Origin of the sequence: Sphingobacterium sp. xlx-130, assembly GCF_011007405.1 — a bacterium.
Taxonomy (GTDB): Bacteria; Bacteroidota; Bacteroidia; order Sphingobacteriales; family Sphingobacteriaceae; genus Sphingobacterium; species Sphingobacterium luzhongxinii.
Window position 1 is genome coordinate 115343 of record NZ_WFKN01000011.1, and the last position, 45563, is coordinate 160905.

Sequence of the window (45563 nt, forward strand, 5' to 3'; positions counted from 1 at the left end):
ATTCTAATGTGCAGGCTGAACCTCAAGTTGTAAGACATACATTAGATGTGCAAGATGATTTTGTTGAAGAAAAGGAAGAGAATCATGGTTTTGAGTTAAAGACCTCGCCTTCAGTTTTCGAATTCAAGCTACCTACTGTATTTGATGCGTACGAGGAGAAGGTTGATGAGGAAGTGGAAAGTCAGGTAAATAATATAGTGAGTTCGAGCGCTGCACCAGCAACGAATGTCGCGAGCTCCACAGTTAGGGTTGAAGAAGAAGTGAATTTTGAAGATCAGCTTTTAAAAACTAAGGAACGTATATTGCGCCTTAAGGAGTTGAGCATGAAGCTTAAATCTTCAAACGGATTACAGGAGTTAGAAAATGAGCCGGCTTATAAAAGAAAGCAAAAAACGTTAGAAGATGTGCCTCATTCTGCTGATTCGCAAGTGTCTCGTTTTACCCTGTCATTTGACGAGGGTGTTACAGAGATTCGTTCAAACAATTCGTTTTTGCACGATAATGTAGATTAAGAAGATATTATATAAAAAAATCATATGCTGTGAAAACGGTCGACTAACTTAGTTAGTCGACCGTTTTTTATAAGGAAGGTGCTAGCTCTTTATTCTTGGCGCTTTAGATCGCTTTTACCGATGTTTTGGTAACGGTCTGTAAGTGTGTAGTGTTGTATCTGTAATTTAAATCGTATATAACAAACTGGTTCTGCCAGGTGTTAATCTTTGGCATGTAGCTTGAATAGTTCTATAAGGTCTGGGATGTTACTAACTGCCAGTTTTTCGAATATTCTACTTTTGTAAGTGCTCACTGTTGATGAGCTTAATGCTAAAAGATTCGATACCTCAAGGATACCATGACCTTCGATTAAGTGCTTAGCGACATCCATTTCTCTGTTGGACAGTTTGTTCAAAGGGTTGACACGATCTATAGATGACTTTGTACTTGTTAGTTTTTGGACGTATAAATCCTTTACTTCGTTGGACATGTACTTTCCGCGATCCTGGATGCTTTGAATGGCATTAGCGAGTTCTTCCATGGCTGTGTTTTTATTGAGGTATCCAGCTGCTCCGGCTTCTATATAGCGTAGCGCATATATATTTTCGTCATAGGAAGAAAAAACCAATATTTTGAGGTCATGTTGGAGATTAAGTATTTCACTGATAACCTTAATATTGTTGCCTCCAGGCATGTTGATGTCTAAAAGCAATAAGTCAAATTTTTCAAATTTCAGATGATCATAGACCTCTTTGATAGTGACTGCATTAGTTATAGAAATATCATTGAATTTTTCGTTAATCACTACGGCAGCCCCTAATCTAACTATGCTGTGGTCATCTGCGATGAGTATCTTTTTCATAAAGAGGGATGTATGTTTTATACTTTAGCAATTATTTTAGCACTGGCTTGAATAGGGTAATGCTAATGCAAACATACGAAATAATCATATATATACTCTGTTGTCTACATTAATTAATAATAAAAAAATCGGATTAGATTGAGGTGGTTTTGATTATTATCGTTATTATTGTTTGTATATTGGGAAACAAAATATTGATAAAATTATGGGCTTTTTAAAGGAGTTTAAAGAATTTGCTATGCGCGGTAGCGTATTAGATCTAGCTGTCGGTGTTGTAATCGGTGGTGCTTTCGGTAAAATTGTCACTTCTCTTGTTGATGATATCATTATGCCTCCTATAGGTTTTATTACAGGTGGTGTAGATTTTAGTAAATTGAAGTATGTTATTACAGAAGCCAATGCTGCTACCGGAGTTGAGGAAGTGGCTATTAAATACGGTAACTTTGCTAACGTAATTATTCAGTTCTTGATTATTGCATTTTGTATTTTCTTGGTTATTAAGGGGATAAATTCGCTTAATAAAAAGGAAGAGGCGGCACCTGCAGCGCCACCAGCACCAACTAAAGAAGAGACTTTGCTTACAGAGATTAGAGATATTCTAAAAAATAAATAGCCAGTCCATTCAAGGAGGTGTTGTGGTATAAACTTTTTGCTTTTAGTGCTTGATAGTTTAGAAATAATACAGTACTTTTGCATTCCTGTTTAAGGATAATTATTGGTTAGAATATAAAAAAATATAATAAAGCGTCATGAAAAGAACATTTCAGCCTTCGCAAAGAAAAAGAAGAAACAAACACGGCTTCAGAGAGCGTATGAGCACAGCTAATGGTAAACGAGTATTAGCTTCTCGTAGAGCTAAAGGAAGAAAACGTCTTACTGTTTCTGACGAGTACCGCCACAAAGGCTAGTCTTTTTTTTAGCGCCGGTGACTTTAACTGTGCCATTCGGCCTTTAACGTCATCGAATGAGAAAAACATTTAAAAAAGAAGAACGACTATGTAACAAAAGTTTATTAAGTAAGCTTTTTCATAGTGGTTCTTCTTTTGTTGTATACCCTTTTCGGGTTGTGTATATGGATATACCATTAGATCGTATTAAATCGCCTGTCAATGCGGTGATTTCCGTTTCTAAACGGAGATTTAAAGCCGCACATGATCGAAACCGGATTAAGCGTTTGATGCGTGAGGTATATCGTTTGCAAAAAGCGGATCTTTTGTATCCTTCTGTAAAGTTACGTTCCTCGGGCCTTTTGTTAGCAATTCAGTATGTTGGTAAGGAAGAAATGCCATTCGCAAAGATGATGGACAAGATGGAAAAGGCATTAAAGCAATTGGTTGATGAAGGTAATCAGTAAGATTGGTGCACTTGGTGTCAGGGTTTTGAAAGAAATCTTTTTGTTGATAATCCGATTGTATCAACTTCTAATTTCTCCATTGTTGGGTGCTAACTGTAGATATACACCGACCTGTTCGCAGTATGGTAAAGAAGCAATTATAAAGTATGGCCCTTTTAAAGGAGGATGGTTGGCGGTAAAGCGTATAGCTAGTTGCAATCCCTGGGGGGGGCATGGACATGATCCTGTTCCTTAAATTGATATATTTTCTGACTATATATTTCTATGAGTAACTACATATTACAAATTGATACCGCAACAGAAATCTGTTCGATCTCTATAAGTGCTGATGGTGTGCTTATAGGCGAATATGCCGTGGAAGAGGTGAATGTTCATGCTTCTATGTTGACCGTTTACATCGATCGGTTGCTGAAAGAGTTGTCGCTGGATTATAAAGATTTGTCTGCTGTGGCCGTAAGCAAGGGGCCAGGTTCCTACACTGGGCTACGTATTGGTGTGTCTACGGCAAAAGGGTTGTGTTATGCGCTTGACATCCCTCTGCTTGGAATAAACACATTGTATAGTATGTTTGAGGGTTATGCGACGCATTTTGGCTTAGCGGATGACTGTCTGTATGTTCCAATGTTGGATGCGCGACGTATGGAAGTTTATATGGCCATTTTTGACAGTTCAAGAAGCTGTATAAAGGACACTGCAGCTGTTATCGTTGATCAGGATACTTTTAATGCTTTTCCTCAAAAGAAGATTGTACTTTTTGGATCTGGAGCGAATAAACTAGGGGAACTGCTGAGCGACAGAAAGCATATAGCGATTGACGATCAGTATCGGCATTCGTCAACCTATCTTAGCAATATTGCTTTTCAGCGATTACAGCGTAAAGAGATTGAAGATCTGGTCTATTTTGAGCCGTTTTATCTTAAAGAGTTTGTTGCGACGGTATCCAAGAGGCTGATTTGATCCGCGTGACTTATAGCCATCGTTTTCTTTTAAACCAATAATAGATTAATACGGATAAGATTGCCATGGCAATCAGTATTCCTGCATATCCGTATTCCCATTCCAGTTCTGGCATGTGTTCGAAATTCATACCGTATACGCCCACAATAAATGTCAGTGGCATGAAGAACACTGATATAATCGTCAGTGTACGCATGATTTCGTTGGTATGATTGGATTCAATGTTGAAGTAGATATTCAACAACTGGGATGTGTTTTCTGATATATTTCTGAACAAAGTGTTGGTTCTCGAGAATGAATCTCTAAGGTCCTGTGTATATATGTTTTTGTATTCTGGCATATGGAAGTAATCGACAATATCCTTGTATAATGTCAAAACACTTCGGATTACGTCAATCTGTCTTTTGATGTAATATAGCTTCTTAAGGAAGGGTTTTCTTCTATGATGTAGAAATACAACCTCTTCATATTCGTCAAGTTGTAGCGCCATTTTTCCTAAAACAAGGTTTTCAAACGTTTTTAAGGCGTCCGAAACTAAACCATTAACGAGTGTCTTGCTGGACTGTAGTCTGCGATGGGATCTTTCGGTTGTCTTGATGCGTTCTAGGAAATCAATTTCATTGCGATGGACCGTGATGACGAAATTTTCATTGTAGAATAAAGATATTCGTTCGGTTACTTCTACTAAAGAGTCAGATTCTTCGTCAAACTTATTGGGGACTGAACGTATTATTAAGAAATGATAGTTTTCGAATTCCTCTATTTTGGGAAGGTGCCCGGTTTCGATACAATCCCGTATGGAAGCATCGTTTAGCTTGTACTTCTCTTTTAGTTCATGAAAGTCCTCGAGTTTAGGGTTGGATATATCTATCCATTCAAAGCTGCTTTCTGGATGTTGTAGGATGTATGTAACCATTTTAGGGTAAGACGCTTTTTTTTGTTTCAAAATAATGATATTCATTTGAATTCGCAAAGTGGTCTTCAAATAAAAGGTTCATATTATGCCGTAACGAGTTAAAACGAATCAATAATGCGGGTACTTTCCAAAAAAAAGGGATTCAAGTATTTTGAATCCCTTTTGTCTAAACAAAAAGTTTAGTTTTATTTTTTATCTGCTGGTTTCTTTGTGTTGTATTCTTTGTTCAACGCCTCAACGACTTCCTTAGTGATGTCTAATTTTGAATCAGCGTAGATAACAGCAGGGTTTGTTTTCGAGTAGGTTAATACAAATTGATACCCTTTTTCTTCTGCGTGTTTCTTTAAGTACTCTGTAATAGCGTTGTAAACCGCGTTAAATTCAGTGGCTTCGTCCTGGGCTAATGATTGTGAAGCATTTTGGTCAAGTCTGCCTAATTCGTCTTGCTTACGTGCTAATTTTTCCTCAGTAGCTTGTCTTTCAGATGCGCTCATCGTTGACGCTTTTTGTTGGTATTCTGCTACTTCGCGTTGAAAAGCTTGACCTTTAGACTGTAAATCAGTCTGCGCTTTCTTTACCTTAGCTTCTAATTTAGATTTTATGTCTTTAAAGTAAACATACTTTTCAGAAAGCGTGTCGGAATTTACATAGACAATTTTTTCTTGATTTTTGGATGTAGAAACCGCTGTGCTATCATTTTTTGTAGAGGTTGTATTCGGTGCATTTTGATTACAGGCTGTAACCGCCATTGCCAAGCCTAATCCTAAAGTAACTTTTGAAAAGTTTGCTAAAAATCTATTCATTCTTTTGTCTATTTTCAGTTTAAAAAACAAACCTACTATAAAAAAATTACAAATCCATCTTTTTAGTCGTTTTGTAAATAAAAAAGTGTTTTAAGCACTTGTTTTACGTTTGTTATTGCTTGCTTAAGTGCCTAATTTTTATTAACTTTGAGAGTTAATTTTTGTGCGTAGTGCTGTCTTCTTTTAGACCAATGGAAATGTTAGAAAATACTTCTTCTTTTGATTGTTAATGGTACTACTGTAAAGATTGTTTCTGTTTTTAATTTATTTCATGAGCGAAGAAAAAAAGAATCCTACAACGTATTCAGCAGATAATATTCAGGTATTAGAGGGATTGGAAGCTGTACGTAAACGCCCCTCCATGTACATCGGAGATACAGGGCCAAAAGGTTTACACCATTTAGTTTACGAGGTTGTTGACAACTCTATTGATGAGGCTGTTGCTGGTTACTGTAATGACATCTTTGTAACCATCCATAAGGATAACTCTATTTCTGTAAAGGATAATGGAAGAGGTATTCCTACGGGGATAAATAAGAAGGAAAATAAGTCTGCCTTAGAGTTGGTAATGACGGTACTTCATGCAGGTGGTAAGTTTGATAAGGATACTTATAAAGTGTCCGGAGGTCTTCATGGAGTGGGGGTGTCTTGTGTGAATGCACTGTCTATTCATTTGAAAGCGGAGGTACATCGGGAAGGTAAAGTATTCAATCAAGAGTATGAACGTGGTAAACCGATGTATGAGGTGAAAGAAGTGGGTACTTCTGATATAACCGGTACTATAGTTACTTTCAAGCCGGATGCAGAAATTTTTACGCAAACTACTATCTACAATTATGATACATTGGCGAATCGTCTCAGAGAGCTAGCCTTCTTAAATAAAGGTATTACATTGACTTTATTGGATGAGCGTGAAACGAATGAAGACGGTTCAGAAAAGAAAGATGTGTTTCTATCAGAAGGCGGACTTCAAGAGTTTGTTAAGTTTTTGGACGGAAATAGGCATGCATTGATCCCTACACCGATTTATTTGGAGGGGGTAAAACAAGGTATTCCGGTAGAGCTTTCATTTCAATATAATGATACATACTCGGAAAACGTACACTCCTATGTCAATAATATTAATACGATAGAAGGGGGCACACATGTGGCTGGTTTTCGTAGAGGTTTGACTAGAGTATTGAAGAAATATGCCGATGAATCGGGACTGTTAAAAAATTCAAAGGTCGAAGTTACTGGAGATGATTTTCGTGAAGGATTGACAGCAGTTATATCTGTGAAAGTTGCAGAGCCTCAATTTGAAGGGCAGACTAAGACGAAGTTAGGAAATACAGAGGTAATGGGCGCTGTGGATGTCGCTGTCGGAGAGATTTTGGGAGGCTATCTGGAGGAGAATCCAAAGGAAGCGAAAATTATTGTTCAAAAGGTAATTATAGCAGCTCAGGCTAGAGCTGCAGCACGTAAAGCTCGAGAACTTGTACAGCGTAAGACTGTAATGAGTGGCTCAGGTTTGCCCGGTAAGCTTGCCGACTGTTCAAGTAATGATCCATCGGTATGTGAGATATTTTTTGTCGAGGGAGATTCTGCAGGCGGTACGGCCAAACAGGGTCGTGATCGTAATAATCAAGCCATTATGCCACTTCGTGGTAAGATCTTGAATGTGGAGAAGGCGATGGAACACAAGATCTACGAGAACGAAGAGATCAAAAACATGTTTACAGCCTTGGGTGTTTCTGTGGGTACAGAAGAAGATCCTAAAGCATTGAACCTGACAAAGCTTAGATATCATAAGATTATCATCATGACGGATGCGGATGTCGACGGTAGCCATATTGCTACTTTGATATTGACTTTCTATTTCCGTTACATGCGTGAACTGATCGAAAAAGGATACATTTATATCGCAACTCCTCCTTTGTATTTGGTTAAGAAAGGTAAGGACTTTGAGTATGCTTGGAATGAAGATCAACGTCTTGCAGCTATACAACGCTTGAAAGGAGCAGGAAAAGAAGATTCAGTTCATGTACAGCGTTATAAAGGTCTCGGTGAGATGAATGCTGAGCAGCTTTGGGACACGACAATGAACCCGGAACACCGTACATTACGTCAAGTTACAATTGAAAATGCAGCAGAGTCTGATCGTGTATTCTCGATGTTGATGGGAGACGAAGTAGCTCCCCGAAGAGAGTTTATCGAAAGAAATGCGAGATATGCTAGGATCGATATCTAGTAGGTCTATAATGTTATTTTGGAAGCCAGGTAGTTTAACTATCTGGCTTTTTTGTATCATGTTTTTTACTCCTCGAAGATAAAATATGATTCATTTGTTTTTTCTATTTTATTTATTTTTTATTAATTTAGTGAAAATCAATAACTTAAATTATGCGTACAGGTGTGGTAATCTTCCTGTTATTGCTAGAGCTACCAATTTATGCACAGGAATTTTTTGCAGCTCCATTACAAGGTATGGGCAACACGGGGTTAGCTCTGCCCTCTGTCTATAATCTTACAGTTAATGCATCAGGGCTTTCGAGGTTAGCAAATGCTCAGGTAGCGGTTGCTTATCAACCTCATTTTTTAACCAATGATATACAAGCTCAGGCTTTCTTTTCGGTTGTGCCAATTAAAAAGAAAAATGTAATTGGTGTAGCTATTAATAATTATGGACTTAGGGGGACGTCTTCGTTGTTAACTTTGCGTGCTATCTATGCTCGTGCTTTTGGCAATTTTATTTCCACTTCACTATCAGTCAATTATCATCAATATCAGGTAAAAGGATATGGGGGAGATCAAACATTTTCTTTAGATCTTGGATTCCATTTTACAATTAGTGAAATGTTGGCTATTGGTGTGTTATTGCGTAATGTCTCTTCTTCTAGTTTTGAAGATACTATTGATCAGCATATCGCTCAGGAAGGTGGGCTAGGGTTATTGTATCGCTTTTCTAAAGAATTACTTGTAACTGCAGATGTTTATTACAATACAACACAAGCAATGGATGCTAGAGCGGGTTTGGCGTATGACATAGATCGATTATTCGTATTACGGGCGGGGGTGACCGCAAAGCCTATGCAGTATTTTGCTGGCGTGGGAATAACGCTCGGAAAGTTGATTTTCGATATTTCGTCTTCTTTTCATGCACGGATAGGATATTCTCCTCAAATAGCGCTGAATTATGGCTTTTAGATCGTTAATGACAATGTTCTTTCTAACTGTAGGGCCTTCTCTATCATTTGCGCAAGAGGAAGAACGCATAGATGAGTTGCTTTTGGAGCAGATCCAAGAGGAGTTGGGGGAGGATGTTGATGTCAGTGAAATCTCTGAAAAATTGCACCATTATTTAAAAAATCCTCTAGATCTTAATACGGTTAGCGAATCTGAACTTGGTGATATCTTCTTTCTCTCACCGCAACAGATTCAAAATTTGATTGACCATCGCAATTCGGCAGGACCGTTTCTCAGCATACTCGAACTGCAGGCTGTTAAAGGTTTTGATATCCAGTTGATTGAGCGAATTATTCCATTTGTGCGCGTAGCCCCAGTAAGTTCACTGAGGGGATTATCGTTCAAAACTATAATGGATAAGGATGAAAGTATGCTGATGGTACGTTACGGGCGTAACCTAGAATCTACAGCTGGGTATCAAAACAATGAAGAGTATCGGTCGAGGTATCTGGGAGATCCCAATAAATATGCTTTGCGTTATCGATGGAGATACAATAATCAAATTCGGGTAGCGGTCAATATGGAAAAGGATGCAGGAGAACCATTCTTTCAAAAGAAGCAGCGGTATGGCTTTGATTTTTATTCGGGTCATATAGAGATAAGGGCTTTAAATAAATATGTAAAAAACTTAGTTCTTGGAGACTATGCTTTACAATTTGGCCAAGGGCTCGTATCATGGAATGGACTAAGTTTTGGAAAGGGAGCTTGGATAGGCAGTGTGGCACGACAGGGGAGGGGATTGGTTCCCTATTCATCAATGAATGAGAATAATTTTCAAAGAGGGGTAGCTGCTTCGATCGAGATAGGGGCTGTGGAATGGATACCCTTTATAGCTTACAATAAGTTGTCGGGAAAAGTAGAAGACTTTGACGGTGACTGGATTATTTCCAGTATCAATGTATCTGGACTACATCGGACGGAGAACGAACAGTCTTACCGAAAAACTGTAGGAAAAGCGGTTTATGGGAGCAGTTTTAAGTATAAGTACAAGAGATTAAGGACAGGTTTCACTTATATGGGGGCTACGTATGATGGGACAAGAAGAAGGGGAGGAGATCTTCGCCAAAAGTTCGATTTTGAAGGGAGAAGTCTTCATGTTGTAGGTGGGCATTACAATTATTCGTTTCGAAACTATTATTTTTTTGGTGAAACCGCATTTAGCTTTCCAGGGGGATGGGCTACAAATAATGGTGTAATAGCCAGTGTGCATTCTAAGCTTTCTCTATTTGCTAACTATAGAAATTATCGCCGTGATTTCCATACGATTTATGGACAATCTTTAGGAGAGGGAAGCCAGTTGGCAAATGAGAAGGGCATATATACAGGATTGGTTTACCACCCGAGTAGAAAAATAGAATGGACGAACTATATTGATTTATTTCAGTTCCCATGGTTACGATACCGTGTGGATGCGCCCAGTTCTGGTGTCGATTTCCTAAGCCAATTTACATATACATGGTACAAAATAGGGAAGTTGACATTCCGGTATCGCTACCGTATGAAGCAAGAGAATACGCTCGTGGCAAATCGAAATACCAATCTATTGGCAGATGTAAACAGACGTCAATTTCGGATTGATTTTCAGTATAAACTGAGTAACACTTGGCGTATACGCACGCGGGCTGAGATCATGAGGTTTGAGAAGGAAAGTACGAATAGAAGTGATGGATTACTGTGTTATCAAGATGCTTTCTGGCAAATTAGAAAACCCCAGTTACAGTTTAATATACGTCTAGCATATTTTGATACAGACGATTACAATTCACGTATATATGCTTATGAAAATGATGTGTTGTATGCATCTGGTTTTCCAATGTATTATGACAAGGGCATCCGCTACTATTTCAATATCCGCTATAAAATAAAAAGAAATTTGGATATATGGACGCGGTATGCATTGACTTATTATTTCCAAAGAGAGACGATTGGTTCTGGCTTGGATCTAATTGAAGGGGCTAAGAAAACCGATTTAAAGGTGCAGATAAGATGGCAATGGTAAAGCAGAATATCCTAGCACTGCACTTTGGGAAAACCCCTATGGCAAAACCATTGTTGGCATTTTTACCGGGTATATGTGTTGGATATTATACCACAGCTTCCCAGTATTCATTTTGGGACGAGTTGCTACTTATCTTAACTGTTTTACAATTGGTTGGTTTTGTTAATCGAAAGAAGTTTTGGGGAAGACTCCTATTTCCTTTAAATTTTTATCTGTTATGGACTGTGTTGGGAATATGGACTACGGTACACACAATGCCTTCTTACCAAGCTACGCATTTTTCAACTTTTGAATCCGAGAGTCTTTTTATCGTAGTCAAAGATGAGCCTCATCTTAAAGGAGGGTATATTCGTTTCCCTGCCGATGTGAAGGCCGCTGTTCAGAAAGGGAAATTACATCGAAGCACAGGAAAGTTAATGGTAACACTGCAGTTGGATACAGCCAAGAGGAAAAAGCTGCGTTATGGTGATTTATTGCAAATAGAAAATCTAATACAAACAATAAAACCGCCGGCGAATCCCAAAGAGTTTGATTATAAAACACACCTCCGAAGTAAAGATATACAGCAACAGTGTTTTCTTTCTGCAGATCAAATTGTAAAAGTTGATTCGCAGCAAGGTAACCCAATTGTAGAGCGAGCCTTATTATTTCGGGAGCAGATGCTACACAAGTTTGCAACGAATATCAAGGATAGTAATTCAATGCAGCTGGCTATGGCTCTTATTTTTGGTTACCGATCTCAGATAGACATCGATACTATTAATGTATTTCGGAACACCGGCACGGTGCATATTTTGAGTGTATCTGGTCTGCATGTAGGATTAGTTTTTGCACTTCTTACACTGTTGTTAAAATGGATGAATCGACTTTTTTGGGGACGGTATTTACGCAGTATTGTTGTTTTAACGGCTGTATGGTTTTATGTGATTCTTACGGGAATGAGTCCGCCTATTCTTCGGGCCGGAATTATGATTACTTTTTTTATCGTATCGACAGGTGTGAACAGAATCCAGGTGCCATTAAACACATTGTTTGCATCGGCACTATTTATCTTAATTTTTTCACCGAAGAGCTTATTCGATGTCGGATTCCAATTGTCCTACTTCGCTGTGTTGGGAATATTGATACTTTATCCTTTGTTTAAATCTTTCTATCATCCGAAACGGCGCGTGGTTGCGGGGATTGTTGATTATCTTTATATTTCCGTTGCTGCCCAGCTATTTACCTTGCCATTGATACTTTATTATTTTGGACAATTCCCAACCTATTTTATACCTGCTAATCTATTTATCGCTATCCCCAGTACCGCAATAATGTATTTGGGGATATTGCTGGCTCTGTCTCCGTTTTCAATCGTAAGCGATTATGCTGGGCAGGCTTTAGATGGCTTACTTTATGTCGCCGTAGAGGGGTTGGGGTATATAGAGCGACTTCCTGGCGCAGTTTTGCAGGGAATTATATGGAATGAAATTCAAGTTGTTTTGTTTTTTTTTGTTCTATTTGCTACTTTATGGGCCTGGAATTTTAGAGAGAAAAAAGCAGTATTCTTTAGTTTGTATTGCTTAGTGAGTTTCTTTGTTTACACCAATGTGTTGTATGTCAAAAGAAGAAGTTTTAGTAGTTATCGTGTATATAATGTCCGTTCGGAAGTTGCTATTGCCTATATTGAGAAAGGAAAAGTAGTATTGTATAGTACATTTGATTCGTTGAGGCACAAAAGCAACGTTTATTCGGTTTTACCAGATCTCAAACAGTTTGCTGATGAGCATGCGATAACATTCGTAAAACTTCCTGAAGCCGATAGGGCTAATTATACGCTCTCACTGGGAAAAAGAAAGATACTTGTCTTAGAAAGAGAATTGCGCGATACGGTAGTGGATGTGGATATTGTGCTGTGGCGTAAAAATAACAGAAGTACATTAGAATACATGATAAATAGAAACATCCAGACTCCTATGATACTGGTCGATGGCAGTAATTCGGATAAGACCCTAGCAACTATTCAGCTTCGGAATGATATTGTTAGGGAACAGTTGTATATTCTGAAAAATAATTTTGCTTATGTTTGGGATGAGGAATAAGATATGGTAGAAAATAGTCTGTCTATATTAAAGCAATATTGGGGATACGATGCATTCAGGCCTTTACAGGAAGAAGTAATACAGTCTGTCTTGAATCGTCGGGATACGCTTGCTTTAATGCCTACCGGAGGAGGAAAGTCTATTTGCTTTCAAATACCCGCGCTGCAGCAAGAGGGCATCTGTGTCGTGATCAGTCCTTTGATTGCATTAATGAAGGATCAGATTGAGCAATTGCGTAGTCGAGGTATAGAGGCGATCGCTATCTATTCCGGAATGGGGTATAGAGAGGTGGATATCGCATTAGACAATTGTATTTTTGGAAAGATCAAATTTCTTTATCTGGCACCGGAACGGTTGTATTCTGATTTGGTAAAAGAGCGTCTGCGCTATATGAAGATCAACCTTTGGGCTATCGACGAGGCCCATTGTATCTCGCAATGGGGCTATGATTTCAGGCCTTCTTATTTACAGATTGCACAGCTTCGGGAACTGCACCCGGACGTACCCTTCCTAGCTTTGACAGCTACAGCAACACCAGAAGTTGTTGTGGATATTCAGGATAAGTTAGGTTTTTCGGCATCTAATGTGTTGAGTCGTAGTTTTGTCCGTTATAACCTGGGTTATATGGCGCTGCAAGAGGAAAATAAGATGAATCGAATGCTCCGTATTGTGAAGAAGGTTGGCGGTGCAGGTGTGATATATGTTCGGAACCGTAGGGAGACACAGGAGGTTGCTAGGTTTCTCTTAAACCATGGGGTTCCCGCAGACTTTTATCATGCGGGGATCGGCATGAAAGAACGGGCATTAAAGCAAGATGCGTGGACATCTAACAAAACCCGTGTTATTGTAGCAACCAATGCATTTGGGATGGGGATAGACAAATCGGATGTACGATTTGTAATTCATTTGGATGTCCCGGACTCTTTGGAGGCGTACTACCAAGAAGCTGGTAGGGCCGGTCGAGATGAAAAGAAGGCATTTCCCGTACTTTTATACCAACAGGCAGACCGGGAACGACTATGGCGTAATTTGGAGAATAGCTTTCCCGAAGTAAGTTTCATTCAGCAGGTTTACCATTATTTGGCAAACTACTACCAGATTGCTTATGGTGCCGGTAAAGGTCTTTTTTTTGATTTCGATATCGTCGAATTCAGCAAAAAGTATACGCTGGATCTGCTGCAGACCTTAAGTGCTCTTAAATTTTTAGAAAGAGACGGTTGGATTTCCTTGTCGGAGGCCGTTTATATTCCTTCACGATTCAAATTTGAAGTTGATTTTCAAGATCTCTACAAGTTTCAGGTTCAATCTGCCAAATATGATCCCGTAATTAAGGCTGTCTTACGTACCTATGGAGGTGTTTTTGATTTTTATGTGCCGATCAATGAATATGAGTTTGCAAAAAAGCTGAAACTTCCCTACGAAGTTATTGTCGATCTTTTGCAAGGGCTAGAGAAACAACAGGTCGGTTCTTATTTGAAGAGTACGGACAAACCTCAACTTCAGTTTTTGCAGAGCCGGGTAGATTATAAAAACCTGTACATTGATACAGACTTTCTGCGCGAACGTCGACAAATCAAAGAACAACAAGTTAAAGCGATATACAATTATTTGGATGAGAAAGTCTGCAGGAGTCAGGCTTTATTGACTTATTTCGGAGAATTGGGATCAGAAGCCTGCGGTGTTTGTGATCTTTGTTTGACCCGTGATTTTAAAGAAGGACAGGAGCACAAGATCGAACAGGAGATGCGGGTTTTACTACTGGAGAATGCGCTAGGTCTTCATGAACTTATTGATGCGATCCCGGTAGCAGACGAAAGCAAGCGGATTCAGGTGTTACGAAAATTAGTTGATTTGGGAAAGATTGAAGAACGCGATTCTATTTATTATTGGGTTGTAAGTTGATTTCTTTTTGAGGCTGAAAGCTCTCAAAAAGAAAGTGTTAAAGGTTTTCTATTTTCCAAAAAAATTGATAGCTTTAACTGATAACCAAATAAACAGTTTATGGAGAACTTTATCGTTTACCTACCGGCAGCCCTCGCTGTGCTCGGTCTATTATTTATGCTATCCAAGGCAAATTGGGTAAGAAAGCAAGATTCCGGTGAAAGCCGTATGCAATTTATTTCGAAGAGTATTCAAGAAGGAGCAATGGCCTTTTTGAAAGCGGAATATCGAATCCTTTTAATTTTTGTGGTGATTGCCTCAATAGCCTTATTTTTTGTTTCTACCTTGGTTGAGACCAGTCATTGGATTATTGTTGTGGCGTTTGTGTTTGGTGCGTTCTTTTCAGCTTTAGCCGGAAACATAGGGATGCGTATTGCTACCAGTGCCAATGTCCGCACTACACAGGCTGCGCGTAGCAGTCTCCCTCTGGCTCTAAAAGTGTCGTTTTCCGGTGGGACTGTTATGGGATTGGGCGTGGCCGGGCTGGCCGTGTTGGGACTGAATATCTTTTTTCTATTGTTTGTTAAAATGTTCGTATCTGGAGAAAGTACTTTCTATAGCGAAATGACAGTAGCACTAGAAGCCTTGGCTGGTTTTTCCTTAGGGGCTGAATCCATTGCTTTGTTTGCGCGGGTTGGGGGAGGGATCTATACCAAGGCTGCCGATGTAGGAGCGGATTTGGTCGGTAAGGTTGAAGCCGGTATTCCGGAAGACGATCCACGAAATCCGGCGACTATTGCTGATAACGTAGGTGATAATGTAGGTGACGTAGCCGGAATGGGTGCCGACCTTTTTGGTTCGTATGTGGCTACGGTATTGGCCTCTATGGTGTTGGGTAATTACATTATCAAAGATATGGCAGAGGCCGCAGGTACGGTTTATACGGATGCATTTCAAGGAATGGGGCCTATTTTATTACCCATCGTAATTGCTGGTGTGGGTATTCTAGCCTCTATTGTTGGGACATTCTTTGTGAAGGTTTCTAATAATGATGCAAAGGAAGCTCAGGTGCAAAAGGCGCTTAATATGGGTAATTGGGTTTCAATTGTATTAACGGTGGTCGCATGTTTTTTCTTGATTCAATATATGCTGCCCGAAGTGATTAAGATGAAGTTTTTTGGAGAAGGTCTGAAAGATATACCGCGGATGAATATTTTTTATGCAACGCTAGTAGGACTCGCTGTGGGTGGATTGATTTCAGCTTTTACGGAATATTATACGGGATTGGGAAAGAAACCTGTACTCCACATTGTGCGTAATTCGTCGACAGGTGCAGGGACTAATATTATAGCAGGTCTAGCTACTGGGATGATGTCTACTTTTTCGTCCGTATTATTATTTGCATTTGCGATCTGGGGCTCTTATGCTTTGGCAGGATTCTACGGGGTGGCGATCGCAGCTTCGGCGATGATGGCGACCACAGCGATGCAATTGGCGATTGACGCATTTGGTCCTATTGCAGACAATGCAGGAGGGATTGCAGAGATGAGTGAATTGCCAAAGGAGGTTCGGCAGCGAACAGATGTATTGGATTCCGTTGGGAATACAACTGCTGCAGTAGGAAAGGGTTTTGCCATCGCTTCTGCTGCCCTGACTGCTCTTGCTTTATTTGCTGCTTATGTCACGTTTACCGGCATTGACGGGATTAATATTTTTAAAGCAGATGTACTGGCCGCACTTTTTATAGGTGGAATGGTCCCTGTCGTATTCTCGGCTTTGGCTATGCAGTCGGTCGGTAAGGCTGCCATGGATATGGTTAATGAGGTGCGCAGGCAATTTCGTGAAATACCTGGAATACTAGAGGGGACTGGCAAACCTGAGTATGATAAATGTGTCGAGATTTCTACCAAAGCGGCCTTACGGGAGATGGTATTGCCGGGAGCGTTAACGATTATTACCCCTATTTTGGTGGGGTTCATCATGGGCCCCGAAGCATTGGGAGCATACATGGCCGGGGTTACGGTATCCGGTGTGCTATGGGCAATCTTTCAGAATAATGCCGGTGGTGCTTGGGACAACGCAAAGAAATCGTTTGAGGCAGGTGTCGAAATCAATGGTGAAATGACTTATAAAGGCTCAGATGCACACAAGGCAGCGGTGACAGGCGACACGGTAGGAGATCCTTTTAAAGATACATCGGGACCATCAATGAATATCTTGATTAAGCTTACTTGTTTGATCGGACTCGTTATTGCTCCTATTCTTGGAGGACATACACTCACATCGGCCCAAAAGGAAAAAGAGGTAGTAAAAGAAAAGGTGGTCATGCTAGAGACAAATCAAGTCAAACCTTAAGAAATTATCTGTAAATAGTTATTTAAATGGGAGCAGGCAAAATGTTGGCTCCCATTTTTTGAATGTGTTTTCATTTAACTATAATTGATACTACTAAAATCTTTTCTATCTTTCCAAAAGAATTAAAGATTCTATATTCTTTAGGAATTTTATAAAAAATGAATACGGAGATCGTCATACACACCGACAAGATTTTTCAACAGGTAGATTATTCGGATAAAGCGCTGCGCAATCGCGAGTTTATACGTTGTCATTTTATAGGCTGTGATTTTTCAAAATCTGATTTAAGAACCAATGACTTTGAGGATTGTAAGTTTGAAACCTGCAACCTGTCTATGGTGAATCTACAAGGTGTTGGCTTACGCAATATTATATTTAAAGACTGCAAAATAATGGGTGTAGATTTTTCCTCGCTAAACAAGTTTATGTTTTCTTTTTCTTTTGACAACTGTCAGCTGGACTATTCCATATTCTATGGTGCAAATCTAAAGAAGATGCGTTTTTTGAAGTGCTCTTTGCATGAGGTGGATTTTAGCGAAGCAGATTTGTCAGCGAGCGTTTTTGCGGACTGTGATCTACTGGGGGCGACTTTTGTAGGGACCAACGTCGAGAAGGTCGATTTTAGAACATCTACAAATGTAATTCTAGACTTGGACCTTAATAAGGTGAAAAAGGCTAAATTTGGAGTTCATCAATTGGAGCTTCTATTGTTAAAATATGATCTGGATATCGAAGATTCGATACGTTAAAAAAAGGCCATGGCTAGCGCTTGCTCTGTGAGCAGTATTGTAAAGATCTCTTTTTGAGATAAGGTGTAGCTCCCTCAATCGTGTTATGACCCGTCCTAAAATAGACACTTGCTATAGTGTTCTGTCAATTGTTGTGACAATGTCGCAACAATTCTTTTTTCTATATGCGGCTCTGTCTTTTCCATTTATCTGTTTAATTAAAAATAAGCCGATATACCTATTTCTTTAGCGTATTCTGTTGAATTTGTGTCAATTAAAAATTTATATATTAAATATTCAAGGGGTGTCAATACGCCTCAATTTATTAGTCAATTTCGTTATTACGTCTGTTCAGGTCCGCTTTACTTTGTTCAATTAGTTTTTTGCGTAACTCAATAGGTATTTTCGTTAAGCCAGCTGCCTCAGCGAGTTCTATTGCATTGTTTTTGTAGTATCTAACTTTTTTGTGTAGCTCTTCAGAGGTTATAATCTTTGCTTTTTGTTCAAATGGAATTAGTATATCTTTAGGCTTAATCTTCTCGATTCTATTTAAATCGAAGCTCCAAAGATCTTTTGAGTCATTTAATTTGATGATTAGCCCTGGTAAACCGGAGAATTTGTAAGGGCCTTCCTGAATTGGAATATCATGAGAAAACCATGCAATCCATTTCTTGCCGGCATGCATCGTAAATGCATTTTGGCATAGGTATCCCGAAATCGTTGAGGTGTCCGGAAGAATTGTCCATTCCATACTATACAAAGGCTCTTCCGTATAAAAAATATCATTTAGGATAAAATAAAACCGCTTTACGCGCATGCTTTCGTAGTTCTTTAGTAGCCTTAGTTCTTTCGATTTGCCTCTTATATGCTCATTTTCACTAAGGCCAAAATATTTTATCGAATCTGATTTTAAATCCTTTAAGCTAGAGAAGTAAGCGTATTTATCGTTAATAATAAGCTCTACAGCTTCTTCTATTTCCTCTGTGGCATTCGTGTCCGGCTTATACTTCATGGTGTAGCCTATTTTTATGCTGGGATCTATATTTGTTTGACCTTGTAGAGGTATTAGTAATAGGTTCAATTTTAGAAATAATAATAGTCTAAGCATAATGTGTTTATTAGAGACTGTTCAAATGAACAGTCTCTATTTGATATATTCGTTGTTCTTTTAAGTTAGGATATTCCTGCCTAGCAACTATCTACCTCTATACCTATGCTGTCATATAAATCAATGGAAGCTGAACCAGACGATTGGCAGCAAGGTAATACGCCACCTCCTGAAACCGCACATTGCCAAGGGCATTTTGTTTCTTCTATTGGTGCTTTCCGACCTCCGAATACATTTTTCAATTGTTCCTTTGTCAACTGTTCGACCCCTTTCAGATTGAGGTTTTTTAATAAATTTTTTTTCATTTTATTAAATTTATTATTAGTTTCCGCTCACGTAGGATTACTTGTTAATTAAAAGAGAGAAAAAGAACGAAAGTATGAGCTCTCTTCTTTGCCCGAGATCGTTTGCAACCGGCTCGGGCTTTTTCTAAAAAAAATCTTTTTATCGCATTAGCGATTGTTTTCGAAGTTTTTAAGTCGCTGTTGTTTCTTTTGAGAGTTTTAGTTAAATGCAGTTTATATGGTTCTATCTTGTTGTTATTAAAGTTAGAAATAAAAATTGCTTTTCTAAAATTAATTTCACATTAACGGTAAAATATTTTTATTGAATGTTTTCTTTATTATTGGTTTTGTTGTATTTATTCAGTAATTTAATTTGCTCTCATTCTATTTATTGTTGTAGACTTTTGTTGTTTTGGTACTTTATTGTTGATTGTGTCCTGTTGTTGGGAAAATTTATGATAGAAATAAAACCTGATCCAAATAATTTATGACAAGTATAAAGCTAAGTTTTTCTTTGTTCTTTATATGTACGGTTTTGAATGCTCAAACTAAGTTAACGTTGGAGTATTGCTTGGTTTTGCTAAGGTCTCAGAATGAGGATATCCGTCAGGCCAATATCAATATCCTACTGGCCGAGGAGGATGTCAAGGATGCGAAGAATGCTTATATTCCTACACTCTCTTTTGGGGTGGGGCATAGCTATAATCTAGGTCTTGCCTTTGACCAAGTGGCGGGGCAGCTGATCACAGGCAATAAATGGTCAAATAATGCCAATGCCAATATCAGTACCCGTGCAACGTTATTTCAAGGATTTGCATTACGGAATAAACTCAAACAGTCGCTGATAGGACTGGAGAGTAAAGAAGTGCAGATGAATAGACTAGAACAATCTCTTAAACTGGAGCTATTGGCCAGGTACTTCGAGGCAGTAGCCAATAAGTCGCTGCACCAGACGAGTCAGAGGCAGTTGCAATTTGCGCAAGAACAGTTAAATCAGGAACAGATCAAATTTCAATTGGAGACCAATACACTCGTCGATGTAGCACAGGCGGAGAGCCAGGTGGCGAGTAGCGAATTGACGGGGATCATCAATTTGACTTCTTATACCAATAGTCTGATCGCTTTGAAACAATTGCTTGGGATACCTTTGACAGACTCTATTTCTATCGAAAATCCTATCCTAAAGCTAGCAACCGGAGTATTATTATCAGGTGGCAAAACGAGCGGTGCAGATGATCCAACTATACAATTGGCCGCTCTATCTTTAAGGCAATCCGAACTTAATCTAAAATATGCAAAAGGTTCTAATTACCCTACCGTAAGTTTTTCTGGCGGGTACGGTACGAATTATTCATCCGAGCGTAAGGATTACCTGACAGGCGCATATTGCCTCTACTGCGTATCGGTTTTGGGCAGAAGTGTGCGATCGCAGTACACCATCAAATGTAGCGCTGAGCGAAAATATCAACCGGGCTGTTGTGGGTGTCTATCCGGATCTAAAACTGGATTATGCAGCGATCCGTATCAGTGATGGTAATCTGATGCTGGCAGGTACCATGTCTGCTGTTGTAGCGGCAGGCGAGCTCACGGTTACCTGGTCGACACAGCTCAATGAGATGGCCGTCACGATGGATGATGATCGGGTGTATATCTTACTGTATCAACCCGAGGTCGACGAATTCATCACGACCGCGGTGTTGCCAACCCGTGCAGATGGACAAGTGGTAGAGGTGTTGCCTGCACACTTCTTAGGGGGTAAAGGGTATGTGTGGATCTTCTTTTCGGATCGCAAGGTCAAGAGGGTGTCGCGTACCTCATATCTGGGGGGATGGATCTTCTTTAGGTAGCCTCAATCTGATAGATTGGTGGTGGGGGCCACCAATCTTTATTCTTACACATTAACGATATCAAAAAATGATTTTACAGAATGGATGCAGCTCGGTACTGGATGGTCGTACCGATAATAGATTTCGGTTTAGTTTGGCTTCTAGGTTTTTATCGCCACTAGCGCCGCTGATCAAGCTAGGGTTTGCTACACGACAGAAAGGTAAGACGGCTATGGGACGGGCGATGTCTCGCGTGCTGAACAATGCGGTGATTGGTCGCTTTCCGAAGGTAGATATTGATATCTCGCAAGTCCGTATCAGTGAAGGGGCACTGTGCAACCCCGCACAGCCTACGGTAGTACGTACGGATAGAGAGCTGCTGGTTCGATGGGAGGCTGATGACTTGCAGTAAGGGAGGCATCATGATGATGTGGTGATCGTGTGTGCTTATGACATACGAGGAAGGCAGGCCTTTCGTAATGTAGCTCCTGCTCGACGCAAAGATGGTCAGCTGAAGGTGCAGCTAGCGGATTACGATGGAATGGAGGTGCACATTTACCTAATGTGCCATAACCGAGAGCAAAGTCAGGTTTCTAGGTCTGTTTATCTGGGTCAGTATTAAGGAGTATTATGCAGATCGAGCTTAAACGTATTCGTAAGGGGAAGAACAGTGCCCTTTCGGAAATCTATATTGACGGTGATTTCTTTTGCTATGGTCTGGAGCCCCTGGTGTGCAAGGTGAAGGTCAAAGGAAAGACTGCAATACAAGCTGGGGTGTATAGGATAGGATTCAACCTGGATGGTGGAATGAATGGTGAATACAAGTTGAAATTTCCGGGGCTACACCGCGGTATGCTAGAGATTAAGGCGATTCCGAATTTTTCGCATGTGTATATCCATATCGGTAATTACTTTTCCGAAACAGCCGGTTGTCCGTTGCTGGGTGATTATTTCAAACTATACGCTGGAGACTATACAGTGTATGATTCGACGAAGGCTTACAAGAGGCTGTATGAGCTGGTTGTAGAGGCGGTAGGGAAGGGGATTGTAGTATTGCGTATTGGGTAGTTAGGGGGGCTTTCTTAATCATCATAACTTAAAATTAAATGAACAAAATCATCAAAAAAATAAGCCAAGCGGTGCAGGTGTTGCTGCTGGCGCGATCAAATTGCCGGGAAAGGCATTGAATATTATTAAATACGTAGCTGTTGGGCTAGGGGTACTGGAGGCGGTGACAAGGAAAGACGTTAACCCTGATGAAGTCGGGACAGGCGAATTATCGAGTGAGCCAGTTAATGAGTCTGTAATTTCTGATAATGATCGTATAAGCGAGTCTGTCAAGTAGGATGACTAATAATATAATAACTCTAAAATAATGAAAATTAGCGAAATAAGAGCAGGTACCCTAGGTGGTACGCTGTGCTCGATATGGGCTTCGATCACACTGGGTGATATCTTACAGACATTGGTCATGGCGGTGATAGGTACACTGGCCAGTTATATTGTCTAGCAGCTGCTGGCAAGGAGAGCGCGTAATTGATAAAAGGAATAGGTCATCTTTTGATTAAGATGGCCTGTTTGGTTACTTCCAGTTTGTTTTCAAAACTTAAATCGTGTTGACAGCATAATCTGTCTGGGGCGTAGTTCAAAATAACTCTGCACCAGTTCGTAACTGCTCGAAAACTGCTGTATGTAGTTGTCATTATTCAATAGATTGATTGCCGACAACTCGATGTCGGTGCGCCATTTTTTGACTTGATGGCGGTATGTGGCATCCAAGAAGTACTGGCTCTTTTGTCCGGGTATATTATTGCCGTACCAGTAGTTGGATGCGATGAGGCTGTGGTTGGCTATGGGATAAAACGCAAGATTCAGCTGATGGTTGTTGTAGCTTATTTTGTTTTTATTGCCTTCGGCCAGCTTGTTTACCATACGCCCGAAACTTAACTTGTAATCTCCAGATAGTACTTCGGAAAGATTATTGACGATATCTACCCGTATCGAATTGTCCTGTGTGTGCTGTTTGACCATGTTGTCATTGAGAAAATAATCGGATACAGCCCAGGCGCTGGTACCATTAAGCTTGACTACCGTCTTGATTGGGGAGAAAAACCGCGATACCCCACCTTGAAGACTATGTCTACTTTTGGCGCTCATCAGGTCTTTGATCCCAGTCGTACTGCGTCCGGAATCATCGATAGTGGTGTCGAATATATAGTCGCGGCGGCTGTTGGCGTAGCTGTAGGAAAAGTTGGCAAAATTTGCTTTTAAGGTGTTCTTGTAGTTGTAGCCCATCCCAGCATTTATTTGGTCTGTACGCAACAGGCGCGCATCGTAGTGCTGCATATTTCGGTACTGGCTGATGATATAGCCGTTATAGAAATTGTCCAGACCACCAAAACTACGTCCTGCGGAGAAATTGCTGCTGATATCATGATTGCTATTGAGCAGGTAGGTAAGCCCTGTGGATGGGACAAAAGTATGGCGAATCGCTCTATCCAGTGTCTTGTCTCCCTGTTGGGTTACGTTAAAATAGTAGATGTCATAGGGAAGGTTTGCGTGAAATTTCCACTTGTTGTTTTCCCAGTCAATACGTATACTGGGGCCTAGGCGCAGACGCGAATTGTCCATATCATTAATAAAGCCATCCTGTAGTGTCTCTGTGTGCCCCTGATCGCGCTTGTCTATATAGGTGTCCAGACTGCTGCCCAGATAATCCAACGCAAGTTTAGGGGCAAATGTCCAGCCCTTAAATTTGCGCATGAAACCGATGCTGTTGGTCCAGTTGAAGTCATTGTAGCGGACATACTGGCTCATCTGCTCGTATGGCTTGCCTCCGTTTAATATATCGGAAAACTGCCCCGGCGAGACCGAGAGCTGTTGTGGCGTGCGATGCCACTCTATGCTAGAGCTTATATTGACCAGCTGTTTTCCAAAGAGCCGAGCCAGGGATAGCGTATTTAAAAGGGCCTCGTCGGTATACTGGCGTCGCTGCGCTATAGGGGTATCTTCATTAAAGAGCAGATGGCCGCGATCACTGTTCCAGCGTTTGTGGTATTTGAACATGTTGCGTAGGTAGATCTGCTTCTCGTTCTTCTCGATCAGTAAGCCAGCATCCAGTGCATGTATGCGGGAGCTGTTGTCTACAGCTTCTCTATTTTGGATCACCTCGCTGCTTGTAAAATACTGAGTGTTGCTGTAGCCTCGTGTTTTTCGCGTGTCATCGTAATAGGAAACGTTGCCTTTTAGCTCAATACCGCTTTTCAGCTTTTGAAGCACGTTGGTGCTGAATAGGAATATTTTATTGTCGAGCCATCTCTTCTGGTCGAAGCTGGGGCTGGCTACGCTACGCACCGAGATATAGGATGGTCCTTCTTTGGTACTGTTATTGCCACCAAAGGAATAACCTCCCGTATAAAACGAGCGAAGATCCTTGGCGACGTCATGTCCGATATTATTGGATTGGAAGCTGTTGAGCATCTGGAAGGTCTTTCCAAAGGTCATCGGTGTGAGGTTGACGTCCCACAGGGCAGGAGATAGGCCAGTGCCTACTTTTCCGGTTCCGGTGGAGGTGAATTTCTTGAGCTCTAGATTTAAAGATGCCCTATCGGAAAATACCAAAGAGTCCAAGATCTTGATAGGCTGGTCGTTTTCGACGATCTGTACATTTTTGACGGCATCGGCCGGTAGGTTGTTATTGATCATACCGTATCGGCCTTCCATCAGATCGAGGTTGTTGACCATGTATTTCTGTATGGGTTTGCCTTGGTAGAGTATCTGGTCGCCTCGCATCTCGATGCCGGGTAGCTTCTTGATGATATCGGCGATAACGCGGTCCTGTGCTGAAGTAAACTTATTGACATCATAATTTATGGTGTCTTTGCGTTTGTAGATAGGGATGTTGCCGACTTTGACCTCTTCGATCTGTCGTGCTTGCTGCTGAAGGACAAAAGCGTAGTTGGCCGTGGCGTTGACGACGGTTACGGATTTTTTGGCATAAGCCATATGGTTGAAGTCGAGCTGTAGACTGTCGGCACCAACAAGTTTTACAACAAGTTCAAATTTGCCCTGCTGGTCTGTTTTTGTAAACCCGGATAGGGCTGTACTTCCAGCTTTTTTGTACGATACAGATACATTGTGGACGGGCTTCTGCTGCTCGTCTAGTAGCTTTCCGGTTACTATTGTCTGTGCGTGTACGCTGCTGCAGATAAAAATAAGGAGTAGGTGGCTGATGATATAACGCAAGATTTCTTCTGATAATGTTGTTGGATATGTTTATTGGCTTCTTTCAGCGTAATTACTGTTTCTCAATATGATTGTTGTCCTCCACGGTGATTTTTTGTGCCTTTTTCCTGTTTTCCTCTGTGGCAGAATATACACCAGAAGCAACAAGGATGGAGTACATGTTTTTTCGGTGATAGGCTCTTTGCGAGAAAAATCCCTTTTTTGTTGTTTTCATAACAATCTCATCCTTTCGAATAGGATTATACACGGTTTTGTTAACATCGCTGAAGGATATCAGATCAAATCTGAAATATTCTTGGCTGTCGGCTATGGATACGATAAGTCCTGGTAGCCCTTGAAACTTGTAAGGCCCATCCATAATGGGAATTTCGGAAGAAAACCAGGCGATCCACGTTCTGCCTCCAAAATTTAACTCCGCTTTTTGACAAAGGAGGTTGGCTACTGTGGCTGTATCTTCTTTAATGGACCAATCAAAATCTTCGATACCCTCTTCGTATACCAGAAACTCTTTATTAAATAAAATGTTGTTCCCGAGATAGGACTCTTTGGTAGTTATTTTATTATCCGCCTTATAAATCTGATAATTTGTTTCATTTATAGGAGCTAAGCTCCCGATAATATGAATTGTTCTTTCTTTCCCTGCTTTATAATCTGCGAGAATAGTTGAATCCTGCAGATGTCTATTTTGCAGCTGGAATACGGAGCCGTCTTCGCCCCAGAGCAAGCTCATAAATCTTTCTTTCGGATTGCTGCTGTCTGTACTATCTGATACATAGCTGTATTTATAAACAGCTTCTTTGGTAGCAACGAGTTCTTTTTTTACATTTTGAGCCTTTAAAAAGTTGCATGTCAGTACTAATACGGCGATTATATAAATAGGATTTTTCATTTTACATTATATAGCACGGCATTATCATATCGATATTGCCGTATGATGGAGCTTAGTTCGCGTTACAAATATCGATACAGTTGTTAACACATTCCGTAGTTGTTCTGTATCCAGTAACATGTGTTGAACTGCCGCATCTGCATTCGACTGTTACCCAAACAGAACCACCTAAAACATCTTTTAATTGTTCTTTTGATTATTGTTCAACTTCTTTTAGATTAAAATTCTTTAATGAAATTTTGTTCATTTTTTTTATGTCTAAAAATTGTTTAAAGCTAATCCACTCACGTTGGATTATTTGTTAATTAATTGAGAGAAAAAGAACGAATTTGTGAGCTCTCTTTTATGTTCGAGATAGTTTTTTCTCTAATATAGGAAATAATATATTTTTTTTGTTTGCATTTCTTTAAATTTTGTGTTTATGTTTTTTTAATTATTTGTTTTTTAGGTTTTTATGTTTTTTTATAATGTTTGAATTTGTTGTTGAGGGGTTGTTTTAATTTCTCATGCAAGGGCTATTTGTGTGTGTTTATAGGCCTTGTTGTAGTTGCTTGGCGTCAATTGAGGTAAAGCAAACTTCCGTTAATTGAACTTTATAACTTCTGCTACGATCTCCGAGCTGATCCTGCAAACTGGGCTGTATGCGATTAGGAACCAAGTTTGAAGTGGATACATAGGAAGAAAAATACCTTTAAAAAATTGAATGTTGCCTGACATATAGTTAAGGCAGGTCGTCTGGAGAAATCTAAATGAAGATATTGATTATTTTATATAATGAAAGGGAATCTCTATTTTTATGGGATTCAACATATTTTATGGCAAAACAGATACGTAAGACATATAAAGGGGAGAAAAACGATAAGGAACGTACCATGGGTAAGCTCCTAGCTGCAGTGGGGGAAGTATTGAAAGAAAAAGGGTATACGGGACTGACGATAGCTAATATCTCTAAGCAGGCTGGAGTAGACCGTAAGCTGATTTCGCTGTATTTTGGATCTGTCGAAAATCTAGTAGAGACCTATATCAAAGGAAAGGATTATTGGGTTGCTGCGATGGCGGGTGCGGTGGAGCATTTTGGTGCTCTGTCTGCAGAGGGATCTAAGGGCTATTTAGAGTCCTTGTTGATGAGCCAGCTCGATCACTTTATGAATGATGAGGAGATGCAAAAGGTGGTGACTTGGCAGATAAGTGCAGAGTCTGAGGTAATGGATCAGATAGTACGTGAGCGGGAGAAGATGAGTACCCTGTTCTATGCATTTGCTGATAAAGAGCTGGAAGGACGTAATGTGGATCTACGCGCGATAACGAGCCTGCTCGTGGCGGGGATGTATTACCTAGTACTGCATGCTAAACACAGGAAAGCTACTGTTTCGGAAATAGAATTGAACGATGCCGGTTTTGATCGGATACGTGCTGCCGTGAAAGACATCCTTTCTTGGGCGTACGATAAAAAATAAATAGTAATCTTGTCTTAAGAGTCTTCTGGCAACAGGGTCGCTACAACTTGAAGTAATAGGGGGATACCTGGACTTCTATTTTCCCTATTCCAAATCAGGGTTAGGGTCGTACGTTGGTGTATCTGTTCGAGTTCGATAAAATCAACATCTGTACTGTAACCGTTTTTTAACGAAGAGGGGACTATCGCTACTCCAAGTCCCTGAGATACCAGATTGAATATACTTAATGCATTGACAGTTCGTAGGGTGACATGGGGCACAAAATCATGGTCGCGAAATATGCTCATCACCAGGTCATAATAGGAAATACTATAAGCTTTTGAAAATAGGATGAAGGGCTCGTCTTTAAAGTCTGTCAGCTGAAGATTGGGCTTTGATTTGAGCGGGTGATTCTTGGGTATAACAAGCGCGAAATGCTCGGTTAGGATAGGTAATGATTTTATATGTGGTGGCGTAACATCGACACGTACAAATCCAAAATCCAATTCATTACGCCCAAGCATTTCGAGTTGCATTTCATTGCTAAGCTCATTGAGCGTGATGTCGATCAAAGGTTGCTTTTGCTTTAATGAAGCTAATAGTTTGGGAAGAATAGTCTGTACAGCAGAGCCAATAAATCCCAATTTGAGTGATGTTATCTTCCCCTCCGTAATTTTTTCAAGCTGTGTTTGAATGTTGCTGAGTTGACTGAATAACAGTTCAACCTCGTGTAAAAGGTATTTGCCAGCCTCAGTCAATTGCACTGTACGTTTAGTTCGTTCAAATAATGTTGTCTTATAAATACTTTCCATCTGTTTGATCTGTCTGCTCAGTCCAGGTTGGGAGATGAAAAGCCGATCCGCAGCTTTACGGAAATGAAGTTCTTCGGCTAAAACCTTGAAATAATGGAGGTGTCGAAGTTCTATTTGATAATTCATAGTTATTAATGGTTGACTAAAATGGTATTACCAGTTATCAAATATAGCTGTTAAATTTGAGGTAAAACGAAAGATAAGATGAATATATTTAAATACGGGGTTGATTTTTTACAGAGCTCCATTGCATTAGGTATAGCAAGAGGTACAGTGAATGGTATCTTAACAGAAGAAGTAATAAAGGATATCGAGAAGAGTGCAGGATATGTACAGGAAATCGTGGATTCGGGCAAGGTAGTGTATGGAATAAATACAGGTTTTGGTCCGTTATGCACAACTTTGATTGATGCGAACGATACCCGTAAACTGCAGGAGAACATCTTGATGAGTCATGCTGTAGGAGTAGGAGAGCCTATTGATAAGGAGTTGTCCAAGTTGATGATGATTTTAAAGGTACATGCTTTGTCCAAAGGTTTTTCTGGGGTACAGTTGAGTACAGTACAACGTATTATCTGGCATATCCAGCAGGATATCGTTCCTGTCGTCCCGAAACAAGGATCGGTTGGGGCTTCCGGTGATCTGGCACCATTGTCACATCTATTCTTGCCTTTGATTGGTCTTGGAAAGGTCTTTTATAAAGATGAAATCCGCAATACAGCCGATGTGTTGAATGAATTGCAGATAAAACCTGTGGCTTTGGGAGCAAAAGAGGGGTTAGCATTGATCAACGGAACACAGTTTATGGCTGCGCATGGCGTGAAGGCTGTTGTCGAGATGAACAGATTGATGAATAACGCTGACCTGATTGCTACCTTGATGATTGAAGGGCTGAATGGTTCTATCAAACCGTTCTTTAGCGAATTACACCAGTTGAGACCGTATAAGGGAAATGTGTTTGTCGCTTCGACGATATATAACCTGTTGTCGGGTTCTGCAATTTTAGAGTCGCATAAGAACTGTTCGAGAGTACAGGATCCTTATTCCATGCGCTGTATACCACAGGTGCATGGTGCTTCCCGCAACGCTTGGTTACATTTTAAAGAAATTATTGAAACAGAGATTAATGCAGTAACAGACAACCCTATTATTATAAATAGTGAACTGACCATTAGTGGAGGCTCATTCCATGGGCAACCTATCGCACTTCCGTTGGATTATGCGACACTAGCTGTTAGTGAATTGGGGAATATATCCGATCGTAGAGTGTATCTTTCCTTAGAGGGAGAAACAAATGGGGTGCCTAAGTTGTTGATGAAGGCAACAGGTCTAAATTCTGGTTTTATGATTTTGCAGTATACAACTGCTGCTATTGCCAGCGAGAATAAAGGACTTTGTTTCCCTGCTTCGGCAGATAGTATACCCACATCGATGGGACAGGAAGATCATGTGAGTATGGGGTCGATATCCGGTAGAAAGTTATTGCAGGTTATTGACAATGTGGATAAGATATTAAGTGTAGAGCTGCTTTGCGCAGCACAAGCTAAGGATTTCCATAGTCCACTGCAATCTACAGCTGCTGTTGAAGCTCTACATCAGCATATCCGCAAGCATATTCCTCATCTGGAAGAAGATCAGCCTATGCAGGATATTATGGACAAAGCGTTGGCATTGGTAAAATCGGGTGAATTGGTTGAGTTGGCCAAAGCTTCAGGTGATAAAGCGTATTTTGGCGCAGGTGTTGAACATTTTGAAAATTATTAGGGATGAACGAAGTACTTATAGGGCCTTTTAGGCAGTTGCTAACTATGCGTGATCTGCCTCTTAAAGGTGCGTTGAATGACAGTCAGCTAGAGGTTATCGAGCAGGGCGGTCTATGGATCGAAAATGGAAAAGTCAAAGCGGTAGGCGATTTTGAGACACTCCGTAGTCAGACGGGAGATGCGGTAGAGGTGCAGTTGATCAAGGAAGATAAGGTCTGTTTACCTTCATTTGTAGATTGTCATACTCACATTGCCTTTGGTGGGAATCGTGCTAATGATTTTGCGATGCGCAATGCTGGAAGTTCCTATTTAGAGATAGCACAGTCCGGTGGTGGCATTTGGAGTACGGTCAAACATACACGTGAGGCGACACAAGAGGAACTGAAGGAATTGACAAAGCGTAGGGCAGCTTATCTTTTGCTGCAAGGCGTTACCACTGTAGAGGTGAAAAGTGGGTACGGACTTAATAAGGATGAAGAGCTGAAGACATTGCGGGCAGTCAAGCAGGCTAATACGGAAGTGGAGATGGATCTTGTCCCAACTTGTCTGGCAGCGCACATGAAGCCAAAAGATTTTGAGGGGACAGCGAAAGAATACCTGGCTCTTATGGCGGCAGACCTTTTCCCTGTTTTGAAGGAGGAGAAGCTGACTGAGCGGATAGATGCTTTTATCGAACAGACCGCCTTTTCGGCAGAAGATATTCAGGATTATTTCGAAAAAGCAAAAGAGATGGGCTTTAAGATCACTGTACATGCGGATCAATTCAGTACCTCAGGATCTGCGGTCGCTGTGGCTTTTGATGCGGTATCGGCCGATCATCTGGAGGCCTCAACAGATGCAGAGATTGCACTACTTGCTGATTCGGATGTAGTAGCTGTCGCGTTGCCTGCAGCTTCTCTAGGGATAGGCTGTGCATTTACACCAGCCCGACGCTTATTGGATGCAGGTGCCTCGTTGGCAATTGCAACTGATTGGAATCCAGGTTCGGCACCTATGGGACAGCTCATTGCATCGGCTAGTATTTTGGCAACGATGGAGAAACTCTCCAATGCTGAAGTGTTGGCAGCTGTTACGTTCAGAGCAGCCCAAGCCTTGAATCTCTCTGATAGAGGTCGGTTGGTCGAAGGGCAGTTAGCTGACTTTGTCATCTACGATACGAACAATTATCAGAACATCACTTACCTACAAGGTGCATTGCAACCATCGGCTGTCTGGAAGAACGGGGCAGCGGTTCGATCTAATTTAAAATAATCATGCAGAAATTTAAAAATGAAATAATACAAGGTATACCGGATCACTTGCCAGCTAAAGTGGCTTTAGACGCTTCGGTGAGCCATGCTCCGGTGCGTAAACCGATACTCACGAAAGACGAAGAACGATTGGCTATCGCAAATGCGCTACGTTATTTTCCTGCAGGATGGCATGAAGAACTAGCGGCAGACTTCTTAGAGGAACTGCGTAGCTATGGACGGATCTATATGTATCGTTTCCGCCCAACCTATGCGATGTATGCTCGCCCGATAGAAGAGTATCCAGCGCAAAGCCGTCAAGCGGCAGCGATTATGCTGATGATACAGAATAATTTGGACCCAGCGGTAGCACAGCATCCTCATGAGCTGATTACTTATGGGGGTAATGGTGCTGTATTCCAGAACTGGGCACAGTATCTGTTGACGATGCAATATTTGGCAAAGATGACGGACGAGCAGACCCTGCATATGTACTCAGGACATCCGATGGGATTGTTTCCTTCATCCACTTCAGCACCAAGAGTTGTGGTGACCAACGGGATGATGATTCCTAACTATTCCAAGCCCGATGATTGGGAGCGCTTCAATGCGTTGGGGGTTACGCAATATGGACAGATGACCGCAGGTTCGTACATGTATATTGGCCCACAGGGTATTGTACATGGTACTACGATTACAGTCATGAATGCTTTTCGTAAACATCTGAAGAAGGGCGATAGTTCTCGGGGCAAAGTTTTCCTGACTTCGGGATTGGGGGGGATGAGTGGTGCACAGCCTAAGGCTGGAAATATAGCAAGTTGTGTTACGGTATGTGCAGAAGTGAATCCCGCTGCGGCACGCAAGCGCCACGAACAGGGTTGGGTCGACGAGCTACATGAAAATATGCAGGGACTTATATCCCGGGTGCAACAGGCAATCCAAGAGGAAGAAGTCGTGTCATTGGCTTATATAGGTAACGTGGTAGATGTATGGGAAGCTTTTTATGAGCAAGAAGTATTTGTTACGGTTGGTTCGGACCAGACTTCATTGCATAATCCTTGGTCTGGTGGATACTATCCGGTAGGATATAGTTTTGAGGAGGCGAATAGGATGATTGCAGAAGAACCCGAAGAATTTAAAAAGGCGGTACAACAATCTTTGGTGAGACAGGCCAATGCTATTAATAAGCATGCTGCACGTGGAACCTACTTTTTCGATTATGGAAATGCTTTTCTGTTGGAAGCCTCGCGTGCAGGAGCAGATGTATTGGCTGTAGATGGTATTAACTTTAAATACCCGTCTTATGTACAGGACATCCTAGGTCCGATGTGTTTTGACTATGGCTTTGGGCCGTTCCGTTGGGTGTGTACTTCGGGCAAAGCTGAGGATCTTCGTACGACTGACCGAATCGCTCTAGAAGTGATGAAGGAGCTACAAGAGGAAGCGCCGGAAGAAATAAAACAGCAACTCGCAGATAATATAAAATGGATAGCAGATGCGGAAGAAAACCGCTTAGTGGTCGGTTCTCAAGCGCGTATCCTATATGCAGATGCATTAGGACGCACAAGGATTGCAAAAGCATTTAACGATGCGGTGCAAAGCGGTCAGTTGTCCGCGCCTGTGGTATTGGGTAGAGATCACCATGACGTGAGTGGTACGGATTCGCCTTATCGGGAGACGAGCAATATCTATGATGGTAGTAAATTTACGGCCGATATGGCGATACATAATGTAATCGGTGATAGTTTCAGAGGTGCTACATGGGTGTCTATCCATAACGGTGGCGGTGTAGGATGGGGTGAGGTAATCAACGGTGGTTTCGGTATGTTGCTGGACGGTTCCGCCGCTGCAGAAGAGAAATTGCGCAATATGTTGTTCTTTGATGTTAATAATGGAATCGCACGTAGAGCTTGGGCCCGCAATAAAGAAGCTATGCAGGCGATAGAAACAGAACTGAAGCGAAGCCCTACATTGAAGGTTACAAAGGCCGAATTGGTTGATACTGCGGTGTTGGATAAACTTTTTGAATAGGTCATTATGAAATCATTATATCAACCAGGGGATCCCGGGCATTGGGCAGGTCGTGTTGATGGTACAGTGCAAGGTCTGCGACGCTGGCATCAAGAGGTGCGTTCTATCGATCTGGACGAAACACAAGAACTGAAAAATGCAGTTGTGCTATTAGGTTTTTGTTGTGATGAAGGCGTGCGCCGTAATCAGGGAAGGGTAGGTGCTCAGAATGGCCCTGCTCAGTTCCGAAAAATATTAGGAGGATTGCCGGTGCATTTCTCGGGTCAAATTCGATTACTGGATGGGGGAGACGTGTATTGTCCAGATACCGGGCTGGAAGCAGCCCAACAGCGGCTGGCTGAACTCGTTGCCAAGATCCGCCAGCAAGGCGGGTTTCCTCTCTTATTGGGAGGAGGGCATGAGATTACCTATGCGCACTTTAAGGGATTGCATATAGAGGGTAAATCCATTGGAATTATTAATATCGATGCACATCTGGATATTCGTCCCCTGAAAGATGGTGTAGGAAATTCGGGTACAGGATTTTATCAGATAGCGGATGATCTGTCTCGGGAAGGAAAGCCTCTTCATTATTTGGCGTTAGGGATTCAAGATATTTCTAACACGCCATCGCTATTAGCTTATGCTAAGGATAAAGGAACTAAGATTATAAAGGCTGAAGATGTCCACGAAGGTAACATGCAGGAAATACTAAAGGCGGTGCATGATTTTGCAGTTCAGGTAGATCTGGTTTATCTGACGATAGATTTAGATGCTTTTGCTGCGCCTTATGCTCCAGGGGTGAGTGCCTTGGCTTTTAATGGCCTTATTCCCGATGTAACCTTTCAACAGATTTTTCAGGCAATTATCAGTTTGCCTAATTTAGTAAGTGTGGATGTCGCCGAGTTAAATCCGGTATATGATATTGATCAGCGAACCACTAAGTTAGGCTCTGATTTGATCTTTAAGATCTTACAGAAGTTTTAAAGAAGATGGTTCTTATCCTACAAAGGTGTACCTTGCTAGGCACACCTTTGTAGGATGGTGTTTTTTCGAATTTTCTTCAGTTTATAACTAACATATATTATGTAACTTTAGATATAACAAAGAAGGAGATATACCATGTCAAATATTGATTTTATTAGAGAAGAAACCGCTGCCAACATTGGTAATTTTTTGGTAGGTAGGCTATTACCTTTTAGACAAAAGAGAGCGATAGGACCTTTTGTGTTTATCGATCATATGGGGCCAGTCTGTCTTGCAGATCATGAGAATCTTGATGTGGGCCCTCATCCACATATAGGTCTATCGACACTTACTTATCTTTTTGATGGTGCGATATTTCACCGTGATAGTTTAGGTACCGCGATGGAGATAAAGCCAGGCGCCGTAAATTGGATGACAGCAGGAAAAGGAGTGACACACTCGGAGCGCACGCCAGAATATCTTCGTCACCGAGATAAGTTTATGCATGGGTTGCAGATCTGGGTAGCATTACCAAAGGAACTAGAATTTATGGATCCTGAATTCCACCATACCGAGGCTCAGGATATACCCTCATGGATACAAGATGGAGTTTCGTATAAATTGATAGCAGGGCAAGCCTTTGGTAAACAATCTCCGGTTCCGGTGTATAGCAAGTTATATATGATTGAGATTAAGACGGGAAATAAGGATGTTCTTATTGATATCCGTGGTGAATTATATGGAGAGAGTGGATTATATATTTTGGAAGGGGCTATCGAAAGTAATGGCTTCGACTATGGACCCAAGCAGATTTTAATAACAAAAGACGCCCATTTATGTGCGTTTACTATGAAAGCAAAAACGACGGTGTATATTTTTGGAGGAGAACCTTTTCCTGAGGAACGATTTATCTCTTGGAACTTTGTCGCTACGGATAAAGCTGTTAATGAGGAAGCGAAACAAAAATGGATTTCCAGAGAATTCCCTAAAGTACCAGGAGATGATGATTATGTTCCGTTTCCTGGAGCAGAATAGTGAACTAAAAGATTAAGGAAAGACTGATCCAAAATGGATCGGTCTTTTTTTTGTATAACCGATATGTTTAATTATTAGAAAAATGTTAACATTAATATTTAACATTTGCATAAATATAATTTAACATATTTTTACGATTTTTTAGTAACTAAATGTTTAGTTTTGGTTTGAGTGCTTAATACAAGACTTATTATAAACTATTTGCTATGAATCCAAACCTATTATTGCTACTTTTTGTATGCTTGCTTTTTATGAGTTTTTTTCAGGCTTCCGCACAAACTAAAGTTTCTGGACAGGTTGTTGACGGCTCTGATAATGGTAAGTTAGAGAAGGCATCTATTGCGCTTCTGAATACAAAAGACTCTATTCTCGTCCGGTTTACATGGTCAAAGGAAAATGGTAACTTTTCACTTATCAATATTGATACTGGAAGTTACAAATTGCTGGTATCCTATCCCCAGTATGCAGACTTTGTTCAGGATCTCGCATTAGACCCTGCGGGAAAGGAGCTGGGAATTATTAAACTTTCAAAAGTCGCACGGTTGATTGAAGAGGTTCAGGTTATGGGCAGGAAGCCTGTTGTTATAAAGGGAGATACAATAGAATACGTTGCAGGTAGTTTTAAAGTGGAAAAGGATGCCAAAGTTGAGGACTTATTGAAGGTGCTTCCCGGAATAACTATGGATGCGAGTGGTAGGATCACGGCGCAAGGAAAAGAGGTGAAAAAAGTATTACTGGATGGGGAGGAATTTTTTGGTGATGATCCTACATTGATAACAAAAAATATACGATCTGATATGGTGAGTAAAGTACAGGTTTATGAAAAAAAGTCGGACCTCGCTGTAAGGACGGGTATTGATGACGGTGAACGAACTCAAACTATTGATATTAAGCTGAAAGAAGACAAAAAGAAAGGAATGTTTGGCCAAGTGTTAGGAGGGGTAGGGACAGATAAATACTATACCGGAAAAATAATGGCAAACCGATTCAAGGGGACTCAAAAGATTGCGGCATATGGAATCATAGCGAATGACGGATTGGTGGGGTTGGGGTTTGAAGATGGGCAAAAATATGGCGTAGGAGGGAATACCAATGTATCTGTAATGGACGGAGGAGGAATTATGATAACGTCCGACGGAGGTTTTGATGGCACAGACTCCTGGAGTGGTAATTATAGGGGAGCTGGTATACCGAAAGCACTTAATATGGGATTTAGCTTTTCGGACAAATCAAAGAACGATAAACATAAGTTGAATGTAAATTACAAAGGGAATCAGATGGATGTCCGTAACAAAAACAACTATCGGGCGCAAGAAAACTATCCCGAGAACGCTACTTTGGATAATGCTACTACCATAACCAACAATCAGGATAAGTCACATAATGTTAACATGCGTTATGATTTTAATATTGATTCGCTGTCTACAGGGACCGTGCGTTTGGGATATGTCCGGAAAAATCAGGAAAATAACGAGGATAAGAAATCGGATCGTCAAAATTTAGAGGGAAACTTAATCAACAAAATGGAGAATATAAGTAACACCATCAGCGACAGTGAAAATCTTAACCTTGACCTTCTATTGACTAGGAAATTTAAAAAAGATAGACGATCTATGACGTTTAATGCAAATGTTCGATCGAACCAGACCGATGGAGCTACCAATTATTCTTCACGAGCAAATTATTATTCCACAGCGGTAACAACGGAAATCGATCAGCTTAAACGAGACGAAATCGATCAGCTTAAACGAGACGAGGTCGGGAGTAAAGTGTTTACGACTTCTTTGAATTACACGGAGCCACTGAGTAAATATCTAACTGCTACCTTGGGATACGCCTTTCTCAAAAATAACGCGAACAACTTAAATCAGTCTTTTGATAAAGATCCTGTAACAGGAGATTATACCTTGTTAGATGTGCAAGTCTTGAATGATTTTAACGTTAGCAGTTTAAAAAATACGGCTAATACGGGGGTAAACTTTAAAAATGATCTATGGACAATGAATGTCAGTAACAGATTAGATTTTGAGGATGTAAGACGGACCTATAATAATTTAAATACGGCATTACAACGGTCACAGATATCCGTTAACCCTATGTTTTATGTGAATTATAAGCTGTCAAAAAGTAAAAATATTAGTTTTCGCTACTACGGACGTACAGTGCAGCCTGATCTGACACAGATTGAACCCTTAAAGCAAAATGCTAATCAATTGGTCAATTATTTCGATAATCCCGATCTGTCTGCTGGGTTTAGTAATTCCTATTCCATAAATTTTAATTCTTACCGACCGTTGAAAGATCGAAGTTTATACCTATATGGTGGAGCCAATCAAAATATAAATAGTATCAACAGTCGGGTTCGTTATTACGCAGAGACAGGAAAAAGGGATATTTCATTTGTCAATATTGATAAGCAAAATTGGTCAGCACACATGGGGGGCGGCTACCGAATGCCCTTGTTTCGGAAAATGGGAGTTAATATAAGTACGGGGATATCCGCGGACTTTAATAGTACCTATAACTATTTGTCTACAGAGCAGGAAGAACCGGAATTAAATAATACTGAGCGATTTAGTTTTTCCCCCTCCGTAGGGATTAGCCGATACAGAGCTAATAAAATGGATTTTTCAGTAGATTTTCGACCAGGCGTGCAAGTGCTTAACGCTTCGTTGCAGTCCGAGTTGAATAGTACAACTTTTACGTTGTCTTCCAATTCAAACTTTACCTATTATTTCCCTAGAGATTTTAAAATTGCTGTCAATATAGATCAATCTTACCAAGGAGCAACCGAGACACTTAAGGCTTTTAGTACCTTCAATATGACAGGGTATATTTCTAAAAAATTCTTAAAAGATAAATCGTTGGAAGCACAGTTTTTTGTAAACGATATTTTAAATCGAAACAATGGTATAAGCCGTTACCAGAATGGATATTCCTTTGTTCAGACGAGCAATGATGTATTGAAGCGGTACGGAATGTTTAAACTGATTTACAATTTTACAACTATGAAAGGAGGTAATTAAGATGGTTAAAGCAATGTTATTATTACTATTTCTGAACTTTATGTTGATTGAAATATATGCTCAATATGCTTTTTTCCCAAATAGTGGAACGATCACCTATGAACGTAAGTTTCATGTACAAAATTATTTAAAACGTAATTACTTGAATAAGGTCGATCTCGACACTTGGGATAAGATGTTTGTCGATGAGGTGGTGAAAAATGGACCCGTGGAAATAGGAACAAAGCATAGCCTTAAATTTTATGATGGAGAGACCTTGTTTGAAACGATCAAAGAAGACTATCCCTCTAATTATCGCAGTGCCTTAAATTATCTTCCGGTGTTCAATGACTCGAAAACCTATAAAAATCAAAAAACAAATATGTTTTCAAGGTTAATTCAATTTGGAGGAGATGAGATTTTATTGGAAGATACCATACCAAATGTCAAATGGAAATATACCGATGAATATCGAAACATCGCTGGGTACGAATGCCGAAGGGCCAATGGGTTGATTCAGGATTCTATTTATATCGTAGCTTTTTTTACGAATCAGATTGCCATGTCTAGCGGACCCGAACTTATTCAGGGATTGCCAGGTACGATATTGGGGTTATCCGTGCCGGGTTGGAATATAAATATGTTTGCTACGCAAGTTGAATTAAATAATCAACTCGTGTCGAGCCAACTTACTAAGAGCAAAAAGGTACCCCCGAAATCCAAACAGCAGATAAAAGAGTTATTGAAAAGTTCTGTTTATGATTGGATGGATGAAAAAGCTTTTCAAAAACTATGGAGTAAAGTCTTATTTTAATTAAGACTTTACTCCATAGGTAAAGAATGGTCTGCTCCCCATTCTGCCCATGAGCCATCGTATACAGCTAGATTTGTGACGCCGATCTGATATGCTGCTAGTGCGAGTATAGAAGCCGTAATTCCTGAACCGCAGGTAAATATGTTCGATCCGCCCTCGCGTAAATGTGATGCGAATATAGGTTTCAATAGCGTCTTGTCTTTCAAAAAGACCCCGTCTAGTACCTGATCAAATGGGAGGTTACTTGAAGTCGGAATATGTCCAGATCGGACACCGGGGCGCGGATCTGCAGCGGTTCCATAAAATCGACCCGATCCTCTCGCGTCGATGATACTAGAGGTCTTCGATTGAAGATGCTGTAATATATCCGATTTGTTTTTAAACCAGTCCTTCTGCGCAACAGCCCGAAAATCACCTTGTTCTGTCGATGTGTGGTGTTTATCGCTTATCGGAAGGTCTTTGCTTAGCCAGGCTTTTATTCCTCCGTCAAGTACATATGCCTGTTCATGTCCCATATAACGAAACATCCACCACGCACGTGGACTAGAATATATCCCCCAACGGTCATAAATCACAACAATGCTATCTTGATTTATGCCTAGATTTTGGACATGTGTGGTAAAGCTAATCGGATCAATCATCGTGTGTGGTAATCCAGATGAATGATCCGAAAAAAGACCCTCAATATCAAAGAATATCGAATTTGGAATTAACGACATCGTATTATTGTCGAGCTTCTCACCAACTTTATCTATTGTAGCATCAAGAAGGATGATGTTATGGTTGATGCTTAAGTCCTTCAGTTGTTGTACGTTGATTAGAGGTGATTTCATAGGTAAATAATGATCTTCGATGAGCTCACAAGGTCGACTCTTTTCATCGGTGTTTGTGCTCTTCCGCTACAGGGATATTTCATATTGCTTTTTGATGATAAAATTACAACTCCAAATTGGTTTTTTAAAGTCACCTAGTGTTTTAGTCGATATACAATGCTAATTCCAATTCCATAATTTCTCTAGAAGAGATTCTTAGTTTTGCACTTTTTGCATAGTTTATTCTTTGTAAAACATGCTCTTAATAATTTGTTGAGATTTGTCGAGAGTTTATTAGATCAAGCAATGACGGATTATTATAAAAGCTTTGTCGATATCCTCGATGCTAACAGTAAGATGAGGTCTAAATCGTATACTTTTCTCGCCGCAACCTAATATCAACAGCTTGTTGCCCAGTGTTTTTTGAATAAAATCATCGCGTAGCTTTTCGTTTTCGAAATCGAAAGCGGCAAGTAATCCTTTTCCACGAGGGTTGGATAAATTCGGAAAATCTTTAACCAATTGCTCAATCTGTTGCGAAATATATTTTCCTTTTTCTTCCGCTTTAGCGACCAAGTTTTCTTGTTCTATAACTTCTAAAATAAGTTTAAAGCGTACCATATCCACAAGATTACCGCCAAATGTCGAATTAATACGGCTGGATTCTTTGAAGACATTTTTTTCAACGCGATCAAATTTCTCCCGGTTAGCTAGTATTCCGCAAACTTGAGTTTTCTTTCCGAAAGCAATAACATCCGGTATGATGCCATAATGCTGGTATCCCCACATCTTACCTGTCATAGCGATGCCTGTTTGCACTTCATCCAGTATAAGTATGATATCATGCTGGTCACAGACAGCTCTCAATTTTTGAAAAAATTCTTTTCTAAAGTGATTATCTCCGCCTTCGGCCTGTATAGTCTCGATAATTAGGCAAGCAATATCTTCAGGATGTCGTGCTATGGCCACATTGATTTCAGCAATAGCCTGTTTTTCCAATGCTACAGTTTCAGCAAGATTTGTTTCATTGACTGGAAATTTTAGTTTAGGATTCGTGATACGAGGCCAGTTAAATTTTGGAAAATACATGTATTTTTTTGGATCTTTCGTGTTGGTGAGCGAAAGGGTATATCCTGTACGACCATGAAACGCCTGTTTGAAATGAATCACTTGGCTGGCTTCATGCTCAATCCCTTTTGATAGATTGATTCTTGTTTTCCAATCAAACCCTGCTTTTAATGCATTTTCGACTGCCAAAGCTCCACCGTCTATAAAAAAGCAATAACTCAACTCTTTAGGTATAGCAACACGATCGAACGTATCTAGAAAATCAGCATATGCTGTAGGGTAGATATCCGATAATGCCAGTTTGTTGATTGCTGCATCCGTCAGTTGATCTGCATGCTCAAGAATGTAGGGGTGGTTGTATCCGATTGGTGAAGAGGCGAACATGCTGAACATATCCAGGTATTCGTTGCCGTCAACATCAGTAATATAAGAACCATGTGATTTTTCCAGATCTATAACGACAGGAAAACCGTCAGCCAAAATATGCTTCGCCAGTCTTTGATGTACTTCTCTCATAATTTTAAGTTTTTTAAAGATCAAATTTTATTCCTTGGGCCAATGGTAGACTCGTTGTATAGTTTATGGTGTTCGTCTGCCGACGCATATAGACTTTCCAAGCATCAGAACCTGATTCACGCCCTCCGCCTGTTTCTTTTTCGCCGCCAAAAGCACCGCCTATCTCAGCCCCAGATGTGCCGATATTGACATTGGCTATGCCGCAGTCAGAACCATTCTGACTCAGAAATAATTCTGAATCCCGCAAACTTGAGGTCATAATCGCGGACGATAACCCTTGTTTTACACCGTTTTGTAATACGATGGCATTGTCTACTTCGCCACTGTATTTTATCAGATACAATATAGGAGCGAAAGTCTCGTCCTGCACAATCTGATAGTGATTTTCTACCTCAGCGATAACTGGAGTTACATAGCAGCCACTTTCATAACCTTTACCAGTTAATACTTTTCCCTGAACCAATATTTTACCTCCTTGATCTTTGATTTTTTCCAATGCATTTAGATATATATTAACGGCATCGGTATCAATTAATGGTCCCATGTGGTGTTTCGTGTCCAATGGATCTCCAATTTTTACCTGTTTATAGGCATCAGTCAAAGCTTTTTTTACCTTGTCGTAAACACTGTCGTGTACTATTAATCTTCTCGTACTGGTGCAACGTTGTCCAGCTGTGCCCACCGCACCAAATACAGCACCTATAATTGTCATTTTTAAGTCAGCACTCGGTGTGACAATAATGGCATTATTACCACCTAGTTCCAGCAGTGTCTTGCCAAGGCGCTGAGCCACAGTAGTAGCAACAAGTTTACCCATTCTAGTGGATCCTGTTGCGGAGACTAATGGGATACGATCGTCTTCCGAAATCCATTTTCCAACTTCAGCGTCACCTGTTACTACCGATGAAATGCCCTCTGGTAATCTGTTGTTTTTTAAGATTTCTGCAATTATTTTTTGACATGCAACAGCGCATAGTGGAGTCTTCTCAGAAGGTTTCCAAATGACTACGTCACCGCATACTAATGCAAGAGCTGCATTCCAGGACCAGACAGCAACGGGAAAATTAAAAGCCGTGATGATGCCAACAATACCAAGAGGATGGTATTGGTCATACATCCGATGTCCTGGACGTTCCGAATGTATCGTGTTGCCATAGAGTTGTCTTGATAGTCCCACTGCAAAATCACAGATGTCTATCATTTCCTGAACTTCTCCCATACCTTCCTGATAGGATTTGCCCATTTCATAAGATACCAATTTACCCAATACAGGTTTTAGTTCTCTTAATCTTTCTCCCAATTGACGCACTATCTCTCCGCGCTTTGGAGCAGGAATATCTCTCCAGATTAGTTTAGCCTTTTCAGCTTCACTGATGACCTTGTCGTATTCTTTACGGGTTGTTGATTGAATGTTTGCAATAGGTTGACCATTGGTTGGCGAAAATGAAGCTATAGTCTCTCCTTTTGAAAACCATTTCGTGCCTGTCGATGTGCCTAGGTTATTAATCTCTATCCCTAGTGTTTTTAATTCTTTAATTGTCATAATATGGTTTATATTATTCGAAATTTTAATAAATATAAAGAATAATATTTATTGTTTATGTGATTGTGTTGGATTTTTAATAATTTTATAGAAAGCCCAATTAGATATGAACAGCAGTGTAGACTATTTTAATTTAGACGAACTTTTAGAAGAAGAGCATTTATTGGTTCGTCAAACTGTTCGCGATTTCGTGCGTACAGAGATTTTGCCCAGCGTTGATGCAAAAGCACAACAACATGAAGAGATTCCCGATTTAATGAAAAAGTTGGGGGGTATAGGCGCTTTGGGTCCATTTGTTTCGAGCAAATATGGAGGAGCTGGCTTGGATTACCTGGCATATGGCTTAATTATGCAAGAATTAGAGGCCGGGGATTCCGCTATTCGATCGGCAGCTTCTGTGCAATCTTCGCTGGTGATGTATCCCATATATACATTCGGTTCTGAAGCACAAAGGAATAAATACCTACCTATGTTGGCCACTGGTGATTGGGTGGGGGCATTTGGATTGACGGAGCCAAATCACGGGTCGGATCCATCAAGCATGGAAACACGAATAAAGAAAGATCGTGAAGGTTATCGGTTGACGGGAACTAAAACATGGATTACGAATGCGCCGATTTGTGATGTTGCGGTAGTATGGGCTAGAGATGAACAAGGGAAAATTAAGGGCGTGATTATAGAACGGGATGATGTAGGTTTTTCGACACCGGAAATAAAGAACAAATGGTCGCTGAGAGCTTCGCGAACAGGAGAGTTGGTCTTTGATCAGGTATATATTCCAAGAGAAAGAATATTGCCGGAGGTATCTTCGATGCGCGGACCATTGTCCTGTTTGAATTCTGCTCGCTACGGTATTTCTTGGGGGGTGATAGGCGCTGCTATTGACTGTTATCAGGTAGCCCTACGCTACGCGCTTGAAAGAACGCAATTTGGAAAGCCCATTGCGAGTTACCAACTACAGCAAAAAAAATTAGCCGAAATAATTACCGAAATAACAAAGGCTCAACTATTATCTTGGCGGTTAGGGGTATTGAAGAATGAGAGCCGTGCTACACCACAGCAAATATCTATGGCGAAACGTAATAATGTGGATATGGCACTACGGGTAGCCCGTGAGTCGCGACAGATTTTAGGGGCGATGGGAATTGTTGGCGATTATCCAATTATGCGGCACATGATGAATTTGGAGTCTGTCATCACCTATGAGGGGACACATGATATACATTTGTTGATTACTGGACAGGATATTACAGGAATTAGTAGTTTTTAGATTTGCTATCTATTTCTTAATTTAGACATTCATTCTTAACTCATTGTCCAAAATGATTCGTTATGTTTTTAGTTGGAGCAATAATTCTTCAAAAAGTAGATTAGCCCACCTTTATAGTGCCTGTCGCTGTAGATATTTGATTGGTTTTTGTTTCCTTTCGTTATATTTTATGATGTTTACTCCCTGTTTTGCTCAGGAAATCCTTTTTGAGTTTGGAGAAAAGCAAAGTTGGCGAGATCTTATTATTGAAAACTCAAGTAGGGAGGTGCTAAGGTGGGTAGATGTTAATACCACAGCTGCTACCTGGTATAAGGATCAGGAGCTATTAGTCTGTACCGGGTTGCCTATTGGGGTGATTCGATCCGAGAAAATGTATCAAAATTTTATTCTGGATATAGAGTGGAGACATTTAGAAGCCGGAGGGAATTCAGGTGTTTTTGTTTGGTGTGATGCGGTCCCCGAAGCGGTAAGTAGATTGCCTAGTGGAGTTGAAGTCCAAATGTTGGAATTGGATTGGGTAAATCAGAATCAGAAAAATGGGGTAATACCACCCATTGCTTACGTTCATGGAGAGCTTTTTGGTGCCGGTAAAGCCAAGACAGAGCCTGATAATCCCAGAGGGGTAAGAAGTAAATCTATTGAAAACCGTTGTGTAGGTGTGGGAGAGTGGAATAGATATACTGTGGTATGTGTCGATGGTACTATAAAATTATCTGTTAATGGGAAATTTGTAAATGGTATCAAACAATCAACCCAACGTAAAGGATATTTATGTTTGGAGTCAGAAGGTGCTAAAATTGAGTTTAAGAATTTAAAATTAGTAGAGCTTGATGAAGGGTATATTTTACCAGAACAAATAGTTACTCCCCTTTAGATATTTAGAGTTCTTCTAAGGTAATAAGTAGAGGCTTTGTAGATGTAAAGCCCTATTTCCCTAGCTACGGTTATCCCATTTCAATTTTATTCTCCGCATTTCCAGCGTTTTAGGGTTTTATTGCAAAAATAGATGGGGATATCCTTTGGAACTATGGGTTTAATTGTCCTATCTTTGCACCACTCCGCAAGGGAGGAACGGTCGGATCTTAGGACGGGACCATGAAAAAAGAAGGGTTTAAAGTTATTTAAACGCGGGAATACAAGAAAAGACGCTGGAATAAATTTTCACATTTATTTTGGAGGTTTGAAAAAGATTCCTACCTTTGCAGTCCCAACGGAAACGAAGGGCAACAGAAAAAAGCAGGATAACGGATTTTGTTCCGGCATCATAAAAGCAGAAGCG

The 45563-nt window shown here is 40.5% G+C and carries 39 protein-coding genes and 1 pseudogene (1 of these 40 cut by a window edge); 29 read left to right on the forward strand and 11 right to left on the reverse strand.

Going from position 1 to position 45563, the window contains the following annotated elements; genetic code table 11:
- A protein-coding gene (gene ftsZ, locus G7B18_RS17140) for a cell division protein FtsZ (protein ID WP_164112775.1) crosses the window boundary here: on the forward strand, positions 1-512 show its end. It extends 1195 nt beyond the left edge of the window; 512 of the gene's 1707 nt are visible here — the last part of the coding sequence; its start codon lies off the left edge, out of view; its stop codon occupies positions 510-512.
- A 200-nt stretch (positions 513-712) separates the two neighbouring features.
- On the opposite strand, the gene G7B18_RS17145 is transcribed toward ftsZ, so the two are convergent.
- The gene (locus G7B18_RS17145; RefSeq protein WP_079644395.1) at positions 713-1354 is read right to left on the reverse strand and encodes a response regulator transcription factor; all 642 of its coding nucleotides are present in this window, start codon (positions 1352-1354) and stop codon (positions 713-715) included.
- A gap of 205 nt (positions 1355-1559) precedes the next feature.
- Between G7B18_RS17145 and mscL the strand changes: the two genes are divergently transcribed.
- The 5 genes from mscL to tsaB all read left to right on the forward strand — a co-directional run bounded on the left by mscL (position 1560) and on the right by tsaB (position 3665).
- Positions 1560-1967, forward strand: coding sequence for a large-conductance mechanosensitive channel protein MscL (gene mscL / locus G7B18_RS17150; protein WP_164112872.1), 408 nt, complete (start codon positions 1560-1562; stop codon positions 1965-1967).
- A gap of 136 nt (positions 1968-2103) precedes the next feature.
- A complete protein-coding gene (rpmH, locus tag G7B18_RS17155) occupies positions 2104-2262 on the forward strand; it encodes a 50S ribosomal protein L34 (RefSeq protein ID WP_079644391.1) in 159 nt (52 codons plus the stop codon).
- 56 nt (positions 2263-2318) lie between these two features.
- Positions 2319-2708 (forward strand): ribonuclease P protein component, encoded by a 390-nt coding sequence (gene rnpA, locus G7B18_RS17160; RefSeq protein WP_164112774.1) that lies wholly within the window; start codon positions 2319-2321, stop codon positions 2706-2708.
- Positions 2692-2943 (forward strand): membrane protein insertion efficiency factor YidD, encoded by a 252-nt coding sequence (yidD, locus tag G7B18_RS17165; protein ID WP_164112773.1) that lies wholly within the window; start codon positions 2692-2694, stop codon positions 2941-2943. Before rnpA ends, yidD begins: the two co-directional genes overlap by 17 nt.
- 29 nt (positions 2944-2972) lie before the next feature.
- Positions 2973-3665 (forward strand): tRNA (adenosine(37)-N6)-threonylcarbamoyltransferase complex dimerization subunit type 1 TsaB, encoded by a 693-nt coding sequence (gene tsaB / locus G7B18_RS17170; RefSeq protein WP_164112772.1) that lies wholly within the window; start codon positions 2973-2975, stop codon positions 3663-3665.
- Positions 3666-3675: 10 nt separating this feature from the next.
- Here the strand turns inward: tsaB and G7B18_RS17175 are convergent, their stop codons facing one another.
- Both G7B18_RS17175 and G7B18_RS17180 read right to left on the reverse strand, forming a co-directional pair.
- Entirely contained in the window at positions 3676-4611 is a 936-nt protein-coding gene (locus G7B18_RS17175; protein ID WP_240452894.1) for a CorA family divalent cation transporter, read from the reverse strand.
- A gap of 155 nt (positions 4612-4766) precedes the next feature.
- The gene (locus G7B18_RS17180) at positions 4767-5384 is read right to left on the reverse strand and encodes an OmpH family outer membrane protein (protein ID WP_164112770.1); all 618 of its coding nucleotides are present in this window, start codon (positions 5382-5384) and stop codon (positions 4767-4769) included.
- 271 nt (positions 5385-5655) lie between these two features.
- Here G7B18_RS17180 and gyrB point away from each other — a divergent pair, with 271 nt between their 5' ends.
- The 7 genes from gyrB (at position 5656) to G7B18_RS17215 (ending at position 17674) form a co-directional block, all read left to right on the forward strand.
- Complete coding sequence (gene gyrB, locus G7B18_RS17185; RefSeq protein WP_164112769.1) at positions 5656-7614, forward strand: DNA topoisomerase (ATP-hydrolyzing) subunit B; 1959 nt, start codon at positions 5656-5658, stop codon at positions 7612-7614.
- A 152-nt stretch (positions 7615-7766) separates the two neighbouring features.
- A complete protein-coding gene (locus G7B18_RS17190) occupies positions 7767-8570 on the forward strand; it encodes a DNA-binding protein (RefSeq protein ID WP_164112768.1) in 804 nt (267 codons plus the stop codon).
- Positions 8560-10608: a ComEA family DNA-binding protein gene (locus G7B18_RS17195; RefSeq protein WP_164112767.1), complete on the forward strand. Its 2049-nt coding sequence runs from the start codon at positions 8560-8562 to the stop codon at positions 10606-10608. The genes G7B18_RS17190 and G7B18_RS17195 overlap by 11 nt, the downstream gene beginning before the upstream one ends.
- The gene (locus tag G7B18_RS17200) at positions 10596-12689 is read left to right on the forward strand and encodes a ComEC/Rec2 family competence protein (protein WP_164112766.1); all 2094 of its coding nucleotides are present in this window, start codon (positions 10596-10598) and stop codon (positions 12687-12689) included. The genes G7B18_RS17195 and G7B18_RS17200 overlap by 13 nt, the downstream gene beginning before the upstream one ends.
- Positions 12690-12692: 3 nt before the next feature.
- On the forward strand, positions 12693-14591 hold the full coding sequence (locus G7B18_RS17205; RefSeq protein WP_164112765.1) for an ATP-dependent DNA helicase RecQ: 1899 nt from the start codon (positions 12693-12695) through the stop codon (positions 14589-14591).
- A gap of 99 nt (positions 14592-14690) precedes the next feature.
- The gene (locus tag G7B18_RS17210) at positions 14691-16925 is read left to right on the forward strand and encodes a sodium-translocating pyrophosphatase (RefSeq protein WP_164112764.1); all 2235 of its coding nucleotides are present in this window, start codon (positions 14691-14693) and stop codon (positions 16923-16925) included.
- 158 nt (positions 16926-17083) lie between these two features.
- The gene (locus G7B18_RS17215) at positions 17084-17674 is read left to right on the forward strand and encodes a pentapeptide repeat-containing protein (protein WP_164123586.1); all 591 of its coding nucleotides are present in this window, start codon (positions 17084-17086) and stop codon (positions 17672-17674) included.
- 304 nt (positions 17675-17978) lie between these two features.
- Here the strand turns inward: G7B18_RS17215 and G7B18_RS17220 are convergent, their stop codons facing one another.
- Complete coding sequence (locus tag G7B18_RS17220; protein ID WP_164123588.1) at positions 17979-18761, reverse strand: GLPGLI family protein; 783 nt, start codon at positions 18759-18761, stop codon at positions 17979-17981.
- A gap of 80 nt (positions 18762-18841) precedes the next feature.
- Complete coding sequence (locus G7B18_RS17225; protein WP_164123589.1) at positions 18842-19066, reverse strand: hypothetical protein; 225 nt, start codon at positions 19064-19066, stop codon at positions 18842-18844.
- A 466-nt stretch (positions 19067-19532) separates the two neighbouring features.
- Between G7B18_RS17225 and G7B18_RS17230 the strand changes: the two genes are divergently transcribed.
- From G7B18_RS17230 to G7B18_RS19260, 6 genes and pseudogenes are all read left to right on the forward strand, one after another.
- On the forward strand, positions 19533-20576 hold the full coding sequence (locus G7B18_RS17230; RefSeq protein WP_164123591.1) for a TolC family protein: 1044 nt from the start codon (positions 19533-19535) through the stop codon (positions 20574-20576).
- A complete protein-coding gene (locus G7B18_RS17235; RefSeq protein WP_164123593.1) occupies positions 20524-20892 on the forward strand; it encodes a DUF6266 family protein in 369 nt (122 codons plus the stop codon). Before G7B18_RS17230 ends, G7B18_RS17235 begins: the two co-directional genes overlap by 53 nt.
- 67 nt (positions 20893-20959) lie before the next feature.
- A pseudogene (locus G7B18_RS19455) lies at positions 20960-21493 on the forward strand (DUF6266 family protein).
- Positions 21494-21501: 8 nt separating this feature from the next.
- Positions 21502-21939, forward strand: coding sequence for a DUF5675 family protein (locus G7B18_RS17245; protein WP_164123596.1), 438 nt, complete (start codon positions 21502-21504; stop codon positions 21937-21939).
- Between the two features lie 115 nt (positions 21940-22054).
- Positions 22055-22216 carry a hypothetical protein gene (locus G7B18_RS17250; protein WP_164123598.1) on the forward strand — a complete coding sequence of 54 codons (162 nt, stop codon included), beginning with the start codon at positions 22055-22057 and terminating at the stop codon, positions 22214-22216.
- 30 nt (positions 22217-22246) lie between these two features.
- Complete coding sequence (locus G7B18_RS19260; protein WP_262886629.1) at positions 22247-22381, forward strand: hypothetical protein; 135 nt, start codon at positions 22247-22249, stop codon at positions 22379-22381.
- Between the two features lie 89 nt (positions 22382-22470).
- Here G7B18_RS19260 and G7B18_RS17255 read toward each other — a convergent pair whose 3' ends face one another.
- Positions 22471-25116, reverse strand: a complete 2646-nt coding sequence (locus tag G7B18_RS17255; RefSeq protein WP_164123600.1) for a TonB-dependent receptor — start codon at positions 25114-25116, stop codon at positions 22471-22473.
- Between the two features lie 52 nt (positions 25117-25168).
- Positions 25169-26005, reverse strand: coding sequence for a GLPGLI family protein (locus G7B18_RS17260; protein ID WP_164123602.1), 837 nt, complete (start codon positions 26003-26005; stop codon positions 25169-25171).
- An 815-nt stretch (positions 26006-26820) separates the two neighbouring features.
- Between G7B18_RS17260 and G7B18_RS17265 the strand changes: the two genes are divergently transcribed.
- Positions 26821-27462 (forward strand): TetR/AcrR family transcriptional regulator, encoded by a 642-nt coding sequence (locus tag G7B18_RS17265; RefSeq protein WP_164123604.1) that lies wholly within the window; start codon positions 26821-26823, stop codon positions 27460-27462.
- A 14-nt stretch (positions 27463-27476) separates the two neighbouring features.
- On the opposite strand, the gene G7B18_RS17270 is transcribed toward G7B18_RS17265, so the two are convergent.
- Positions 27477-28379, reverse strand: coding sequence for a LysR family transcriptional regulator (locus tag G7B18_RS17270; RefSeq protein ID WP_164123606.1), 903 nt, complete (start codon positions 28377-28379; stop codon positions 27477-27479).
- 78 nt (positions 28380-28457) lie between these two features.
- Between G7B18_RS17270 and hutH the strand changes: the two genes are divergently transcribed.
- The 7 genes from hutH to G7B18_RS17305 all read left to right on the forward strand — a co-directional run bounded on the left by hutH (position 28458) and on the right by G7B18_RS17305 (position 39075).
- Positions 28458-30017: a histidine ammonia-lyase gene (gene hutH / locus G7B18_RS17275; protein ID WP_164112761.1), complete on the forward strand. Its 1560-nt coding sequence runs from the start codon at positions 28458-28460 to the stop codon at positions 30015-30017.
- A 2-nt stretch (positions 30018-30019) separates the two neighbouring features.
- A complete protein-coding gene (gene hutI / locus G7B18_RS17280; RefSeq protein WP_164112760.1) occupies positions 30020-31267 on the forward strand; it encodes an imidazolonepropionase in 1248 nt (415 codons plus the stop codon).
- Positions 31268-31269: 2 nt separating this feature from the next.
- A complete protein-coding gene (locus tag G7B18_RS17285) occupies positions 31270-33276 on the forward strand; it encodes a urocanate hydratase (RefSeq protein WP_164112759.1) in 2007 nt (668 codons plus the stop codon).
- Positions 33277-33282: 6 nt separating this feature from the next.
- Positions 33283-34242, forward strand: coding sequence for a formimidoylglutamase (gene hutG, locus G7B18_RS17290; RefSeq protein WP_164123607.1), 960 nt, complete (start codon positions 33283-33285; stop codon positions 34240-34242).
- 135 nt (positions 34243-34377) lie between these two features.
- On the forward strand, positions 34378-35256 hold the full coding sequence (locus G7B18_RS17295; protein ID WP_164112757.1) for a pirin family protein: 879 nt from the start codon (positions 34378-34380) through the stop codon (positions 35254-35256).
- A 206-nt stretch (positions 35257-35462) separates the two neighbouring features.
- Positions 35463-38282, forward strand: a complete 2820-nt coding sequence (locus tag G7B18_RS17300) for a TonB-dependent receptor (protein ID WP_164123609.1) — start codon at positions 35463-35465, stop codon at positions 38280-38282.
- Between the two features lie 13 nt (positions 38283-38295).
- Positions 38296-39075, forward strand: a complete 780-nt coding sequence (locus G7B18_RS17305) for a GLPGLI family protein (RefSeq protein WP_164123611.1) — start codon at positions 38296-38298, stop codon at positions 39073-39075.
- Between the two features lie 8 nt (positions 39076-39083).
- Here the strand turns inward: G7B18_RS17305 and G7B18_RS17310 are convergent, their stop codons facing one another.
- From G7B18_RS17310 to G7B18_RS17320, 3 genes are all read right to left on the reverse strand, one after another.
- Complete coding sequence (locus G7B18_RS17310; protein ID WP_164112754.1) at positions 39084-39908, reverse strand: sulfurtransferase; 825 nt, start codon at positions 39906-39908, stop codon at positions 39084-39086.
- A gap of 273 nt (positions 39909-40181) precedes the next feature.
- Positions 40182-41471: an L-lysine 6-transaminase gene (lat, locus tag G7B18_RS17315; RefSeq protein WP_240452895.1), complete on the reverse strand. Its 1290-nt coding sequence runs from the start codon at positions 41469-41471 to the stop codon at positions 40182-40184.
- A 13-nt stretch (positions 41472-41484) separates the two neighbouring features.
- A complete protein-coding gene (locus tag G7B18_RS17320) occupies positions 41485-43014 on the reverse strand; it encodes an aldehyde dehydrogenase family protein (protein ID WP_164123613.1) in 1530 nt (509 codons plus the stop codon).
- A 106-nt stretch (positions 43015-43120) separates the two neighbouring features.
- Between G7B18_RS17320 and G7B18_RS17325 the strand changes: the two genes are divergently transcribed.
- Both G7B18_RS17325 and G7B18_RS17330 read left to right on the forward strand, forming a co-directional pair.
- Positions 43121-44284: an acyl-CoA dehydrogenase family protein gene (locus G7B18_RS17325; RefSeq protein WP_164112752.1), complete on the forward strand. Its 1164-nt coding sequence runs from the start codon at positions 43121-43123 to the stop codon at positions 44282-44284.
- A gap of 169 nt (positions 44285-44453) precedes the next feature.
- Positions 44454-45158 (forward strand): DUF1080 domain-containing protein, encoded by a 705-nt coding sequence (locus G7B18_RS17330; protein ID WP_164112751.1) that lies wholly within the window; start codon positions 44454-44456, stop codon positions 45156-45158.
- The last annotated feature ends 405 nt before the right edge of the window (positions 45159-45563 follow it).

Bases quoted from the DNA above. Each gene is read 5' to 3' on its own strand.
- G7B18_RS17300 (WP_164123609.1), top strand. From the start codon at position 35,463: ATGAATCCAAACCTATTATTGCTACTTTTTGTATGCTTGCTTTTTATG.
- G7B18_RS17245 (WP_164123596.1), top strand. From the start codon at position 21,502: ATGCAGATCGAGCTTAAACGTATTCGTAAGGGGAAGAACAGTGCCCTT.
- G7B18_RS17220 (WP_164123588.1), bottom strand. From the start codon at position 18,761: ATGCTTAGACTATTATTATTTCTAAAATTGAACCTATTACTAATACCT.
- G7B18_RS19260 (WP_262886629.1), top strand. From the start codon at position 22,247: ATGAAAATTAGCGAAATAAGAGCAGGTACCCTAGGTGGTACGCTGTGC.
- G7B18_RS17320 (WP_164123613.1), bottom strand. From the start codon at position 43,014: ATGACAATTAAAGAATTAAAAACACTAGGGATAGAGATTAATAACCTA.
- G7B18_RS17145 (WP_079644395.1), bottom strand. From the start codon at position 1,354: ATGAAAAAGATACTCATCGCAGATGACCACAGCATAGTTAGATTAGGG.
- rnpA (WP_164112774.1), top strand. From the start codon at position 2,319: ATGAGAAAAACATTTAAAAAAGAAGAACGACTATGTAACAAAAGTTTA.
- G7B18_RS17205 (WP_164112765.1), top strand. From the start codon at position 12,693: ATGGTAGAAAATAGTCTGTCTATATTAAAGCAATATTGGGGATACGAT.
- G7B18_RS17285 (WP_164112759.1), top strand. From the start codon at position 31,270: ATGCAGAAATTTAAAAATGAAATAATACAAGGTATACCGGATCACTTG.
- G7B18_RS17265 (WP_164123604.1), top strand. From the start codon at position 26,821: ATGGCAAAACAGATACGTAAGACATATAAAGGGGAGAAAAACGATAAG.
- gyrB (WP_164112769.1), top strand. From the start codon at position 5,656: ATGAGCGAAGAAAAAAAGAATCCTACAACGTATTCAGCAGATAATATT.
- G7B18_RS17200 (WP_164112766.1), top strand. From the start codon at position 10,596: ATGGCAATGGTAAAGCAGAATATCCTAGCACTGCACTTTGGGAAAACC.
- G7B18_RS17195 (WP_164112767.1), top strand. From the start codon at position 8,560: ATGGCTTTTAGATCGTTAATGACAATGTTCTTTCTAACTGTAGGGCCT.
- tsaB (WP_164112772.1), top strand. From the start codon at position 2,973: ATGAGTAACTACATATTACAAATTGATACCGCAACAGAAATCTGTTCG.
- hutI (WP_164112760.1), top strand. From the start codon at position 30,020: ATGAACGAAGTACTTATAGGGCCTTTTAGGCAGTTGCTAACTATGCGT.
- G7B18_RS17215 (WP_164123586.1), top strand. From the start codon at position 17,084: ATGAATACGGAGATCGTCATACACACCGACAAGATTTTTCAACAGGTA.
- G7B18_RS17270 (WP_164123606.1), bottom strand. From the start codon at position 28,379: ATGAATTATCAAATAGAACTTCGACACCTCCATTATTTCAAGGTTTTA.
- G7B18_RS17330 (WP_164112751.1), top strand. From the start codon at position 44,454: ATGATGTTTACTCCCTGTTTTGCTCAGGAAATCCTTTTTGAGTTTGGA.
- G7B18_RS17225 (WP_164123589.1), bottom strand. From the start codon at position 19,066: ATGAAAAAAAATTTATTAAAAAACCTCAATCTGAAAGGGGTCGAACAG.
- hutG (WP_164123607.1), top strand. From the start codon at position 33,283: ATGAAATCATTATATCAACCAGGGGATCCCGGGCATTGGGCAGGTCGT.
- hutH (WP_164112761.1), top strand. From the start codon at position 28,458: ATGAATATATTTAAATACGGGGTTGATTTTTTACAGAGCTCCATTGCA.
- G7B18_RS17210 (WP_164112764.1), top strand. From the start codon at position 14,691: ATGGAGAACTTTATCGTTTACCTACCGGCAGCCCTCGCTGTGCTCGGT.
- lat (WP_240452895.1), bottom strand. From the start codon at position 41,471: ATGAGAGAAGTACATCAAAGACTGGCGAAGCATATTTTGGCTGACGGT.
- G7B18_RS17305 (WP_164123611.1), top strand. From the start codon at position 38,296: ATGTTATTATTACTATTTCTGAACTTTATGTTGATTGAAATATATGCT.
- G7B18_RS17180 (WP_164112770.1), bottom strand. From the start codon at position 5,384: ATGAATAGATTTTTAGCAAACTTTTCAAAAGTTACTTTAGGATTAGGC.
- G7B18_RS17325 (WP_164112752.1), top strand. From the start codon at position 43,121: ATGAACAGCAGTGTAGACTATTTTAATTTAGACGAACTTTTAGAAGAA.
- G7B18_RS17310 (WP_164112754.1), bottom strand. From the start codon at position 39,908: ATGAAATCACCTCTAATCAACGTACAACAACTGAAGGACTTAAGCATC.
- G7B18_RS17295 (WP_164112757.1), top strand. From the start codon at position 34,378: ATGTCAAATATTGATTTTATTAGAGAAGAAACCGCTGCCAACATTGGT.
- rpmH (WP_079644391.1), top strand. From the start codon at position 2,104: ATGAAAAGAACATTTCAGCCTTCGCAAAGAAAAAGAAGAAACAAACAC.
- mscL (WP_164112872.1), top strand. From the start codon at position 1,560: ATGGGCTTTTTAAAGGAGTTTAAAGAATTTGCTATGCGCGGTAGCGTA.
- G7B18_RS17190 (WP_164112768.1), top strand. From the start codon at position 7,767: ATGCGTACAGGTGTGGTAATCTTCCTGTTATTGCTAGAGCTACCAATT.
- yidD (WP_164112773.1), top strand. From the start codon at position 2,692: ATGAAGGTAATCAGTAAGATTGGTGCACTTGGTGTCAGGGTTTTGAAA.
- G7B18_RS17230 (WP_164123591.1), top strand. From the start codon at position 19,533: ATGACAAGTATAAAGCTAAGTTTTTCTTTGTTCTTTATATGTACGGTT.
- G7B18_RS17260 (WP_164123602.1), bottom strand. From the start codon at position 26,005: ATGAAAAATCCTATTTATATAATCGCCGTATTAGTACTGACATGCAAC.